At 72.2% G+C, this 56,403-nt stretch carries 50 protein-coding genes and 2 pseudogenes (2 of these 52 cut by a window edge); 24 read left to right on the top strand and 28 right to left on the bottom strand.

The features are described 5' to 3' along the window. Together ACGF5O_RS01445 and ACGF5O_RS01450 are read right to left on the bottom strand one after the other, a co-directional pair. Positions 1-186: the 5' portion of an SDR family oxidoreductase gene (locus tag ACGF5O_RS01445; protein WP_393807885.1), read on the bottom strand. 573 nt of this gene lie to the left of the window's left edge; only the first 186 of its 759 coding nucleotides appear in the window; the start codon lies at positions 184-186; its stop codon lies off the left edge, out of view. A 144-nt stretch (positions 187-330) separates the two neighbouring features. Next, a complete protein-coding gene (locus ACGF5O_RS01450) occupies positions 331-1,329 on the bottom strand; it encodes a Gfo/Idh/MocA family protein (RefSeq protein WP_393807886.1) in 999 nt (332 codons plus the stop codon). A 122-nt stretch (positions 1,330-1,451) separates the two neighbouring features. Here ACGF5O_RS01450 and ACGF5O_RS01455 point away from each other — a divergent pair, with 122 nt between their 5' ends. From ACGF5O_RS01455 to ACGF5O_RS01470, 4 genes are all read left to right on the top strand, one after another. Continuing rightward, positions 1,452-2,858 (top strand): multidrug effflux MFS transporter, encoded by a 1,407-nt coding sequence (locus ACGF5O_RS01455; RefSeq protein WP_393807887.1) that lies wholly within the window; start codon positions 1,452-1,454, stop codon positions 2,856-2,858. After that, positions 2,798-3,991 carry a serine hydrolase domain-containing protein gene (locus ACGF5O_RS01460; protein WP_393807888.1) on the top strand — a complete coding sequence of 398 codons (1,194 nt, stop codon included), beginning with the start codon at positions 2,798-2,800 and terminating at the stop codon, positions 3,989-3,991. The genes ACGF5O_RS01455 and ACGF5O_RS01460 overlap by 61 nt, the downstream gene beginning before the upstream one ends. Continuing rightward, positions 3,988-4,983 carry a small ribosomal subunit Rsm22 family protein gene (locus tag ACGF5O_RS01465; protein ID WP_393807889.1) on the top strand — a complete coding sequence of 332 codons (996 nt, stop codon included), beginning with the start codon at positions 3,988-3,990 and terminating at the stop codon, positions 4,981-4,983. Before ACGF5O_RS01460 ends, ACGF5O_RS01465 begins: the two co-directional genes overlap by 4 nt. 81 nt (positions 4,984-5,064) lie before the next feature. Beyond that, complete coding sequence (locus ACGF5O_RS01470) at positions 5,065-5,811, top strand: bifunctional DNA primase/polymerase (protein WP_393807890.1); 747 nt, start codon at positions 5,065-5,067, stop codon at positions 5,809-5,811. Between the two features lie 85 nt (positions 5,812-5,896). On the opposite strand, the gene ACGF5O_RS01475 is transcribed toward ACGF5O_RS01470, so the two are convergent. The 7 genes from ACGF5O_RS01475 to ACGF5O_RS01505 all read right to left on the bottom strand — a co-directional run bounded on the left by ACGF5O_RS01475 (position 5,897) and on the right by ACGF5O_RS01505 (position 13,558). Beyond that, on the bottom strand, positions 5,897-6,907 hold the full coding sequence (locus ACGF5O_RS01475; RefSeq protein WP_393807891.1) for a hypothetical protein: 1,011 nt from the start codon (positions 6,905-6,907) through the stop codon (positions 5,897-5,899). After that, on the bottom strand, positions 6,846-7,739 hold the full coding sequence (gene efeU / locus ACGF5O_RS01480) for an iron uptake transporter permease EfeU (RefSeq protein WP_393807892.1): 894 nt from the start codon (positions 7,737-7,739) through the stop codon (positions 6,846-6,848). Before efeU ends, ACGF5O_RS01475 begins: the two co-directional genes overlap by 62 nt. A gap of 3 nt (positions 7,740-7,742) precedes the next feature. After that, complete coding sequence (gene efeB / locus ACGF5O_RS01485; RefSeq protein ID WP_393807893.1) at positions 7,743-8,987, bottom strand: iron uptake transporter deferrochelatase/peroxidase subunit; 1,245 nt, start codon at positions 8,985-8,987, stop codon at positions 7,743-7,745. A gap of 9 nt (positions 8,988-8,996) precedes the next feature. Continuing rightward, the gene (gene efeO, locus ACGF5O_RS01490) at positions 8,997-10,133 is read right to left on the bottom strand and encodes an iron uptake system protein EfeO (protein ID WP_393807894.1); all 1,137 of its coding nucleotides are present in this window, start codon (positions 10,131-10,133) and stop codon (positions 8,997-8,999) included. A 167-nt stretch (positions 10,134-10,300) separates the two neighbouring features. Beyond that, the gene (locus ACGF5O_RS01495) at positions 10,301-11,122 is read right to left on the bottom strand and encodes a heme ABC transporter ATP-binding protein (RefSeq protein WP_393807895.1); all 822 of its coding nucleotides are present in this window, start codon (positions 11,120-11,122) and stop codon (positions 10,301-10,303) included. A 328-nt stretch (positions 11,123-11,450) separates the two neighbouring features. Next, positions 11,451-12,470, bottom strand: a complete 1,020-nt coding sequence (locus ACGF5O_RS01500; RefSeq protein ID WP_393808393.1) for a FecCD family ABC transporter permease — start codon at positions 12,468-12,470, stop codon at positions 11,451-11,453. Between the two features lie 71 nt (positions 12,471-12,541). Then, positions 12,542-13,558, bottom strand: coding sequence for a hemin ABC transporter substrate-binding protein (locus ACGF5O_RS01505; RefSeq protein WP_393807896.1), 1,017 nt, complete (start codon positions 13,556-13,558; stop codon positions 12,542-12,544). A 113-nt stretch (positions 13,559-13,671) separates the two neighbouring features. Here ACGF5O_RS01505 and ACGF5O_RS01510 point away from each other — a divergent pair, with 113 nt between their 5' ends. From ACGF5O_RS01510 to ACGF5O_RS01520, 3 genes are read left to right on the top strand one after another with little or no spacing between them, the layout of a single operon-like run. Continuing rightward, a complete protein-coding gene (locus tag ACGF5O_RS01510; protein ID WP_393807897.1) occupies positions 13,672-15,120 on the top strand; it encodes an HtaA domain-containing protein in 1,449 nt (482 codons plus the stop codon). Positions 15,121-15,166: 46 nt separating this feature from the next. Further along, complete coding sequence (locus ACGF5O_RS01515; RefSeq protein WP_393807898.1) at positions 15,167-16,639, top strand: HtaA domain-containing protein; 1,473 nt, start codon at positions 15,167-15,169, stop codon at positions 16,637-16,639. A gap of 24 nt (positions 16,640-16,663) precedes the next feature. Next, positions 16,664-17,374 (top strand): PhzF family phenazine biosynthesis protein, encoded by a 711-nt coding sequence (locus ACGF5O_RS01520; protein ID WP_393807899.1) that lies wholly within the window; start codon positions 16,664-16,666, stop codon positions 17,372-17,374. Positions 17,375-17,385: 11 nt separating this feature from the next. On the opposite strand, the gene ACGF5O_RS01525 is transcribed toward ACGF5O_RS01520, so the two are convergent. The 3 genes from ACGF5O_RS01525 to ACGF5O_RS01535 all read right to left on the bottom strand — a co-directional run bounded on the left by ACGF5O_RS01525 (position 17,386) and on the right by ACGF5O_RS01535 (position 19,472). Then, the gene (locus ACGF5O_RS01525) at positions 17,386-17,568 is read right to left on the bottom strand and encodes a hypothetical protein (RefSeq protein WP_393807900.1); all 183 of its coding nucleotides are present in this window, start codon (positions 17,566-17,568) and stop codon (positions 17,386-17,388) included. A gap of 61 nt (positions 17,569-17,629) precedes the next feature. Then, a complete protein-coding gene (gene npdG / locus ACGF5O_RS01530) occupies positions 17,630-18,355 on the bottom strand; it encodes an NADPH-dependent F420 reductase (RefSeq protein ID WP_393807901.1) in 726 nt (241 codons plus the stop codon). A 37-nt stretch (positions 18,356-18,392) separates the two neighbouring features. Continuing rightward, the gene (locus tag ACGF5O_RS01535; protein WP_393807902.1) at positions 18,393-19,472 is read right to left on the bottom strand and encodes an exo-alpha-sialidase; all 1,080 of its coding nucleotides are present in this window, start codon (positions 19,470-19,472) and stop codon (positions 18,393-18,395) included. A gap of 80 nt (positions 19,473-19,552) precedes the next feature. Here ACGF5O_RS01535 and ACGF5O_RS01540 point away from each other — a divergent pair, with 80 nt between their 5' ends. After that, positions 19,553-20,149 (top strand): hypothetical protein, encoded by a 597-nt coding sequence (locus tag ACGF5O_RS01540; protein ID WP_393807903.1) that lies wholly within the window; start codon positions 19,553-19,555, stop codon positions 20,147-20,149. A gap of 243 nt (positions 20,150-20,392) precedes the next feature. Next, positions 20,393-21,682, top strand: coding sequence for an MFS transporter (locus tag ACGF5O_RS01545; RefSeq protein ID WP_393807904.1), 1,290 nt, complete (start codon positions 20,393-20,395; stop codon positions 21,680-21,682). Here the strand turns inward: ACGF5O_RS01545 and ACGF5O_RS01550 are convergent, their stop codons facing one another. Next, positions 21,683-21,916 carry a hypothetical protein gene (locus ACGF5O_RS01550; protein ID WP_393807905.1) on the bottom strand — a complete coding sequence of 78 codons (234 nt, stop codon included), beginning with the start codon at positions 21,914-21,916 and terminating at the stop codon, positions 21,683-21,685. 300 nt (positions 21,917-22,216) lie between these two features. On the opposite strand from ACGF5O_RS01550, the pseudogene ACGF5O_RS01555 reads away from it, so the two are divergent. From ACGF5O_RS01555 to ACGF5O_RS01565, 3 genes and pseudogenes are all read left to right on the top strand, one after another. Further along, positions 22,217-22,294: pseudogene (locus ACGF5O_RS01555) on the top strand (helix-turn-helix domain-containing protein); the annotation flags it as partial. A 515-nt stretch (positions 22,295-22,809) separates the two neighbouring features. Beyond that, positions 22,810-23,667, top strand: a complete 858-nt coding sequence (gene map / locus ACGF5O_RS01560; protein ID WP_393807906.1) for a type I methionyl aminopeptidase — start codon at positions 22,810-22,812, stop codon at positions 23,665-23,667. Positions 23,668-23,836: 169 nt separating this feature from the next. Continuing rightward, positions 23,837-24,484 (top strand): heme oxygenase (biliverdin-producing), encoded by a 648-nt coding sequence (locus ACGF5O_RS01565; RefSeq protein WP_393807907.1) that lies wholly within the window; start codon positions 23,837-23,839, stop codon positions 24,482-24,484. Between the two features lie 3 nt (positions 24,485-24,487). On the opposite strand, the gene ACGF5O_RS01570 is transcribed toward ACGF5O_RS01565, so the two are convergent. Beyond that, positions 24,488-25,288, bottom strand: a complete 801-nt coding sequence (locus ACGF5O_RS01570; RefSeq protein WP_393807908.1) for a site-2 protease family protein — start codon at positions 25,286-25,288, stop codon at positions 24,488-24,490. A 166-nt stretch (positions 25,289-25,454) separates the two neighbouring features. Between ACGF5O_RS01570 and ACGF5O_RS01575 the strand changes: the two genes are divergently transcribed. Next, positions 25,455-25,613, top strand: a complete 159-nt coding sequence (locus ACGF5O_RS01575; RefSeq protein ID WP_393807909.1) for a hypothetical protein — start codon at positions 25,455-25,457, stop codon at positions 25,611-25,613. A gap of 84 nt (positions 25,614-25,697) precedes the next feature. Then, positions 25,698-28,973 (top strand): BTAD domain-containing putative transcriptional regulator, encoded by a 3,276-nt coding sequence (locus ACGF5O_RS01580; RefSeq protein ID WP_393807910.1) that lies wholly within the window; start codon positions 25,698-25,700, stop codon positions 28,971-28,973. A gap of 43 nt (positions 28,974-29,016) precedes the next feature. On the opposite strand, the gene ACGF5O_RS01585 is transcribed toward ACGF5O_RS01580, so the two are convergent. Next, a complete protein-coding gene (locus ACGF5O_RS01585; RefSeq protein ID WP_393807911.1) occupies positions 29,017-29,847 on the bottom strand; it encodes an ABC transporter permease in 831 nt (276 codons plus the stop codon). After that, positions 29,844-30,851, bottom strand: coding sequence for an ATP-binding cassette domain-containing protein (locus ACGF5O_RS01590; RefSeq protein ID WP_393807912.1), 1,008 nt, complete (start codon positions 30,849-30,851; stop codon positions 29,844-29,846). Before ACGF5O_RS01590 ends, ACGF5O_RS01585 begins: the two co-directional genes overlap by 4 nt. Positions 30,852-31,033: 182 nt before the next feature. On the opposite strand from ACGF5O_RS01590, the gene ACGF5O_RS01595 reads away from it, so the two are divergent. Beyond that, entirely contained in the window at positions 31,034-31,543 is a 510-nt protein-coding gene (locus ACGF5O_RS01595; RefSeq protein WP_393807913.1) for a GNAT family N-acetyltransferase, read from the top strand. A 266-nt stretch (positions 31,544-31,809) separates the two neighbouring features. Here ACGF5O_RS01595 and panB read toward each other — a convergent pair whose 3' ends face one another. Then, positions 31,810-32,685 carry a 3-methyl-2-oxobutanoate hydroxymethyltransferase gene (gene panB, locus ACGF5O_RS01600; protein WP_393807914.1) on the bottom strand — a complete coding sequence of 292 codons (876 nt, stop codon included), beginning with the start codon at positions 32,683-32,685 and terminating at the stop codon, positions 31,810-31,812. Positions 32,686-32,904: 219 nt separating this feature from the next. Between panB and ACGF5O_RS01605 the strand changes: the two genes are divergently transcribed. From ACGF5O_RS01605 to ACGF5O_RS01625, 5 genes are all read left to right on the top strand, one after another. Next, positions 32,905-34,503, top strand: a complete 1,599-nt coding sequence (locus ACGF5O_RS01605; RefSeq protein ID WP_393807915.1) for an MFS transporter — start codon at positions 32,905-32,907, stop codon at positions 34,501-34,503. A 215-nt stretch (positions 34,504-34,718) separates the two neighbouring features. Continuing rightward, a complete protein-coding gene (locus tag ACGF5O_RS01610; protein WP_393807916.1) occupies positions 34,719-35,342 on the top strand; it encodes a TetR/AcrR family transcriptional regulator in 624 nt (207 codons plus the stop codon). 180 nt (positions 35,343-35,522) lie between these two features. Next, a complete protein-coding gene (locus tag ACGF5O_RS01615) occupies positions 35,523-36,575 on the top strand; it encodes an endonuclease/exonuclease/phosphatase family protein (RefSeq protein WP_393807917.1) in 1,053 nt (350 codons plus the stop codon). A 148-nt stretch (positions 36,576-36,723) separates the two neighbouring features. Beyond that, positions 36,724-37,947: an MFS transporter gene (locus ACGF5O_RS01620; RefSeq protein WP_393807918.1), complete on the top strand. Its 1,224-nt coding sequence runs from the start codon at positions 36,724-36,726 to the stop codon at positions 37,945-37,947. 128 nt (positions 37,948-38,075) lie between these two features. Further along, positions 38,076-38,690, top strand: a complete 615-nt coding sequence (locus ACGF5O_RS01625; RefSeq protein WP_393807919.1) for a Uma2 family endonuclease — start codon at positions 38,076-38,078, stop codon at positions 38,688-38,690. 80 nt (positions 38,691-38,770) lie between these two features. Here the strand turns inward: ACGF5O_RS01625 and ACGF5O_RS01630 are convergent, their stop codons facing one another. The 3 genes from ACGF5O_RS01630 to ACGF5O_RS01640 all read right to left on the bottom strand — a co-directional run bounded on the left by ACGF5O_RS01630 (position 38,771) and on the right by ACGF5O_RS01640 (position 42,342). Then, the gene (locus ACGF5O_RS01630; protein WP_393808394.1) at positions 38,771-40,696 is read right to left on the bottom strand and encodes a protease pro-enzyme activation domain-containing protein; all 1,926 of its coding nucleotides are present in this window, start codon (positions 40,694-40,696) and stop codon (positions 38,771-38,773) included. Between the two features lie 334 nt (positions 40,697-41,030). Continuing rightward, the gene (locus tag ACGF5O_RS01635; RefSeq protein ID WP_393807920.1) at positions 41,031-41,666 is read right to left on the bottom strand and encodes a DUF305 domain-containing protein; all 636 of its coding nucleotides are present in this window, start codon (positions 41,664-41,666) and stop codon (positions 41,031-41,033) included. Between the two features lies 1 nt (position 41,667). After that, complete coding sequence (locus tag ACGF5O_RS01640; protein ID WP_393807921.1) at positions 41,668-42,342, bottom strand: DUF3105 domain-containing protein; 675 nt, start codon at positions 42,340-42,342, stop codon at positions 41,668-41,670. A 169-nt stretch (positions 42,343-42,511) separates the two neighbouring features. Between ACGF5O_RS01640 and ACGF5O_RS01645 the strand changes: the two genes are divergently transcribed. Together ACGF5O_RS01645 and ACGF5O_RS01650 are read left to right on the top strand one after the other, a co-directional pair. Then, positions 42,512-42,955 carry an Rrf2 family transcriptional regulator gene (locus tag ACGF5O_RS01645; protein ID WP_393807922.1) on the top strand — a complete coding sequence of 148 codons (444 nt, stop codon included), beginning with the start codon at positions 42,512-42,514 and terminating at the stop codon, positions 42,953-42,955. Positions 42,956-43,132: 177 nt separating this feature from the next. Further along, complete coding sequence (locus ACGF5O_RS01650) at positions 43,133-43,657, top strand: hypothetical protein (RefSeq protein WP_393807923.1); 525 nt, start codon at positions 43,133-43,135, stop codon at positions 43,655-43,657. Between the two features lie 74 nt (positions 43,658-43,731). Here ACGF5O_RS01650 and ACGF5O_RS01655 read toward each other — a convergent pair whose 3' ends face one another. Next, the gene (locus ACGF5O_RS01655; protein ID WP_393807924.1) at positions 43,732-44,931 is read right to left on the bottom strand and encodes a globin domain-containing protein; all 1,200 of its coding nucleotides are present in this window, start codon (positions 44,929-44,931) and stop codon (positions 43,732-43,734) included. Positions 44,932-45,272: 341 nt separating this feature from the next. On the opposite strand from ACGF5O_RS01655, the gene glnA reads away from it, so the two are divergent. After that, on the top strand, positions 45,273-46,634 hold the full coding sequence (glnA, locus tag ACGF5O_RS01660; RefSeq protein WP_393807925.1) for a type I glutamate--ammonia ligase: 1,362 nt from the start codon (positions 45,273-45,275) through the stop codon (positions 46,632-46,634). A gap of 48 nt (positions 46,635-46,682) precedes the next feature. Here glnA and ACGF5O_RS01665 read toward each other — a convergent pair whose 3' ends face one another. From ACGF5O_RS01665 to ACGF5O_RS01685, 5 genes and pseudogenes are all read right to left on the bottom strand, one after another. After that, on the bottom strand, positions 46,683-47,849 hold the full coding sequence (locus ACGF5O_RS01665; protein WP_393807926.1) for a PP2C family protein-serine/threonine phosphatase: 1,167 nt from the start codon (positions 47,847-47,849) through the stop codon (positions 46,683-46,685). 86 nt (positions 47,850-47,935) lie between these two features. Continuing rightward, the gene (locus ACGF5O_RS01670; RefSeq protein WP_393807927.1) at positions 47,936-48,955 is read right to left on the bottom strand and encodes a TolB family protein; all 1,020 of its coding nucleotides are present in this window, start codon (positions 48,953-48,955) and stop codon (positions 47,936-47,938) included. Further along, entirely contained in the window at positions 48,952-50,436 is a 1,485-nt protein-coding gene (locus tag ACGF5O_RS01675; protein ID WP_393807928.1) for an MFS transporter, read from the bottom strand. The genes ACGF5O_RS01670 and ACGF5O_RS01675 overlap by 4 nt, the downstream gene beginning before the upstream one ends. A gap of 1 nt (position 50,437) precedes the next feature. After that, the gene (locus tag ACGF5O_RS01680) at positions 50,438-51,310 is read right to left on the bottom strand and encodes an alkaline phosphatase family protein (RefSeq protein ID WP_393808395.1); all 873 of its coding nucleotides are present in this window, start codon (positions 51,308-51,310) and stop codon (positions 50,438-50,440) included. Between the two features lie 169 nt (positions 51,311-51,479). Continuing rightward, positions 51,480-51,692, bottom strand: a pseudogene (locus ACGF5O_RS01685) (pyridoxamine 5'-phosphate oxidase family protein); the annotation flags it as partial. Positions 51,693-51,802: 110 nt separating this feature from the next. On the opposite strand from ACGF5O_RS01685, the gene ACGF5O_RS01690 reads away from it, so the two are divergent. Further along, complete coding sequence (locus tag ACGF5O_RS01690; RefSeq protein WP_393807929.1) at positions 51,803-54,799, top strand: bifunctional [glutamine synthetase] adenylyltransferase/[glutamine synthetase]-adenylyl-L-tyrosine phosphorylase; 2,997 nt, start codon at positions 51,803-51,805, stop codon at positions 54,797-54,799. On the opposite strand, the gene ACGF5O_RS01695 is transcribed toward ACGF5O_RS01690, so the two are convergent. Continuing rightward, on the bottom strand, positions 54,787-55,932 hold the full coding sequence (locus tag ACGF5O_RS01695) for a sensor histidine kinase (RefSeq protein ID WP_393807930.1): 1,146 nt from the start codon (positions 55,930-55,932) through the stop codon (positions 54,787-54,789). The genes ACGF5O_RS01690 and ACGF5O_RS01695 overlap by 13 nt on opposite strands. Positions 55,933-56,062: 130 nt before the next feature. Next, on the bottom strand, positions 56,063-56,403 hold the 3' portion of the coding sequence (locus ACGF5O_RS01700; RefSeq protein WP_393807931.1) for a VanZ family protein. Its footprint extends 328 nt past the window's final position; the window shows 341 of its 669 coding nt (coding positions 329-669); its start codon lies off the right edge, out of view; it ends in the stop codon at positions 56,063-56,065.

The raw sequence follows: 56,403 nt of genomic DNA on the forward strand, positions 1-56,403 counted from the left end.
GACGTCGGTCCGTACGGCGACGGAGGCGCCCTCGGGCGCCAGTGCCGCCGTCTCCTCCAGCCGTCCGGCGCGCCGTCCGGCCAGCGCCACCGACCAGCCGGTGCGCAGCAGTTCCACGGCCACCGCCCGGCCGACGCCGGAGCCGGCTCCGGTGACCACCGCGATCTTCGATTGCCTGTCATCCATGGGGTCGCAGCGTAGGCGCTCCGCTGGGGTGCGGCCGTGTTGTGCGGGTCGTTGGTCGGGTGCGGCCGGGTGGGGCTGGTCGCGCAGTTCCCCGCGTCCCTTACGGGGCGCCTCAGTGCGGGGTGTGTTCAAAGTGGGGTGCTTTTATGCCTCGCCCGGGTAGCGGACGCCGATCTGGTCTCGGAGGGTGTCCAGGGTGCGCATGACGGCGAGGGTGCCGTCGAGGGGGACCAGGGGGCACTCCTTCTCGCCGGCGCGCAGGGCGCGCATGACCTCGCGGGCCTCGTGGCGGAGGGTGTTGCGGGGGCCGTCGGCCGGGTCCATGGCGAACTCCTCCGGGTCGCGGCCGTCGCGGTGCAGGACGAAGCGCTCGGGGTGGAAGAAGCCGTCCGGGATGTCGATCCGGCCCTGGGAGCCGGTGATCGAGGCGCTGGTGCCGGTGCCGCCGACGATGGAGCAGTGCACCATGGCGAGAGCGCCGCTCTCCCAGGAGAGCAGTGCCCCCGTCTGGAGATCGACGCCCTCGTCCGAGAGCACCGCTCGCGCCGACATCCCGTCCGGCTCGCCGAGCAGCAGGTGCGCGAACGACACCGGGTACACGCCCAGGTCAAGGAGCGCGCCCCCGCCCAGCGCCGGGTCCCGCAGCCGGTGCGCCGGGGGGAACGGGCCCTCCAGGCCGAAGTCCGCCTGCACGGTCCGCACCTCGCCGATCGCCCCGTCCGCGACCAGCGCCGTCAGCCGCCGCACCAGCGGGTTGCAGTACGTCCACATCGCCTCCATCAGGAAGCGGTCGTGCTCCTTCGCCAGCGCGACGAGTTCCGCGGCCTCACGCCCGTTGACCGTGAACGCCTTCTCGCACAGCACGTTCCGCCCCGCCTCCAGGCAGAGCCCGGCGGCGGCCCGGTGCGCCGAGTGCGGAGTGGCGACGTAGACGACATCGATGTCCTCGTCCCGGGCCAGCGACTCCCAGTCGCCGTACGCCCGGCCGATCCCGAACCGCTCGGCGAACGCCTCGGCCGACTCCGCCGACCGCGAGGCCACCGCCGCGATCTCGGCGTCCGGCAGATCCACCAGGTCCGCCGCGAACGCGGCCGCGATCCCGCCCGTCGCCAGGATCCCCCACCGCACGCTCTGCTCACCCATCCCGGCCGCCCACCCTCGCTCACGTGTTTCCCGGCAGTCTGTACGAGCTGAGAGCATATGCGGGGGCCGTCGGGATCCGGCAACAACCGACCGGACCGCGAGACCTACAAGACGGGGGACACATGCCCGAGCAGCCGGCGCCGCCGACACCGGACGCCCAGGACACCACGAACGCCCAGGACACCACGAACGCCCGGAACGCCCACAACGCCCGGGACACCGCCGTACCCGCACCGCGCGGCCCCGTCGGCCGGGCCGGCGGCCAGGGCCCCGGCCCCGGACCCGTCACCGCCGCCACCCGCCGCGCCGGCCTCCTCCTCGTGCTGCTCCTCGGTGGGCTCACCGCGACGCCCCCGCTGGCCATGGACATGTACCTCCCGTCGCTGCCGGAGGTCACCCGCTCCCTCGACGCCCCCGCCGCGACCGTCCAGCTCACCCTCACCGCCTGCCTCGCCGGGATGGCCCTCGGCCAGCTGGTCGTCGGCCCGATGAGCGACCGGTGGGGGCGCCGCCGCCCGCTGCTGGCGGGACTCGCCGTCTACGTCGTCGCCACCGCCCTGTGCGCCGTCGCGCCGGACGTGGAGACCCTGGTCGCCTTCCGCCTCGCCCAGGGCCTCGCGGGCGCGGCCGGCATCGTCATCGCGCGGGCCGTCGTACGCGACCTCTACGACGGGGTCGCCATGGCCCGCTTCTTCTCCACCCTGATGCTGGTCTCCGGGGTCGCCCCGGTCGTCGCCCCGCTGATCGGCGGGCAGATCCTGCGGGTGACGGACTGGCGGGGCGTCTTCGTCGTCCTCACGGTGGTCGGGGCGCTGCTCGCCGCGCTGGTGTGGGTGCGGCTCCCGGAGACCCTGCCGCCGGCCGACCGGCACGCCGGGGGAGCGGTCGCCGCCGTCCGCACCATGCGCGCCCTCCTCGCCGACCTGCCCTTCACCGGCTACATGCTCACGGGCGGCTTCGCCTTCGCGGCCCTGTTCGCCTACATCGCCGCGTCCCCGTTCGTCATCCAGGAGATCTACGGCGCCTCCCCGCAGACCTTCTCCCTCCTCTTCGGCCTCAACTCGGTCGGGCTGGTGATCGCCGGGCAGGTCAACGGGAAGGTGCTGGTCGGCCGGGTCAGCCTGGACAAGGTGCTGGGCGCCGGGCTGGTCGTCACCGTGCTCGCCGCGACCGCCCTGCTCCTGATGTCGACCGGGGCCCTCGGCCCGGTCGGCCTCGCCCCGGTCGCCGCCGCCCTCTTCGTCCTGATGTCCGCGATGGGCCTCACCCTCCCGAACGCCCAGTCCCTCGCCCTGCTGCGCACCCGGAACGCCGCCGGGTCCGCGTCGGCGCTGCTCGGGACCTCCTCGTTCCTGGTCGGAGCGGTCGCCTCGCCGCTGGTCGGGATCGCCGGCGAGAGAACCGCCGTGCCCATGGCGATCGTCCAACTGGCGGGGGCACTGGTGGCACTGGCCTGCTTCGTGGGAATGTGCCGTCCCTGGGCAGCACGTGGGAACACCCGTGCGAGGACGGAGGGAGCAGGGAGCTGAGCGTACCGAGACTGCGCGTCGAGACACCGGAACGGGCCGGGCTCGACCCCGCGGAACTCAGGCACCTCGTCCGCGAAGTGCACGACCTCACCACCGGCGCGCGGCCCTGGGCGGCAGGCGCCGTGGTGGTCGCCGGACGCGGCCCCGTGATCGCCGTACAGGAGGCGTCCGGCTGGGCCGTGCGCTGGTCCGCGTACGATCCCGAGACCGACGCCGGTGTCGACCTGCTGCGCGCCGCCCGGGTCCCGGCGACCGTCAACACCCCCTTCGACGTCGCCTCCCTCACCAAACTGTTCACCGCGGTCGCCGCCGTGCAGCAGCTGGAGCGCGGCACCCTCGGCATCGACGCCCGCGTCGGCGCCTACCTCCCCGACTTCCACGGGGCCGCCGCGCACGGCACCACCGTCCGCCAGCTCCTCACCCACACCTCGGGACTGCGCCCCGAACTCCCGCTCTACGACTGCCCCGACGACACGGCCCGCCTCGACCTGCTCCGCGCGGAGGCCCCGACCAGCGCCCCCGGCGCCTACCGCTACTCCGACCTCAACCTGCTCCTCCTCCAGCACATCCTGGAGCGGATCACCGGCCGCCCTCTCGACGTCCTGGTCCGCGACGGCATCACCCGGCCGCTCGGCATGACCGCCACCGACTTCGGACCCTGCCCCGGGGCGGCGGCCACCGAGGACCAGCGGCGGCCCTGGGCCAAGGCGGACCGGGGGATGCTGCGGGGCGTCGTGCACGACGAGAACGCCTGGGCGCTGGGCGGGGTGGCCGGGCACGCCGGCCTCTTCTCCACCGGCCGCGACCTGGCGATCTTCTGCCGGGCCCTGCTCGCGGGCGGCGCGTACGGCCCGGCGCGCATCCTCGGCCCCGACTTCGTGGACCTGCTGCTGGCCCCGCCGGGACTGGGCTTCCTGGTGGACCAGCCGTGGTTCATGGGCGAACTGGCGGGCCAGGGCGCGGCGGGCCACACCGGGTTCACCGGCACCAGCCTGGTCCTGGACCGGGCGACGGACACGTTCCTCGTCCTGCTGGCCAACACCGTGCACCCGCGCCGCCGCCCCGGCGACAGCGCACCCCGGGCCGCCGCGGCGACCCGCCTCGCCAGGGCTGTCCATACAATCGCCGGGTGAACCACCCCACCCACCCCGTCCCACCGGCCGACCGGCTCCGCGCCGCGCTTGCCGACCTGCTCGACGGCCTGCCCCCGAAGCAGGCCGCCTCGGCCGTCGAGCGGCTGATCGCCAACTACCGCGGGGCCACCCCGACCGACGCGCCGATCCTGCGGGACCGGGCGGACGTGGTGGCGTACGCGGCGTACCGGATGCCGGCGACCTTCGAGGCGGTACGGTCCGCGCTCGCGGCGTTCGCCGACGCGGTGCCGGAGGGGTGGGCGCCCGGCAGCCATGTGGACGTCGGCGGCGGGACGGGCGCCGCGACCTGGGCGGTGACCGACACCTGGGAGGGCACGCGGCCGGTGACGGTCCTCGACTGGGCCGAGCCGGCGCTTGCCCTCGGCCGGGAGATCGCCGCCGCGAACCCGGCACTGCGGGACGCCACGTGGCAGCGCTCCCGGATCGGAGCGGCGCTCACCATCGAGAGCACCGATCTCGTCACGGTGTCGTACGTCCTCAACGAACTCGACGAGGCCGGCCGCGCCGCCCTCGTCGACGCCGCAGCGACCGCCGCGCAGGCCGTCGTCATCGTCGAGGCCGGCACCCCCGCCGGCTATGCCCGGATCATCGAGGCCCGCGACCGCCTGACCGCCGCCGGCCTCCACGTCGCCGCCCCCTGTCCGCACAGCGCCGCCTGCCCGATCGTCCCCGGCACGGACTGGTGCCACTTCTCCGCCCGGGTCAGCCGCTCCTCCCTGCACCGCAAGGTCAAGGGCGGGTCGCTGCCCTACGAGGACGAGAAGTTCAGCTACGTGGCCGCCACCCGCTTCCCGCCCGCCCCGGCACCGGCCCGGGTGGTCCGCCGCCCCCAGATCCGCAAGGGCCAGGTCCTGCTCGACCTGTGCGAGACCGACGAGCAACTGCGCCGGACCGCGGTCACCAAGCGCCAGGGCGACCTGTACAAGGCGGCCCGGGACGCGGACTGGGGCGACCCGTGGCCGCCCGGGTGACACAGGTCTCGTAACCCCCGCTTCACGCCCAGACGGGACCATAAGGCATCCTGGCCGGACCACAGTGAGGCGAGGCGATAGATGAGCGCGACGTTCGGTGGCCCGAGCGGCCGGCAGGGCAGACTCTCCCAGTGGCTCCGCGGCCGCCGCCCGAAGCAGGCGGTCACCGCCGACGACCCGGGCCGCGCGGCCCTGCTGCTCGCCGCCGCCGAGGCGGGCCTCCCGCTGGCCCCCGCCGCGCACCCGGCCCCCGGCTACGGCTGCTCCTGCGACCGCGTCGGCTGTCCCACCCCGGCCCGGCACCCGGTGTCGTTCGCGTGGCAGACCCAGTCGACCACCGACCGCGCCCAGATCGAGCGCTGGGCCCGGCACCAGCCGCAGGCCAACTTCATCACCGCGACCGGCATGACCCACGACGTCCTGGACGTGCCCCTGGAGGCCGGGCAGGAGGCGCTGGAACGGCTGCTCGCGGGCGGCGTCGAGGTCGGCCCGGTCGCCGAGAGCGACGACGGCCGCCTGCTCTTCTTCACCCTCACCCGCGGCACCCCCGAGGACGAGGACGAGTGGTGGCCCTGCGAGCTGGACTGCCGCCCCGAGACCATGGACGAGCACCCGGGGCTGCGCTGGCACTGCCGGGGCTCCTACGTCCTCGTCCCGCCCGCGAGGCTGCCCGGCGGCGACGGCGACCGGCGGGTGCGGTGGGTACGCGGGCCCGAGCATGCGCTGCCCGATCCGCTGAGCCTGCTGGAGATCCTCACGGACGCGTGCGCGCGGTACGCGGGCGAGGAGGCCGACCAGGTGGGTGCGGGCTGGCCGCTCCGACACTGAGCGCTCGGCGGGTTGTGGGTCGGGTGCGGCGGAGTGGGGGCTGGTCGCGCAGTTCCCCGCGCCCCTTCGGGGCGCGGGCCTGGTGCTAGGAACCCTGTGCCGAGGTCAGGCCCTGGACGCGGCCGAGGATCGAGATCTTGCCGGGGCCCGGCGGGTCCAGGGCGATCTGGTTGGAGACGAACTGCATCGTCAGCGACTGCTTGATCTCGCCCTTGGTGAGGGCCTTGACGCTGAGGTTCGGGGTCGGCACGGAGGTGCCCGTGGCCGCCGTCTCCTTGGCGTAGTAGCGGGTGGTGAAGAACACCGCCGCCCCGCCATCGGTGGTGCGCAGCGCGAGCGGCGCGTAGTCGCCGTTGGTGAGCGGCTCGTCGATGTACTGGGTGGCCAGGCCCGGCTTGGTGGACTTCTTGCGGTCGGCGCGCCAGCCGCTGGTGTGCACGCCGTCCGCGAAGACGGTGCCGCCGCTCTTCAGGTACGTGGCGTAGTCCCGGCTCAGGTCGCCGGGGGAGACGGCGAGCCGGGCGCTGTTCGCCGGTACGTCCTCGGCCCAGCCGTCCTTGTCGGTGGTGAACTTCGGTACGTCGTCCGGCGCGACCAGCGTCAGGTAGGCCACCTGGAACGGCTGGGAGAGGCCGTTGCGGGTGAAGACCAGCAGCCAGCGTTCGTCGCCGCCCTTGTTGCCGTGCGCGTCGGCGACGAACCAGCGCGGCCAGCCGGCCTTCTTCGGGATGGTGTACGTGACGTCGTCGAACTCCAGCGCCGAGTGGGCGGAGTTGCCGGCCGGGCTGTTGACGTGCCCGGCCTTCAGGCGCGCGGAGTCGATGTCGGCGAGGGCGCCGGTCGTGTAGTCCGCGTCCAGGGAGCCGTCGTAGGCCTTGTCGGCCTCGTTGTAGGCGTCCGTGAACTGCCGGAGCGCCTTGGCGGCCTCGGCGCGGGTGGTGCTGGGGAGTACCTCGCGCTCCCCGTGCACCACCACGCAACCGCTCGCCGTCAGCGACATGGCGGCCAGCGAGACCGCTATGAGCGCGTTCCGATCACGCCTGCGGAGTCTGCGGAGCCGTAGAGGGCCGCGACCCCTGGTCGTCAGGTGCGTCATCAGGTGCCTTCACCTTCCCCTTCCCGGAGCCGAACCCTACCGGGGCGAAGAAGAACGCGAGTGTCGGGACCAGGTACAGCAGCCACACCGTGACCTGGAGCACGGTCGGGTCCGGCTGGAAGTTGAAGACGCCCTTGAGGAGGGTGCCGTACCAGCTGTCCGGCGGAATGGCGCCGCTGATGTCGAAGGCCTGGTCGGTCAACCCCGGGATCCAGTCGGCCTCCTGGAGGTCGTGGAAGCCGTACGCCAGTACGCCGGCCGCGACCACGACCAGCATGCCGCCGGTCCAGGTGAAGAACTTGGCGAGGTTGATCCGCAGCGCGCCCCGGTAGAACAGCCAGCCGAGGAGGACCGCGGTGGCCAGGCCCAGGGCCACGCCGACCAGCGGGCGCGGGGTGCCGTCGCTCGCCGCGTGCACGGAGGCCCACACGAACAGGGCGGTCTCAAGTCCCTCCCGGCCCACGGCGAGAAAGGCGGTGGCGACCAGCGCACCCGTGCCCATCGCGAGGGCCGCGTCCAGCTTGCCGTGCAGTTCCGACTTGAGGTGCCGGGCGGTGCGCCGCATCCAGAACACCATCCACGTCACCAGGCCGACCGCGACGACGGACAGGGACCCGCCGAGCGCCTCCTGCGCCTGGAACGTCAGCTCCTGGGAACCGAATTCGAGCGCGCACCCGAAGCCCATGGCGATCAGCACCGCCACCGCGATGCCGGTCCAGATCGGCCTCAGGGCGTCCGTGCGCCCGGTCTTGACCAGGTAGGCGATGAGGATGCAGACGACGAGCGAGGCTTCGAGGCCTTCCCGCAGCCCGATCAGGTAGTTGGAGAACACGGCTCACGCCCCCTTGGAAGACTCGGAGAACAGCGTCCGGCCCCACCAGTCGTCCTTGTCGCGGACGCCGGGCGGGACCGCGAAGACCGCCGAACCCACGTGCTGGATGTACTCGTTGAGCGCGTCGGACGCCGACAGCCGGCGCTGCAGCGGGATGAACCCCTTGCGCACGTCACGCTGGTAGGCCAGGAAGAACAGCCCGGCGTCGAGCCGTCCGAGCCCGTCCGTCCCGTCGGTGAAGGAGTAGCCCCGGCGCAGGATGGTGACCCCGCCGTTGGCGTCCGGGTGCGCGAGCCGCACATGGGCGTCGGGCTTCATGGCCTTCAGGAACGGCTCGTCGTGCTCCTTCGCCTTGCCGACCGGGGCGCCCTCGCCCTTGTCCCGTCCGAAGACGTCCTCCTGCTCCTGGAGCGAGGTCCGGTCCCAGGTCTCGATGTTCATGCGGATGCGCCGGGCGACGAGGTACGACCCTCCCGTCATCCACGCGGACCCCTCCCCGTCCCCGACCCACACGAACTTCTTCAGCCGGTCGGTCTCGGTCCCCGCGATGTTGCGGGTGCCGTCCTTGAACCCCATGAGGTTGCGGGGGGTCTGGGCGTCCGGGGTCGTGGACGAGGTCTTCCCGAAGCCGAGCTGGGACCAGCGGACGGCGACCTTGCCGAAGCCGATCCGGGCGAGGTTGCGGATGGCGTGCACGGCGACCTGCGGATCGTCGGCACAGGCCTGGACGCAGAGGTCGCCCCCGGTACGGGACGCGTCGAGGTTGTCCCCGGGGAACTTCGGCAGGTCGACGAGCGCGGCGGGCCGCTGGTGCGCCAGGCCGAACCGCTCGAAGAAGGACGGCCCGAAGCCGATCGTCAGCGTCAGCCGGGACGGCTCGAGCCCGAGGGCCTCGCCGGTGTCGTCCGGCGGCGCCTCGGCGAGCCCGCCGTACGCGCCCTCGCCGACGGCCCTGCCCGCGGTCATCCGCCGGGCCGCGGCCGTCCAGTCCTTCAGCAGCTGCACGAACTCGGCCCGGTCGTCGGTCTTCACGTCGAACGCGGCGAAGTGCAGCCGGTCCTGGACGGGGGTGGCGATACCGGCCTGCTGGGCGCCGTGGAACGGGACGGCCGTGGTGGTGGGTTCGACGTCGCCGCCGCCGGACTCGGCCGCGGCCACCGCGCCCCCGGCCACGGCGGCGCCGAGCGCGAGCCCGGCCCCGCCCCAGCCGATGACCGCCCGACGCGACGGATTCGCTGTGTCACTCATGTCCCGCACCTACTTGACCACGGCCGCGGCGAGCTTGGACAGCGGCTCCGCGAGGGCGTTGACCGCGTCGGACAGCTCCTTCTGCTGGGCCTTGGTGACCTTGTCGTACGACACGAAGCCGTCAGAGGTGGCGGTCGTGCGGTACTTGTCGAGCAGCGTGTCCAGGGCGGCGAACTGCTTGTCCAGTTCCGTGGTGAGCGCCGCGTCGTTCTTCTGCGCGACCGGCTTCAGCAGCTCGTACGCCTTCTGCGCGCCCTCGACGTTGGCCTTGAAGTCGCTGAGGTCGGTGTGCGAGTAGCGGTCCTCCTCGCCGGTGACCTTGCCGGTGGCGACCTCGTCGAGGAGTTCCTTGGCGCCGTTGGCCATGGAGGTCGGGGTGATCTCGGCCTTGCCGACCCGCTTCTGCCAGTCCTTCAGATCGGTGACCAGCTCGGTGGCCAGGGTCTTCTGCTCGGCGCCGATCTTCTTGTCCTGCCACAGCGCCTTCTCCAGCGCGTGCCAGCCGGTCCACTTCTGGCCCTCCTCCAGGCCGTCGGCACGGGTGTCGGTCTTCGGGTCGATGTCACCGAAGGACTCGGCGATCGGCTCGGTGCGCTCCCAGCCGACGCGGGAGGGCGCGTAGGCCTTCTTGGCGGCTTCCAGGTCGCCGGCCTGGATGGCGTCGGCGAACGTCTGCACCTTCGGGATCGTCGCGTCGGCCTGCTCCTGGGCGTACTCGCGGTAGTCGGCGACGGCCTTGTCGAGCGTCGGGTTGCGCTTGGCGACGGTGCCGGAGCCGGTGACGGTCAGCTTCTGCCGCACGCCGTGCCCCTTCATCCCCGGCCGGCAGGCTATTTCGTACGATCCCGCCTTCACCTCGGCGGTGAGCGTGTACTTCGTCCCCGGCCCGATGTTCTCCTTCTCGGAGACGATCCGGTCGTCCGGGAAGAGGATCTCGACCTCGGTGGCCTTGGACCCCGTGTTCTCGATGGCGAGCGTGACGTGTCCCGCCGGAACCGACTTGGTCGACGTCTCGCACTTGGCGTCGGCGGCGGTGACCTTGATCGCGTCGTCGCCCTTGGCGTCGCTCTTCGCCGTGCAGGCCGAGAGGGCGGTCAGGGCGGCCACGGTGGCGGCGGCGGTGACGGTGAGTCGGACGGCACGCATGCAGGCTCCAAGCGGGGACGGTGTGGTGTGGTGAGGCTGGCCTAACTTACCTGAGGCTTACCTCACTCATACCCAGGCGGGTGGCGATTGACCGAGCACAGAAAGATCACAGACACGGCTTGATATCGACGGCTCAAAACGAACGCCAAGGAATCGCAAAGGGACGGTCAAGGGGTGCGCTTCGGTGCGACGACGGCAACTCCCGTCCGCGGATGCGGAAACACTTCCACCGGCTGGTCGTAGACCTCCGACAGCAACCGCTCCTCGAAAACCTCCGCGGGCGGGCCGTCGGCGGCGACACGACCGGCGCACAGGATCGCGACGCGGTGCGCGTACGCGGCGGCGAGGGCGAGGTCGTGCAGCACCACGACCACCGCGTCACCGGCGTGCGCCCTGTCCCGGCAGAGCCGCAGCACCAACTCCTGGTGTTTGAGGTCGAGGGCGGCCGTCGGCTCGTCGAGCAGCAGCAGGGGTGCGCGCTGCGCCAGCACCCGGGCGAGCGCGACCCGCGCCCGCTCGCCGCCGCTGAGCGCGGAGAACGCCCGCCCGGCGAAGGGGGTCACCTCGGTGGCCGCCATCGCCTCGGCGACGACGCCCTCGTCCTCACCGGGATCGGCGCCCACGTGCGGCGCCCGCCCCATCCGCACGACGTCCTCGACCGAGAACGGAAACGACACCCCGGCCGCCTGCGGCAGAACGGCCCGCCGCAGCGCCAACTCCCCGGCCGACCACCCCGACACCTCCCGCCCGCAGACCCGCACAACCCCGGGCCCGACCGCAACATCCCCCGCGAGAGCGGCCAACAGGGTCGACTTCCCGGCCCCATTGGGCCCCACAAGCGCGAGCACCTCCCCGGCCCGAGCGACAACATCGACACCGACAAGAGCCTGCCGGGCCCCGAGCCGCACATGCACCCCCTCGGCCTCGGCAACGATTTCACCGACGCCCGGGGCAGGGGGAGGGGCGAGACGAGGGCGGAGGAGTCTCATGCGCGGGGTTCTCCCATCGATGGGGCTGGGGCCGATGCGGCACCGCCAATGTGTAGAAGGGGGTGGCGGCAGCGCCCCGTCAGGGGCGCGGGGAACTGCGCGGGCGGCCACGGCGGTGCCGCGCCCGGCGATGGACCGGCACCGGTAACGGCGGGATCCGCCCGGCCGGTTCGGCACCGCCGGATCACGCCGTCGTGGCGTGGCGCCGTCGCGGCGGGAAGGGAGTGGGCGGTGGCGTGAATGTGGCGAGGGGGCCGGTGGCAGCGTTCCGCCAAGGGGCTCGGGTTGTGTCGAAGCGGTTGGCGGCGGTGTGTCGTGTTCGGCATCGCTATGCCCACCCCCCTTGCCGGCGCCGGGTCCTCCGTAGGAGCCAGAAGAAGAACGGGCTGCCGAGCAGGGCCGTGAGGACGCCGAGGGGGAGTTCCGCCGGGGCGGCCAGCGTGCGGGCGGCGAGGTCGGCGGCAAGGAGCGTCACCGCTCCGAGCAGCGCGCTTCCCGGGATGAGGAACCGGTGCCCCGGCCCCGCCGCCATCCGCAGGACGTGCGGCACGACCAGGCCCACGAAGCCGATGATCCCCGACACGCTCACCGCCGCCGCCGTGAGCAGGGCGATGACCAGGACCAGCGTGAGCCGCAGGCGTTCGACGTCGACGCCCAGATGGCGGGCCTGGCGTTCGCCGAGGGAGAGGAGGTCGAGACGGCGGGCGTGGAACGGGGCCAGGGCGAGGCCCAGCGCGGCGCACGGCAGGACCGCCAGCACCTTCGGCCAGGTCGCCTGGGACAGGCTGCCCAGCTGCCAGAACGTGATCTGGTTGACGGCCGCCGTGTCCGCGAAGAAGAGGAACAGCCCGATCAGCGCCCCCGCGAACGCGTTCACCGCGATGCCGGTCAGGATCAGCGTCACCACCTCCGTACGACCGCCGGACCGCGACATCGCGTACACCAGCAGCGCCGTCACCAGCCCCGCCGCGAACGCGAAGACCGACACCGTCCAGGTGCCGAGGAAGTCGAGCCCGAGGGCGATCACGGCGACCGCCCCCACCGCCGCCCCGGAGGAGACGCCGATGACCCCCGGCTCGGCGAGCGGATTGCCGAACACGCCCTGCATCAACGCCCCCGCGCACCCCAGCGACGCACCGACGAGCAACGCCAGCACGATCCGCGGGAAGCGGACGTCCCAGAGGACGGACTCGGGCACCCGGCCGAGGGCCGTACCGCCGAGCCCCGCACGATGCAGGACCGAACCGAGCACGTCCCCGGTGGGAATGGGATACGCGCCGAGCCCCGCCGCCACCGGCACCAGCACGGCCGACACCGTCACCAGCCCCAGCGTGAGCAGCCACGCGATGCCCGGCTGCCGCCACCGCCACCGCCACCGCCACCGCCACCGCTCGCGCCCGTCCCCGCCCTCGCTCCCGCTCACTGCGCGTCAGCCCCGTACAGCTGCCCCACCACGGACTTCAGCACCTGGTCCGTCCGCGGCCCGTAGCCGAGCAGCACCCCGTCCTCCACCGACACCACCCGCCGGTCCATCCCGGCCGGCGTCTGCGCGACCCCCGGGATCTTCACGAGTCCGTCGATGCCGCCGACCGACTCGAGCCCCCCGGTCATGACGAGAATCGCGTCCGGCGCCGCCTTCACGAGCGCCTCGGCGGTGATGGCGGTGAAGTCCTTCGTCAGCCCGGACTCGACCCCGGCGTCCACGGCCCCCGCCGCCTCCAGCAGCGAGGTGGCCCCGGACCCCTTCCCGCCGATCAGGTACACGGAGGCCGCGCCGCGCAGGTAGAGGAAGGCGACCCGCGGCTTCGTCCCCTCGCGCGGAACTCCCTTGCGCACGGCGGCGATACGGCCCTCCGTCCGCCGCGTCAGCTCCTTCCCCGCCGCCGGGACGCCCAGCGCGCCGGCCACCGCGGCGATGCGCGGGCCGACGTCGTCGAGCCCCTGGGCAGGCCGGACCAGCAGCACCGGGACACCGGCCTCGCGGATCTGGTCGATCGCCTCCTCGGGTCCGGTGGTCGTCTCGGCGAGCACCAGGTCCGGTTCGAGGGAGAGCACGCCCTCCGCGGAGACGTCATGGTTGCGGGTGACCACCGGCAGCTTCGCCGCCTGCCGGAACGTCGCGGTGATGTCCCGGGCGACGACCCGGTCGCCGAGCCCGAGCGTGAACACGATCTCGCTGAGGCTGCCGGAGAGCGGCACGATCCGCCGGGCCTGGCGGACCGTCACCTTCCGGCCGTCGGCGGACGCGACGGTGACCGGAAGCTTCGGCGACGGCGTGCCGGAGAGCGGCTCGACCCGGTCGGCGGTGGTGGCCGCAGGCTTCGCCGCCGCGGCCCGCGGTGAACCCCCGCAGGCGGTCGCCGTGAGGGCGAGGGCAAGGGCGAGGGCGGGCAACGGGGCCAGTGCTCCCGCCAGTCGGGTGCGCAAGCGTCGCACGGTCGTCCGTCCGTTTCTCTCGGGTCGCCGGTGGCCGTGGTGACGGCCTGGCGCAAAGCTTAGGTTAGCCTTACCTTACTTTGCTACCGACCGTCGTCTCCGGAGGACCTCCCATGCCCGCACGCCCTCGTGCCCTGGTCACCGTCGTGTGCACGGTGGTTCTCGCGGTGCTTCTCGGGGCCCTGCTCCCGGCGGCCACCGCCCACGCCACGAGCCGTACCGTGCAGGGCGGCCGGCTCGACTGGGGCGTGAAGTCGTCCTTCCAGAGCTATGTCACCGGCCCGATCGCAAAGGGGAGTTACTCCCTGACGGGCGGTGCGGCGACCGTGGGCAGCAGCCGGTTCCGCTTCCCCTCGGCGACCGGCACCTACGACGGCGGCACCGGCGCGTTCACCGCGTCCTTCGCCGGCGGGGTGCACTTCGTCGGCCACCGGGAGACCGGCGGCGGCTACCAGCTGGACCTCACCCTCAGCCGCCCCACCGTCCGCATCTCCGGCTCGGCCGGCACGCTCTACCTGGACGTCACCGGCAAGGCGAAGGGCACCGGGACGGTCACGACGTCCACGCAGGTGCCCTTCGCCTCCCTCGCCCTCGGCGGCGTCGGCATGAAGGGCGCCGGCACCGCGGTCGTCCTGAACGACGTACCCGCCACCCTCACCGCCCAGGGCGCGAAGTCCTTCGCCGGCTACTACACGGCAGGCACCGCCCTGGACCCGGTGAGCCTGGCGGCGGACGTCAAGCCCGCGACGACCCCGACTCCGACCCCCGCCCCGAGCAAGTCGGCCTCCGGCAAGGCCACTTCGAAGGCCGTGCCGAAGACCGACGCCATCGCGGACGGCGCCGTCGACTGGGGTGTGCGCCGCACCTTCCGCGAGTACGTCACCGGTGACATCGCCCGCGGCAGGTGGACGCTGACCGGCGGAGCCGAGGACGGCGGCGCCCTCTTCCGCTTCCCGAAGGGCGAAGGGACCTACCGGAAGGGCGCGTTGACGGCGAGCTTCGCGGGCGCCGTCCGCTTCACCGGCGACCACGGACTCGACCTGAGGCTGAGCGCGGTCCGGGCCACCGTCGAGAACGGCACCGGCACCCTCTACGCCGACGTCGACGGCGACGCCTTCACCGGCGACAAGGTTCCCCTGGTCACCTTCGCCGCCAAGGACCTCACCGCGAAGAAGGGGCTCGTCGAGATCACCGAGGCCCCGGCGAAACTCACCGCCCGCGGCGCCGAGGCCTTCGCCGGGATGTACCGGGCCGGCACCGCCATGGACCCGGTCTCCCTCGCCGTCGCCACCACCGCCGACGCCACTCTGCCCGCCCTGCCCGACCTGGGCAGCGCGGCCGACGACCCGGAGGCGTCGTCACCGACCCCGACCCCGGACACCGCCTCGGCGCGGCCGGTGGCGAGCGACACCGCCGCCTCCGACGGCGACGGCACCCCCGTCCTGCCCCTCGCCCTCACCGCGGGTGCCCTGCTGACCGCCGCCGCACTCCTCGCGGCCGCCGTCCGCAGGCGCCGTACCCGCCCGGCGGCGGGCCCCACCGCCCCCGCCGACGAGGACTGACCGACCCCCCCCGCCGGAATCCACCGGCACACCCACAAGGAGCCCCATGCCCGCCAGCACGACCAGAAAGCTCGCCCTCGCCGCCGCCGTCGCGGTCACCCTGGGAGCCGGTGCGCTCACCGCCACCACCGCGTCGGCCGCCGAAGTCCCGCTCAGTGGCTACGAGTTGACCTGGGGCATCAAGCAGTCGTACCGCACCTACGTCACCACCTACGCGGCCGGCACCTTCACCCCGGCGGGCGGCGCGACCCAGGCCGCGGACAACGGCGCCTTCACCTTCACGCAGGGCACCGGCAGTTACGACTCCGACGCGCACACCGTGGACCTCGCCTTCCAGGGCAGCCTCCGTATCGTCTCCCAGGCGCACGGCTTCGATCTCACCCTGTCCGACGTGAAGTTCGACAGCGGAGCCGCCGAGATCACCGCGGACGTGACGAAGGACGGCACCACCACGGACGACGTCCCGCTCGCGACGGTCACCGTCACCCGCGAGATGACGGACATGACGACCAGCCTCACCCGGCAGGCGGCCGACGTCTTCGGCAGCGCGAGCTACGAGGGCGCGGCCGGCGACCCGCTCACGGTCGCCCAGAGGACGACGCAGTCCCCGTCGCCCTCCGGCTCGACGTCGCAGAGCGCGAGCCCGTCCGCGCCCCCGACCTCGTCGTCCGCCTCGCCCTCGACCACTACCTCCACCTCCACCTCCCCCTCTGCCTCCGCCTCCGTATCCCCTTCCGCCTCCGAGGAGACCCCGGCCGAGGGCGACATAGCCGACGGCACCCTCACCTGGGGCGTGAAGGAGTCCTTCCGCACCTACGTCGTCGGCAGCGTGGCGCAGGGCAGGATCACCGTCTCCGGCGGCGCGACCCAGGCCGCCGGCAACGGCGTGTTCACCTTCGGCGACGCCACCGGCGACTACGACACCGACGCCGGCACCCTCGCCGCCGCCTTCGACGGCGCCGTCACCTTCAAGGGCCACGAGAGCAACGGCACGTACGGCCTCGACCTCACCCTCGGCAACCTCCGCGCCACGCTCGACGGCGGCAAGGGCGAACTCACCGCCGACGTGACGAGTCTCGGCACCACCACCGAGGACGTCGAACTGGCCGACCTGAAGGCCGCGTCCGCCGACCTGACCCCCACGGGTGACGTCATCACCCTGGACGACGTCACCGCCACCCTCACCGAGGCCGGCGCGAAGGCGTTCAGCGGCTACTACCCGGCGGGCACCGCACTCGACCCGCTCGACCTCTCCGTCGCCCTCACCGACGACGCCCAACTCCCCTCCGGCGACGACGGATCGACCGGCACCCCGACCGCCACCGCCTCGGACACCGCCGGTGCGGCAAGTGGCGATACCGTCGCCTCCACGACAGGCGGCACGGGCGGCACGGACGGTGCCCTCGCCGCCACCGGCTCGGCCTTCCCGGCCGCCGCCGTCGGCACGGCCGCCGCCGTCACCGTGGTCGCGGGCGCGGGTGTCGTGTACGCGATGCGCAGGCGTCGTACCGAGGGGTGACGCGGCGGGTGCTTCAATGCCGCTGTGACTGACTACGACGTGCTGCGTGTCTTCTGCGCGGCGAACGGCGGATACGGCAACGAACTGGGGGTCGTCCGGGACGGCTCCCTGCTGCCCGACCGCGAGGACCGGCAGGCGCTGGCGGCCAAGCTCGGCTTCAGCGAGACCGTGTTCGTGGACGACCCCGAGCGCGGGGTCGTCGACATCTACACCCCCACCCTGCGCCTGCCGTTCGCCGGGCACCCCTGCGTCGGCACGGCCTGGCTGCTGGACGTGCCCGAACTGGTCACCCCGGCCGGCGTGGTCGGCGCCCGGCTGGACGGGGAGTTCAGCTGGATCGAGGCGCTCCCGGAGTGGGCCCCGCCGTGCACCCTGCACCGGTACGCCACCGCCGCCGAGGTCGACGCCCTGCCCGTGCCGCCGCCGGGCGAGCGAAGCGAGATGGGGGTCCCCCCGGGCGAAGCCCGGGGGAGGATCTACGCCTGGGCGTGGGAGGACGAGTCGGCCGGGCGGGTCCGCGCCCGCGCCTTCCCCGGCCGCGGCGACGGCATCGACGAGGACGAGGCGACCGGGGCGGCCGCCCTGCTGCTGACCGCGCAGCTGGGCCGGGCCCTGAACATCACCCAGGGCCGGGGTTCGCAGATCCTGACCGCACCGCAGCCGTACGGCTGGGTGGAGATCGGCGGGCGGGTCTTCCTGGAGGGCCCGGAGAAGCACCCGGGCACCGGCCGCTGATCAGTCGCCGATCAGCCGGTGACCGACTTGTCCGCGCGCCCGCGCCGCAGGTAGTACCAGGTCATGTTGGACGACAGACCCGTCAGCAGCACCCAGACCACGCCGATCAGCCAGCTGCCCTGGACGAAGGAGACGACGGCGGCGACGACCGCGAGGACGCAGACGGCCAGGGCGTACAGGGCGAGGCGGGGCATAGGGGCCGCTTTCTCATGACGAAGGGGACACTGGTGGCGTCCACCAGTGTCCCCCATCCGCTCAGACGTCCGTGACCCGGAGCCCGGCGTGTGCCTTGTAGCGGCGGTTGACCGAGATCAGGTTCGCGACCAGGGACTCCACCTGGTGGGCGTTGCGCAGCCGCCCCGCGAAGACGCCCCGCATCCCGGGGATCCGCCCGGCCAGCGCCTGCACGATCTCCACGTCGGCGCGCAGCTCGCCGAGCACCATCACGTCGGTGTCGATCTCCGCGATCTCCGGGTCCTGGAGCAGCACCGCGGAGAGGTGGTGGAAGGCGGCCGTGACCCGCGAGTCCGGCAGCAGCGCCGCGGCCTGCTCCGCCGCGCTGCCCTCCTCCGGCTTGAGCGCGTAGGCGCCCTTCTTGTCGAAGCCGAGCGGGTTGACGCAGTCCACGACGATCTTCCCGGCCAGCTCCTCGCGCAGCGACTCCAGCGTCTTGCCGTGCCCCTCCCACGGCACGGCGACGATCACGAGGTCGCTGCGGCGCGCGCACTCGGCGTTGTCGGCGCCCTCGACACCGTGCCCGAGCTCGTCGGCGGCGGCCTGCGCGCGCTCGGCGGCCCGCGAACCGATGATCACCTTCTGGCCGGCCCGGGCCAGCCGGTAGGCGAGGCCCTTGCCCTGCGGGCCGGTGCCGCCGAGCACACCCACGACCAGACCGGAGACGTCGGGCAGGTCCCAGGGATCCTTGGCGGGGGCGGGAGCCTTGTCGGCCGCCGGCTGCTGTGCACTGTCGGTAGAGGTCATGGGCCGACTCTACGTCCGGGCCGACGGCCGCACCCGGTCAGGTGAGACGGTTCACGGGCACCCGGCGGAACGTGATCGTCGTGTACGCGCTGAAGTCGCCCGTCTCGTACAGCAGCCCGACGGCGGCCGCGTCGATCCGGGCCAGGTCGGAGTAGGCCGCGGGCAGCCCGTCGACCGTGTACGCCGACCGCCAGGTGGTCCCGCCGTCGGCGGAGGCGCGGATCGTCAGCAGGGCACGGGCCGCGGGATCGCCCGGCCCGGAGTACAGCAGCACGTCGGGATCGCGGAGTTGGAGCACGCTCGCCTGGCAGACCGGGGCGGTGAGCCCGGCCTGCGGCCGGAAGGGCTTCACCAGGGTGCGCCCGCCGTCCTTCGAGTGGGCGTCGGCCCTGTTCCCGGGCGCCGGGGAATCGTTGCGCGTGTTGAAGTAGACCCGCCCGTCGGGCAGTTCGGCGGCGGTGGTCTCGTTGACGTTGATGTACCCGTCGGTGTTCTCGTCGACGTAGCCGAGGTACCAGGTCGCCCCGTGGTCGTCGCTGAGCAGGCAGTGCCCGCTGTTGTACTTGCCCTCGGTGCCGTTGTCCGTCCCGGCGGGCGGCAGGGTGTGGTTGGCGGCCACGACGACCCGTCCCGAACGCAACTGGATCGCGTGCCCGGGCGTGGTGGCGTACCACCGCCACCCGGCCTTCTTCACGGACTTGGTGATCTCGGCCGGGGCGGACCAGGTCACCCCGTCGTCGTCGCTGTGCTGCACCCACACCCGCCGCCCGTCGGCGTCGGACACCTGCCCGCGCAGGATGGCGTCCTCGGTGGCGGACGCGGCGCTGCGGACGTGCACGAGCAGGATCCGCCCGGTGTCGAGGACGACGGGCGCCGGGTTCCCGGCGAGATCGGTCCCGTTGCTCGCGGCGACCTGGAGCGCCCCCCAGGTACGCCCGCCGTCCCCGGACCTCTTCAGCACGACGTCGATGTGCCCGTAGTCGGCCGCGGAGTTGACTCTTCCTTCGCAGAAGGCGAGCACGGTGCCCGCCCGGGAGACCACCACCGCCGGGATCCGGAAACTGGCGTAGCCCTCTTTGCCCGCGCGAAAGGGAATGCTTGCTTCTACGTCACTCATGGGCCGCCTCCTCCCCGGGCCGGGCGAATTCGGGGTGAACTCCACGTCACGAGTGTCCGATTGCGGCAGTATGCGGAGGCATGGACGCCGTACGGGTCGCGTTGTTGCGTGAAGTGCTCGCCGGGACCGAGTGGTTGACCGCGACCCGCAGATTCGCGGGCGCGCTGCGGGGCTCGGTGGTGACCCACGGCGGCGGACTGCTCCTGCTCGGCACACCGGAGTACGAGCCGTGGCACCTCGCCGCGCACCTCGTCGACGAGGCGGCGTGGTCCGGTACGCCGGAACTGGCGCCGACCCTCGTACGGCACGACGCCCGCCCCACCGACCCGGCGCACCTCGCGGTCGGCCCCGGCCGCATCGAGACGGCCCGCCGGGGCGAGACGCTGCTCGTGGTGGCGCCGGGGGACGCCGCACCCCTCCTGGAGCGGGTCCACACGGCCCGCCGCGCCGGCGTGACGGTCCTGACCCTCGCCACCACCGACGACGCGCTCACCGCCATGGCCCACGAGACCCTCACCGTCCCCGACGCCGCGGAACTGGACCTGGACACGGTCCAGCACCTGGTCAGCGCGGCAGCCGGCGAGAACGGCCCGTCCCCGCGGGGGCGCCGCCGCTTCAGGGACCGTTTGACGAAGCTGGCGGAAACGGTGATGGCCCCGCCCCCAACCCCCTGGTGAGACCTCGGCCGCGGGCCCGCGGTGCTTGCTCGCGCAGTTCCCCGCGCCCCTGAAGGGGCGCCCCTGTGAGACCTCGGCTGCGGGCGCGTAGTGCTTGCTCGCGCGGTTCCCCGCGCCCCTGAAGGGGCGCTGCACCGACGCGCCCTGAAGGGGCGCGGGGAACTGCGCGACCAGCCCCGACCGGCCCGCACCCGGCGGAAAAGCGGTTGAGGCGAGGCGCTCGGCCGTTCAACATGTCCCACCGTGAGCCTCCTCCCCGACCTAGCCCCCTGGAAGGCCTCCGTCGACTTCCGGCGGCTGTGGGTCTCCGGTCTGATCAGCAACTTCGGGAGCTTCCTGACGTTCGTCGCACTCCCGGTGCAGATCAAGGACCTCACCGGTTCCGCCGCCGCCGTAGGAGCCGTCGGCGCCGTCGAACTGCTCCCGCTCATCGTGTTCGGCCTGTACGGCGGCGCCCTCGCCGACGCCCTCGACAAGCGCAAGCTGATCGTCCGGACCGAGGCCGCTCAGGGGCTGCTCAGCGCGGGCCTGCTGGTCAACGCCCTGCTGCCGCACCCGGCCGTATGGCCGCTGTACGCGGTCGCGGCCCTGTCCTCCGCCCTCGGCTCGGTCCAGCGTCCCGCCCTGGACTCCCTGCTGCCGAGGATCGTCGCCCACGACGACCTCCCGGCCGCGGCGGCCCTCAACTCCTTCCGCTGGACGGTCGGCGGCGTCGCGGGCCCCGCCGTCGCCGGCCTGGTCGTGGCGTACGCGGGCCTCGGCTGGGCGTACGGCGCCGACCTCGTCACGTTCCTCGTCTCGGTCGTACTCGTCCTCCCCATCGCCCCGTCGCCCGCCTCCCACGAGGCCGCCGCCCCCAGCCTCCGCTCCGTCGCCGAGGGCGCCCGCTACGCCTGGAGCCGCAAGGAACTCCTCGGCACCTACGCCGTCGACCTCGCGGCGATGTTCCTGGCGATGCCGCTCGCCGTGCTGCCGTTCCTCGCCGACGAGTTGGACGCCGACTGGTCACTGGGCCTGATGTACGCGAGCATCCCGGCCGGTTCGCTCCTGGTGAGCCTGGTCAGCGGCTGGACCTCGCGGGTGCGCAGGCACGGGCGGATGGTGGTGCTGTCGGCCGCGCTGTGGGGTCTCGCGATCGCCGCCGCCGGTGCCGTGGCGAACGTGTGGCTGGTCCTGCTCCTCCTCGCCGTCGCCGGCGGCTGCGACATGGTCAGCGGGATCTTCCGGGGCGCGATGTGGAACCAGACCATCCCCGACGAGCTGCGCGGCCGCCTCGCCGGGATCGAACTGCTGTCGTACTCCGTGGGCCCCACCCTCGGCCAGGTCCGCTCCGGCGGCATGGCCGGATGGCTCGGCGTACGGGCGTCCGTCGGCGCGGGCGGCCTGCTCTGCACCGGCGCGGTCGGCCTGCTGGCCCTGTGCCTGCCCGCCCTGATGTCGTACGACGCGCGGACGAACGAACACGCCGTACGACTCCGCGCCCGGCGCACCGCCGAAGCCGCAACCGGGGCCGCGCCCGCTCAGCCCTCCTGATCAGCCCTCTTCCGAGGAGTCCCCCGTCGGCGCGTCGTGCCACTTCGGGTCGTTCTCCCACTGGAGGTTGCGCTCCCGCGCGATCTCCATGGCGTGCTCGGCCTCCTCACGGGTGGCGTAGGGGCCGAACCGGTCCTTGGCGGGGCACTCGGGCCCCTCCTCGACCTTCTTGTGCTCCAGGCAGTAGTACCACTCGCCCGCCTTCGCGACGGTCCGCTTCTTGAACAGGGCCATGACCGGCTCCTTTCGCCTTCCACCCTGTCTTTCGCGCAGGGTGCCCGGTCCTTCAGGGCCGGGGTGAATACCCGCTCCCGCGGAGCGGGACAAGGATAAAGGAGTCGTCCCCAGGACGATTCCTCGTTTAAGCGCACGGGCCTGGGGGCGGTCTCGAATGGCCGGTGGCGGGACAGGGGCTCGGTGGTCGGGGAATTCCCTGGTGGCAGGGTGTGTGGGTCACTCTCGCGGGTGATGTTGGTCGATGGTGCGCGCGGTGCGGAACGGGGTGGCTGGTTTCGTGGCATGTCGCGTTTCCGGATGTATCCGACGCCTGCGCAGGCGGAGCAGATGCTCCTGCACTGCACGCACGCCCGGTACGTGTGGAATCTCGCGGTGGAGCAACATGCGCAATGGAAGCCGGGCCGTAGGTCCGCGCCCGGTTTTGCGGAGCAGTGCCGCCAGCTCACCGAGGCACGTGCTGAGAACGAGTGGCCGGCGGCCGGGAACGCGGACGTGCAGCAGCAGGCTCTCAAGGACTTCGCCAAGGCCAGGAACGCCCGCTTCACCTCAGGGTTCGGTGAGCCGACCTGGCGCAGGAAGCATGTGCACGGAGGCTTCCGGGGCATCGGTACCGATCGGGTCCCCGAAGTCGGTCCGGACGGCAGCCCGAAGCTGAACCCGAAGACCGGTAAGCAGGTCTTGGGCCGCTCCGTGGTCGTGCAGAGGCTGAACCGGCGGTGGGCACAGGTGGAGGTGCCCGGCTGTGGCTGGGTCCGTTTCCGTCTCAGTGTCACAGGCGTGGGTGCGCGGCCCCCTGCTGCGAAGACGTTCCGGGTCACTTACCCCTCTTCCGGGAGAAGAGGGGGAGGATGTCAAATGTTCCCGCATGCCCGCTGGATAGACTCGCTGGCATGTCTGGCCAGTCGCTGCTCGTACCAGGGGAGCTCTCTCCCACCCGTTCGGTACCCGGAAACATCCGCCGCCCCGAGTACGTCGGCAAACCCGCACCGACCCCGTACACCGGGCCCGAGGTGCAGACCCCGGAGACCATCGAGGCGATGCGGATCGCCGGCCGTATCGCCGCGCAGGCGATGGAGGAGGCCGCGAAGACCATCGCGCCGGGTGTCACGACGGACGAACTCGACAGGGTGGCGCACGCGTACATGTGCGACCACGGGGCCTACCCGTCCACGCTCGGCTACCGGGGCTTCCCCAAGTCCCTGTGCACCAGCGTCAACGAGGTCATCTGCCACGGCATCCCGGACTCGACGGTGCTCCAGGACGGTGACATCGTCAACCTGGACGTGACCGCGTACATCGGCGGGGTGCACGGCGACAACAACGCCACCTACCTGGTCGGGGACGTCGACGACGAGAGCCGGCTGCTTGTCGAGCGGACCCGGGAGTCCCTGGAGCGGGCGATCAAGGCGGTCAAGCCGGGCCGGCAGATCAACATCATCGGCCGGGTCATCGAGTCGTACGCCAAGCGCTTCGGCTACGGGGTCGTCCGTGACTTCACCGGTCACGGCATCAACTCGTCGTTCCACTCCGGGCTGATCATCCCGCACTACGACAGCCCGCAGGCGACGACCGTCATGCACCCCGGGATGACCTTCACGATCGAGCCGATGCTGACGCTCGGGACGCACGAGTACGACATGTGGGACGACGGCTGGACCGTCGTCACCAAGGACCGCAGGCGCACCGCGCAGTTCGAGCACACGCTGGTGGTCACGGACACCGGCGCGGAGATCCTGACCCTCCCGTGAACCCGTGAACCAGTAGCCCCCTGGTCCCCTCGGCCGTCCGGCCCGTCCTCCCCGCGGAGGGCGGGCCTTTTTCCGGTACGCTTTTACCGACACGGTGTCGGTAACTTTACCGACGAAGCGTCGGCAAGAGCATTGACTTAGGTAAGCCTTACCTTAGAGGATGTTGCCCATGGACTCCTTCTCGACACTCATCCGCACCGCGTCCCACGAGCAGCACGTGGAGGCGGAGACCTCGACGTTCATGAGTGCCCTGCTGGGCGGCCGGCTCGGTGTGGAGGCGTACGCCCGCTACACCGAGCAGCTGTGGTTCGTGTACGACGCATTGGAGGGTGCGGCCGGGCGGCTGGCCTCGGACCCGGTGGCCGGTCCGTTCGTGCGGCCCGAGCTGTTCCGGCTGGCCGCGCTGGAGCGGGACCTGGCACACCTGCACGGGGCCGGGTGGCGGACCGGGCGCACGGCGCTGCCGGCGACTCAGGAGTACGCGGCGCGGGTGCGGGAGTGCGCCGAGACCTGGCCCGCCGGGTACGTCGCGCACCACTACACCCGCTACCTCGGCGACCTCTCCGGCGGCCAGATCATCCGCGACAGGGCCGAGCGGACCTGGGGGTTCGAGCGCAGGGGCGACGGCGTCCGGTTCTACGTCTTCGAGGGCATCGCCAACCCGGCCGCCTTCAAGCGGGGTTACCGCGAACTGCTGGACGCGGTGGACGCGGACGACCTGGAGAGGCAGCGCGTCGTCGCCGAGTGCAAGCGGGCCTTCGCCCTCAACACGGCGGTGTTCCGGGAGCTGGGCGAGGAGTTCCCGCTGTCGGCGTGAGCGTCAGCCGGCGGCGGAGCAGAACTGGTCCGTCCCCTGCCAGAACCGGTAGAGCTGCTGGCCGCAGTACCGGTCCAGGTCTTCGACGCCCAGGTGGCGCAGCAGCGCGTCGATCACGTCGAAGAACGCGCTGTTGATCGACGGCACCCACAGCAGCGCGAACACGAAGAGCAGGCCGAACGGGGCGAACGGCTCCACCTGGCGCTTGATGCCGTACGACAGCCAGGGCTCGATCACGCCGTAGCCGTCCAGGCCCGGCACCGGCAGGAAGTTCAGGATCGCGGCGGTGACCTGGAGCAGGGCGAGGAAGGCAAGCGCGAAGCGGAAGTCGGCCGGAACGCCGTCCAGGGCGTCCAGCCAGAAGGGGGCGGTGCAGACGGCGGCGAACAGGACGTTCGTCAGCGGACCCGCGGCGGAGATGAGGCTGTGCCGCCAGCGGCCCCGGATCCGGCTGCGCTCGATGAAGACCGCGCCGCCCGGCAGGCCGATCCCGCCCATGATCACGAACAGCACCGGGAGCACGATGCTCAGCAGGGCGTGCGTGTACTTCAGGGGGTTCAGGGTCAGGTAGCCCTTCGCGCCCACGGTGATGTCCCCGCTGTGCAGGGCGGTGCGCGCGTGCGCGTACTCGTGCAGGCAGAGCGAGACGATCCAGGCCGCCGTCACGAACAGGAACACGGCGACCCCGGGCTGCTCGGCGAACCCGGACCAGGTGGCCCACCCGGTGACCGCGGTGACGGCGAGGATCCCGATGAACACGGGACTGATCCGCCGGTCACTGGGGCGGGCGGTGGTGGCGGTCATGGCGCGGGGCTCCTGGAGGACTGGGTGGTCGACGCGAGTCCGGTCGACCGTACCTGGCGCGGTGGAAAAACGCCTCGGGTGCTGGGGAAATACCTCTCGGCGCAAGTGAAAACGGTTCGCGACGGGCGTTCGGTTCCCGCAGGCCGGTGCCACGCCCCTGCCGAAGGTGTTCCACGAGGACCGGCAGACGGGGTGCCGCGGCACCCCGTTGTGGTTCGGTGAGACCGACCCCGGCGCCACGACCGGCCCACGCCGGGTCCGCCGCGCCTGCGGCGCCCTCGTCACCCTCGACAGCCCGGACGCCGGCCACGTACCGCGCCTCTGACGCCCGCACCCGCGACCCCCGTGCGCAGGCGGCGACACCCCCGTCGGCGAAACCCCGTGACCGCTTCCGACGTCCCCAGGGACAATGGACCCCGTGCGCTACGCGATCCTCGGCACCACCCAGGCCCTCCGCCCCGACGGCACGGCCGTCCCCGTGGGCGGGGCACGGCTGCGTGCCCTGCTGACCGTGCTGGCGCTGCGGCCCGGCCGTGCCGTGCCCGCCGGGCTGCTCGTCGACGAGGTGTGGGGCGACGAACCGCCCGCCGACGCCGGGGGCGCGCTCCAGGCGCTGGTCGGCCGGCTGCGCAGGGCGCTCGGCGCGGACGCGATCGGCTCCACCGACGGCGGCTACCGGCTCGCCGCCGCCCCCGACGACGTCGACCTGCACCGCTTCGAGCGGCTCACCGGCGAGGGGCTGCGCGCCCTCGCCGACGGCGACCCCGCCAAGGCGGCCACCGTCCTCGACGACGCCCTCGCCCTGTGGCACGGCCCGGCCCTCGCCGACCTGCCCGACCGCACCGCCGAGGCGGCCCGCGTCGACGTCCGCCGCCTGGACGCCCTGCGCGCCCGGCACACCGCCGCCCTCGCCCTCGGCCAGGCCGAGCAGTCGCTGCCCGAGCTGACCGCCCTGTGCGACGCGCACCCCCTCGACGAACCCCTCCAGGCCCTGCGCCTGCGCGCCCTGCACGGCACCGGCCGAACCGCCGAGGCGCTCGCCGCCTACGACGACGTACGCCGCCTCCTCGCCGACCGCCTCGGCTCCGACCCGGGACCCGAACTGCGCGCCCTGCACGGCGAGCTCCTCGACCCGGCGCCCGCGGCGGAGGCACCGGCCCGGCCCGGCAACCTGCGCGCCCGGCTCACCTCCTTCGTCGGGCGCGAGGGCGACATCGAGGCCATCCGGGGCGACCTCGCCGCCGCCCGGCTGGTCACCCTGCTCGGGCCCGGCGGGGCCGGCAAGACCCGGCTGTCGCAGGAGGCCGCCGAGACCGTCCGGTACGCCGCCCCGGACGGCGTCTGGCTGGCCGAGCTGGCCCCCGTCGACGACCCGGCGGACGTCCCCGAGGCCGTGCTCAGCGCGCTCGGCGCCCGCGAGGCCGTGCTGTACGGCGGCGGCGCCGAGACCATGCGGGCCGCGGCCGACCGGCACGACGACCCGGTCGAGCGGCTCGTCGACCACTGCGCCCGGCGCCGGATGGTGCTCGTCCTCGACAACTGCGAGCACGTCGTGGACGCGGCGGCCGACCTGGCGGCCCGGCTCCTGGAACGCTGCCCGGACCTGACGATCCTCGCCACCAGCCGCGAACCCCTCGGCGTACCGGGGGAGTTGCTGCGTCCGGTGGAGCCGCTGCCCGAGCCGGTGGCGCTGCGGCTGCTCGCCGAGCGGGGCGCCGCGGCCCGCCCCGGCTTCACGGTCGACGCCGACGGCGAGACCGCGGCGGCCTGCGCCGAGATCTGCCGCCGCCTGGACGGGCTGCCCCTCGCCATCGAACTGGCCGCCGCCCGGCTGCGGATGCTGACCCCGCGCCAGATAGCCGACCGGCTCGACGACCGTTTCCGGCTCCTCACCTCCGGCAGCCGCACCGTGCTGCCCCGCCAGCAGACCCTGCGCGCGGTCGTCGACTGGTCCTGGGACCTGCTCGACGCCGGCGAACGCGCCGTCCTCGGCCGCCTCTCGCTCTTCGCGGGCGGCTGCGACCTGGCCGCCGCCGAGGCCGTCTGCGGCCCCGCCGCCCTCGACGCGCTCGGCACCCTGGTCGACAAGTCCCTGGTCGTGGCCGCCCCTTCGGGCGAGGCCGCGGGCGGCGGGATGCGCTACCGGCTCCTGGAGACCGTCGCCGAGTACGCCGCCGAGCGCCTCGACGAGAGCGGCGAGCGCACCGCCGCCGAGCGCGCCCACCTGACGTACTACCGCGAACTCGCCCGTACCAACGAACCGTTGCTGCGCGGTCCCGGCCAGCGGGCCGCCATCGCCCGGCTCCAGTTGGAGTACGAGAACCTGCGCACCGCGCTGCGGCACGCCATCGCCGAACGGGACGAGGACGAGGCGCTCTGCCTGCTCCACTCGCTGTTCTGGTACTGGCAGATGCACGACCAGCGGATCGAGACCCGGACCTGGTGTGCCGACGTCATAGCCCTCGGCCCCGACCCGTTCGCCGCACCCCTGCGCCGGGCCGAACCGGTGTGGCAGCGCTGCACCGACACCCCGCCGCCGTACACCGGAGAGGTGCTCGCCGAGGCCCGGCGCGGCCTGCACCTGGCCCATCTGGCCTGCATGGACACCGAGTTGGACGTCTGGCAGACACCCGAGGCCCAGGCGAAGCTGCGTGCCGTCACCGAGGTCTACGAACCCGGCATGCCGCAGACCTGCCGGGCGCCGGGCATGTTCTGGTTCTTCGCCGTGATGCTGACCGGCGGCATGGACCGGCTGCGCGAGATCCTCGACGCCTCCGTCCGCACCTGCCGCGAGACGCCCGGCTACGAGTGGGAGCTGGCCGGAAGCCTCGCCATGCGCGCCAACCTGCTCGCCAACCGGGCCGCCTGGGCCGGCGACGCCACCCGGGACGCCGACGAGGCGCTGGGGTTCTTCCAGCGGCTCGGGGACGACTGGGGCACCGCCGAGGCGCTCTCCGGGCGCGCCGAGTCCCGGGAGCGCCGCGGCGACTACCGGGCGGCGGCCATCGACTACGAGGCCGCCATCGAGCGGGTCGGCCGGCTCGGCGCCCGCGCCCAGATCGCCGTACTGCGGGCCCGCCTCGGCAGCGTGCTGATCGAGTCGGGCGACACCGAGCGCGGGGAGGAACTGCTGCGCCAGGTCATCGCCGACAACGAGGGCCTGAACAACGAGTCGATGCCCGCCGCCCGGCTCTTCCTCACCACCTGGCTCCTGCTGAGCGGCCGTATCGCCGAGGCCCGCGAGCAACTCCGGCTGCTGCGCACCGAGTTCAAGATCTCCCACTTCGTCGTCTTCGACGCCCTGATCCTCACCCAGGAGGCCTGGGTGGACGCCCTCGACGACCTGTACGCGCAGGCCCTGGCCAAGGTGCGGGACGCGCTGCGGCTCGCCGCCGACCCGCTGAGCGAGGCGATCACCCCGCACCTGCCGTCCGTCTGCCTGACCGTCGCCGCGGTCGCCCTGGCCGGTGTCGACGGGGGCGGGCGCGCCGTGGACGCCGCCCGCTGCCTGGGCGCCGCCGACGCCCTGCTGCCGCCCGGCCACCTCCAGGTCGGCCTGGAGCGCACCGCGCGCGACCGCTCCGAGGCCCGCGTCCGGGCCGCCCTCGCCGACGACGCCGCCTACGAGTCCGCGTACGCCGAGGGCGGTGGCCTCTCCCGCGCGGAGGCCACCGCCCTGCTCTGACGTGCCGGTCCGACGTGTCCGGCCCGGCGTGTCCGGGTGAACGTCAGCTCTTCGTCCGGAACTTGTAGATCGCGTACGGTGCCGCGATCGCCGTGATCCCCACCGACCAGCCCAGCGTGATCCACAGGTCGTGGGCGACCGGGCCGCCGACCATCAGTCCGCGCGCCGCGTCGGCGAGCGTGGAGAGCGGATTGTAGTCGGTGAAGGCCTGCAGCCAGCCCGGCATCGACTTCGTCGGCGCGAAGATCGACGAGCCGAACTGCAGCGGGAACAGCACCAGGAACCCCATGGCCTGCACGGACTGGGCGTTCTTCAGGATCACGCCGAGGGTGAGGAACACCCACATGATCGAGGAGGCGAACACCGCGGACAGCCCCACGGCGGCGAACAGCCCGGCCCAGTGGTTGATGTGGAACCCGACCAGCACGGCGACGATCATCAGCACGGCGGTGGCGAACAGCATCCGCACCAGTTCCACCGAGATCTTCGCGAACAGCACCGAGCCGCGCCCGATCGGCAGCGACCGGAACCGGTCCATCACGCCGGAGTTGAAGTCCTGGCTGAACCCGGTGCCGACGCCCTGCGAGAGCGTCATGCTCATCATCGCGATCATGCCGGGGATGACGTACTGGACGTATCCGTCCTGACCGCCGCCGAGCGCCTGCCCGATCGAGCCGCCGAAGACGTACACGAACAGCAGCGTGAAGACGACCGGCATCAGCAGGGCGTCGAACATCGACTCCGGGTCCTGCCGGATCCACAGCAGGTTGCGGCGGATCAGGGCCCCGGTGTGCCGCAGGTGCCCGCGCAGCGGGATCCGGACATCGGAGGTGGAGGCGGTGGCGGTGGTGGCGGTTGCGGTCGTGGCGCTCATACGGCGACCTCCTGACGGTCGTCGGCGGGCTTGGCGTCCTGCGGGGCACTGGCACGGTGGCCGGTGAGGGACAAAAACACCTCGTCCAGGCTGGGCAGTTCGGTGACGATGGAGCTGATGGTGATACCGCGGGCGGTGACGGCGCCGACCACGGCGGTCAGCTGCTCGTCGCTGAGGATCGGCACCAGCAACGTGCCGTTCTCGGCGTCCACGGTGGTACCGGCGAGCCCGGTGATGCCCAGCTCGTCGATCATGGCGGCGAGCGGCCGGACCTGCAGCGGGTCCACGGGCCGCACCCGCAGCGTCCGCCCGCCGACCTTCGCCTTCAGCTCCTCCACCTTGCCGCCGGCGATGACCTTCCCGCGGTCCACGACGGTCAGCTCGGAGGCGAGGTACTCGGCCTCCTCCATGTACTGGGTGGTCAGCAGCACGGTCACCCCGTCGCCGACCATGGCCTTGACCTCCTGCCACACCTCGTTGCGGGTGCGCGGGTCGAGTCCGGTGGTCGGCTCGTCCAGGAACAGCACCTGGGGGTGCCCGATCATCGAGGCGGCGAGGTCGAGGCGGCGGCGCATGCCACCGGAGTAGGTGCTCGCCGGGCGCTTGGCGGCCTCGGTCAGCGAGAACCGCTCCAGCAGCTCGTCGGCCCGGCTCCGCGCGTCCTTCCTCGGCAGGTCGAGGAGCCGCCCGATCATGTACAGGTTCTCCCAGCCCGGCAGCTTCTCGTCCACGGAGGCGTACTGTCCGGTCAGCCCGATCACCCGGCGCAGCTGGCGGGGCTGGCGCAGCACGTCGTACCCGGCTACGGTCGCCTCTCCCGCGTCGGGCTGCAGCAGCGTGGACAGGATCCGCACCAGGGTGGTCTTGCCGGCCCCGTTCGGTCCGAGCACACCCATCACGGTGCCCTGGCGGACGTCCAGATCAACTCCGTCGAGTGCCTTGGTGTCGCCGTAGTGCTTCACCAGCCCCCGTACGGACACGGCGTTGTTGTCGATTCGCGTCATGGGAAGTACGGTGCCAGGCCCCACCGACAAACCACCGACAGACCGCCGACACCCGCCTACACGTCGCCGATAGCCCACCGATAGTCCACCGATAGTCAGCCGATAGCTCATCGACGGTTCGCTCGGTGGACGGCGGCGGCCCTGCGGCGGCTCTGCGGCGCGCGGGGCGTAGCGTGCGGCGCGTGACCCCACCCGCGGCCCAGGCCGCCATCAGGTCCGAGCGGCTCGACCTGCTCCCGCTCCGTGTCGAGCATGCCGAGGAGATGGCCGTGGTGCTGTCGGACCCGGCCCTGCACATCTTCACCGGCGGCACACCGGACACCGTCGAGGCCCTGCGCTCGCGCTACCGCCGCCTCACCGCCGGCTCGCCCGACCCGGCCGTCTGCTGGCTGAACCGGGTGATCCGGCTCCGTGCCGAGTCCTGCCTGACGGGTTACGTCCAGGCGACGGTCACCGGTGCCGTCGCGGAAGTCGCCTGGGTGGTGGGCGTGCCATGGCAGGGCAGGGGCATCGCGACGGAGGCGGCCCGCACCCTCGTCGACTGGCTGTGGGGGCAGTCGGTTCACACGGTCATCGCCCATGTCCACCCCGACCACCACGCGTCGGCCGCGGTCGCCACGGCCGTCGGCCTCCGCCCCACGGACCTCCGGCAGGACGACGAGATCCGCTGGAGCCGGCCCGCCCCGATCTGAGCGCGAACGGCAGCCGGCCCGCCGACGGGGGAAGATCGGCGGGCCGGCCTCGGTGTTTCCGCAGTGGCTCTTGACAGCACCCCGAAGGCCGCGCCCCGAAGGCCGCGCCCCGAAGGCCGCGCCCCGAAGGCCGCGCCCCGAAGGCCGCGCCCCGAAGGCCGCGCCCCGAAGGCCGCGCCCCGCAAGGGGCGCGGGGAACTGCGCGACCGGCCACGACGCACGCCGCAGACGAACGACGGCATATCTCGGCCGGCCCAGCGGAGCACTCAGTGCACGGAGTGCTCCTCCAGCGGGAAGTTCCCGCCGACGACGTCCTCGGCGTACGCCCTGGCCGCGTTGCCCATGACCTCGCGCAGGTCGGCGTACTTCTTCACGAACTTCGGCACCCGGCCCGAGGTCAGGCCCAGCATGTCCGTCCAGACCAGGACCTGCGCGTCGGTCTCGGCACCCGCGCCGATGCCGACGGTCGGGATGTGCAGCACCCGGGTCACCTCGGCCGCGAGCTCCGCCGGGACCAGCTCGAGTACGACCGCGAACGCGCCCGCGTCCTGGACCGACTTGGCGTCCCGCAGCAGCTGCTGGGCCGCCTCCTCGCCGCGGCCCTGCACGCGGTAGCCCATCGCGTTGACGGACTGCGGGGTCAGGCCGATGTGCGCCATCACCGGGATGCCGGACTCGACGAGCAGCCGGATCTGTTCGTACGACCGCTCGCCGCCCTCCAGCTTGACCGCGCCGACGCCCGCCTCCTTCACCAGCCGGGTCGCCGAGCGCAGCGCCTGCACCGGGCCTTCCTGATAGGAGCCGAAGGGGAGGTCGCCGACGATCAGGGCGCGCTGGGTGCCGCGGACCACGGCCGCCGACAGCATCGTCATCTCGTCCAGGGTCACCGGGACCGTCGACTCGTAGCCGAGGTGACAGTTGCCGGCCGAGTCGCCGACCAGCAGCACCGGGATGCCGGACTCGTCGAAGACGGAGGCGGTCATCGCGTCGTACGCGGTGAGCATGGGCCACTTCTCGCCGCGCTCCTTGGCGAGGGCGATGTCGCGAACCGTGATGCGGCGGGTGCCCTTCCCCCCGTACAGCGCCTTGCTGCCGTCGGAGGGGCTGTTCTGCACAGTCTGGGCAGCCGAAAGCTGCGTCATGACAACGGCTCCTTCAGTCATCTCGAGGCACCCTGACGGTGTCCCCGGATCCCTCTCATGGTGGCACTTCGTGCCTCCGTCGGCCAGAGGACCCCCGTGTGATCCATCGGTCACCGCGCGCTGCCCCGGGGAGCCCGCCCTGTCGCGTTGTGTAAGGCCTGGGTAAAGGAATTCAGATACGAGACGGTGCCGTATTGAAATGGTCATAGGCTCATCCGCATGACAACTCCTGCCGACCACGCTCCACCCGGCCCGCGCATACCCGAGGCGGTGCACCGGCGCCGCTGGGCGATCCTCGGCGTGCTCATGCTGAGCCTGCTGATCGTGGTGCTCGACAACTCGATCCTGAACGTCGCCGTCAAGACCATCTCCACCCCGGCCCCGGTGGGTCTCGGCGCCACCCAGAGCCAGCTGGAGTGGGCGATCAACGCCTACACCCTCGTCTTCGCCGGCCTGCTCTTCACCGCCGGGCTCGTCGGTGACCGCCTCGGCCGCAAGAAGGTGCTCATCGGCGGCCTCGTGATCTTCGGTGTCGGCTCGGCCCTGGCCGCCGAGTCCGGTTCCGCGGACCAGCTGATCGCCTTCCGTGCCCTGATGGCCCTCGGCGCCGCGTTCGTGATGCCCGCCACCCTCGCCGTCCTGATGAACGTCTTCGAGCGGCAGGAGCAGCCGAAGGCGATCGGTATCTGGGCCGGCGGCGTCGGTCTCGCTATCGCCATCGGCCCGATCACCGGCGGCGTGCTGCTCGACCACTTCTGGTGGGGCTCGGTCTTCCTGATCAACGTGCCGATCGTGATCATCGCGCTCGCCCTGATGTTCTGGCTGGTGCCCGACTCGCGCGACCCGCGCCCGGGCCGCCTCGACCCGGTCGGCGTGGTGCTCTCCGTCGTCGGCCTCGTCCTGCTGGTCTACGGCATCATCAAGGGCGGCGAACTCGCCGACTTCACCGACGCCAAGGTGCTCGCGACCACCTTCGCCGGCGTCGCGGTCCTCGCCGGCTTCGTGATCTACGAGAAGCGCAGCGACCACCCGTCGCTGGACGTCAGCTACTTCAAGAACAAGGTCTTCTCGGCCGCCATGGCCGCCATCGCGCTGGTCTTCTTCGCGCTGATGGGCGTGACCTTCTTCTCCGTCTTCTACACCCAGAGCGTGCGGGGCTACTCGCCGCTCCAGTCCGGTCTGCTGCTGCTCCCGCTGGCCGCCGCGCAGATGATCTTCGCGCCGCGGGCCCGGTTGGTGGTGGACCGGTTCGGCAACAAGGCCACCACCGCGGGCGGCCTGGTGCTGATCGCGGCCACCCTGGGCACCTTCGCCACCTTCGAGGCCGACACGCCGATCTGGATCCTGGAGGTCGTCTTCTTCCTGATGGGCACCGGCATGGCGCACATCATGACGCCGACCTCGGTCGTCATCATGCAGGCCCTGCCCCGCGAGAAGGCCGGTTCCGCCTCCGCGCTCAGCAACACCTTCCGCCAGGTCGGCGGCGCCCTCGGCATCGCCGTGCTCGGCTCGGTGCTGTCGACGTCGTACCGCAACGGCATCGAGGGCAAGCTCGGCGCGCTGCCGCCCGGCCTGCGCGAGACCGCGGGCGAGTCCATCGAGGCCACCCTCGGCGTCGCCTCGAAGCTCGGCGCGCAGGGCAGGGCCCTGGTCACCCCGGCCAACGACGCCTTCCTGCACGCCATGCACACCACCGCCCTGTGCGGTGCGGGCGTCGCGCTGATCGGTGCCGTGGTCGTGGCCCTGTTCCTGCCGGGCAAGCCGCCGGCCGGTCAGCAGGACGAACGGGAGCAGGAGTTGGTCGTGGCGGCGGAGTGAACAACCGGAACCGTTGAAACCATGGAAACAGCCAACCGGAACGACTGAAACAACCAGCTGAGACGACTGAACGGACCGGCCGGCACCGGCAGGAACCGCGGGGGAGACCGGGGGACGACCCCGGAGCCACGGGGAAGACCTCGTGGGCGACCACGGGGCGACGCTTCGGCTGCGGGAGAATTCCCGCAGCCAGTGCACTGAGAGGACGGTACGACGTGACGCTTGCCGACAGCGGATCGCGGTCCATCACCCCGGCCCGCGGCCGCCCCCGCAGCGAGGCGGTGGAGAACGCCATCCTGGAAGGCGTGATGAAGCTCCTGGAGGACGGCGTTCCGCTCGCCGAGCTCTCCATCGAGAGAATCGCCCGTACCGCCGGCGTCGGCAAGGCCACCATCTACCGCCGCTGGAACGGCAAGGAGGAGCTCTTCGTCGACGTCATGCGCGCCGCCGAGCCCCCGGACCCCGAACTTCCAGGCACCTCCATGCGCGACGACCTCGTCGTACTGCTGGAATCGCTGCGGCAGCGCGGCCTGATGAACCGTTCGTCGGCCATCCTGCACAACGTCCACGCCCAGATGAAGAGCAGCCCCCGCATCTGGAACGCCTACCACACCAACGTCGTCAACCCCCGGCGCGAACTCGGCAAGGAAGTGCTGCGCCGGGGCCAGCGCAACGGCGAACTCCGCGCCGACGTCGACATCGAGCTGGCCAACGACATGTTCACCGGACCGATGCTGCTCAGGGCCATACTGCGTCCGGACTCCGAACTCCCCGAGGGCCTCGCCGAACAACTCGTCGACGAGGTGCTGGCGGGGCTGGGCCCGGTCACCTCGCCGTAGCGAGTGTTCGCGTTTCGTCACAGACCACGCCGATCCGCCGGTAACCGGAACCCCTTCCCTCGCCCTGTTCGTCATCCTCTTCCGTACGGCCGTCATGTGACGGCGGGAGAGGAGCCGATCATCCCCTAGGGTCGTAACCGGGGGACGACGGTGTGCACGGCAGGTTGTGAGGCAGACGGTATGGCGCAGCAGGCGTACATGACGGAGACGGACAACGGCGGCTCGGGACCCGAGCGTCGGGGAGACCGGTTCCGACGCCTGGTGGAACGGCTGCTGAAGGGCTGGCGGAACGATCCGCGCATCTGGCGCCGGGGCATCGTCACCGCGGTGGTGGCGCTGCTCCTCGCCGGTGTGATGCTGCTGCACTCCCGCATCCCCAACGCCGTCGGCAACCTCGGCAGTCTCACCGAGACCTTCCTGCCGTGGCTGGGCCTGCTGATCCCGGTGCTGGTCCTGGTCGGCTTCCTGCGCAGGTCGGCGACCGCGCTGATCGCCGTCCTCCTCCCGGCGATCGTCTGGCTGAACCTGTTCGGCGGACTGCTCACCGACAAGCAGGGCACCGGCGGCGACTTCATGGTGGCCACGCACAACGTCAACGCCGACAATCCCGACCCGACGGGTACGGCCACCCGGCTCGCCTCCTCGGGCGCCGACGTGCTGGCCCTGGAGGAGCTGACGGCGACGGCCGTACCGACGTACGAGAAGGCGCTGGCGGCGACGTACAAGTACCACGCGGTCGAGGGCACCGTCGGGCTGTGGAGCAAGTACCGGCTCACCGGCGTGAAGGCCGTCGACATCAAGCTCGGCTGGACCCGCGCGATGCGTGCCACGGTCGCCACCCCGCACGGCCCCCTCGCCGTCTACGTCGCGCATCTCCCCTCCGTGCGGGTCAAGATGAACGCCGGCTTCACCGCCCGGCAGCGCGACACGAGCGCGGACGCGCTGGGCGAGGCCATCGCCGACGAGACCCTGCCCCGGGTGATCCTCCTCGGCGACCTCAACGGCACGATGAACGACCGCTCCCTCAACGGCGTCACCTCGCAGCTGCGCTCCACGCAGGGCGCGGCGGGCAGCGGCTTCGGGTTCAGCTGGCCGGCCGCGTTCCCGATGGCCCGCATCGACCAGATCATGGTCAAGGGCGTGGAGCCGGAGAGCTCCTGGACCCTCCCGAGGACCGGCAGCGACCACCTCCCGATCGCGGCGCGTGTGAACCTGACCACATCGGGTTCATAAAACCCCCTGGTCAGCACAGCCTCACCCGCTTTGTAAGGACAACTGGACACTGCGCCGTAACCTGTCGGAATACTGGAGCTGGGACACTTTGTTCCGTAGCTGAACTTAGAACGCACGGAACCCTGCTCCCCGAAAGGCAAAGCCCTTCATGCCCCTGGCCCTGCTCGCCCTGGCCGTCGGCGCTTTTGGTCTCGGCACCACCGAATTCGTCATGATGGGGCTGCTGCCCGACGTCGCCGACGACCTGCACATCTCGATCCCCACCGCCGGCCACCTGGTCTCGGCGTACGCCCTCGGCGTCGTCATCGGCGCCCCGCTGCTGGCCGCGCTCACCGCGCGCCTGCCCCGCCGCACGGTCCTCATCTCCCTGATGGCCCTCTTCGTCGCCGGCAACGCGCTCTCGGCCCTCGCCCCCGGCTACGACTCCCTGCTCGCCGCCCGCTTCCTCAGCGGCCTCCCGCACGGCGCCTTCTTCGGCGTCGGCGCGGTCGTCGCCACCGGCCTGGTGGCACCGGAGCGCAAGGCCCGCTCGGTCTCCCTGATGTTCATGGGCCTGACCGTCGCCAACATCGCGGGCGTCCCGGTCGCCACCCTCATGGGCCAGCACCTCGGCTGGCGGGCGACCTTCCTGGGCGTGAGCCTGATCGGCGTCGCCGCGATGGCCGCCGTGTTCTTCCTGATCCACCCCACGCACACCCCGGCCCCCACCACCGGCCTGCGCGGCGAACTCACCGCCCTGCGCTCCCTCCCGGTCTGGCTCGCCCTCGCCACCACGGTGGTCGGCTTCGGCGCCCTCTTCTCCGCCTACAGCTACATCACCCCGATGCTGACGCACTCCGCCGGCTACGCCGAGGGCAGCGTCACCCTGCTCCTCGCCCTCTTCGGCGTCGGCGCCACCATCGGCAACCTCGTCGGCGGCCGTCTCGCCGACCACGCGATGCGCGGCACGCTCTTCGGCGGCCTGGCGTCGATGGTCGCGGTACTGCTCCTCTTCCCGCTCCTGATGCGCACGGAGTGGAGCGCGGCCCTCGCCGTCGTCCTGCTGGGCATCGCGGCCTTCGTCACCGGCTCGCCGCTCCAGCTGATGGTCATGGAACGCGCCGCCGCGGGCCCCTCCCTCGCCTCCTCCGCCAACCAGGCGGCCTTCAACCTCGCCAACGCCGGCGGCGCCTGGATCGGCGGCGTCGCCCTCGCCGCGGGCTTCGGCGTCACCTCCCCGTCCCTGGCGGGCGCGGCCCTCGCCGTCCTCGGCCTGGGCGTCGCGAGCGTGGCGTACGCGGTGGACCGCCGCCGGGAGGTTCCGGCGACGGCTCACGTACGGGTGGTCGCCTCGCACGTCCCGGAGACTGCGGAACCGGCGCACTCCTCCTGACCGCCCGTGTACTGGGCGTCAAGGGGCGGGCGCGGTGTTCACCTTCGGGTGAAGCGCTTCGGACGGGGCGTCGGCGATCGGATCTGCCTACGATGATGCTCTCGACACCAGCCCCTGGGAGGCACGCGATGTCCGCCGCAGCCATCGAGCAGCCCTTCGACGACGAGCCGTTCTCGCTCACGGCCATCGCCGACGAGATCATGGAACGGCATCCGGGCTACCGAGTCGAGATCATCGGAGGCCACCTCCTCGTGACCCCGTCACCGGATGCCCCTCACGCCCGTGCCCTGACCAGCCTGATGATCCCCTTCATCGCCGCAGGTCTGCACGGGGAGGAAACCGAGGTCCTCCAGAACGTCGGCCTCTGGCTGCCCTCCGCAGCCGAGGACTACGTCATCCCCGATCTCGCGATCGTGGACGCCGACATCGACGACCACCTCGTCGAGAACAACGCCTACGACCCCGTCTGCTTCCGTCTCGTCCTGGAGGTCACCTCCAGCAACTGGAAGGACGACCTGAAGACCAAGGCCGTCGCGTACGCCCAGGCCAAGGTCCCGGTCTACGTCATCGTCGACCGCAAGCACCAGCGCCTCCACGTGCTCACCGATCCCAGCGGCGAACAGTACGAGCACCACCGCCCGTACTCGCCCGGCGAGACCGCCGTGCTGCCCGCGTCGATCGGCGCCGAGGTCACCCTCGACGTCGACCAGATCCTCAAGGCCGCACAGAAGAAGGCCGACTGACCGCCTCGTGGGGCTGACGCGAAGGGGCGTGAGGTCCGTTCGGACCTCACGCCCCTCTGTCGGCCTGGCCGCGCAGCGGGTCAGTGCTTGCGGTGGGCCTTCGTCGGCTTGTACGAGTCGACGTAGCCGTTGGCCGGGGTGCCGACGCCGGTGACGTCGTCGTAGCCCTTGACCGCGGACAGGGAGCTGTCCTTGCCGAGGCTGCGGACCGAGGTCAGCAGGCCGTCGGTGGCGTCGTAGCCGTTGGCGAAGTCGACGCGGGCGACGGCGAGGCCGGAGCCGGTCGGGTTGTCCGTGACGTCGTGGTAGGCCTTCGTGCCGTACTTGGAGTAGATCAGCGGGTTGGCGAAGCCGATCGCCTGGCCGCCGCGCGCCTCCTGGGCGAGGGCCTGGACCGCGGCGATGACCGGCGCGGCCAGCGACGTGCCGCCGATGCGGTACTCGCTGTACGCCTCGGTGCCGTCCGCCTGGGTCTGGGTCTGGCCGACCTTGAAGCCAGTGTTGGGGTCGGCGATCGCGGAGATGTCCGGGACCACGCGGTTGCCGCCGGCGCTGTTGGCCGTGGCCAGCACCTTCGGGACCACGTTCTTCTGGTAGTACGGCTCACCGACCGTCTTGCTGGTGCCGCCGCCCGCGCCCGAGGTGAACGCGCCGGGGAAGTTGGTCCAGCTCTTGCCGTCGGCCGACAGCGAGGCCTTCTCGGTGCCCCAGCCGGTCTCCCACAGGTACTTGTCGCCCTTGCCTACGGCGAGGGACGTACCGCCGACCGCCGTCACCCAGGCGGAGTTGGCCGGGGTGTCGACCTGCTTCGTACCGGTGTTGGCGACCTCGTCGCCGTTGTCGCCGGAGGAGAAGTAGAAGCCGATGCCCTGCACCGCGCCCAGCTGGAAGACCTGGTCGTAGGCGGCCGCGACGTCCGGGGTCTCGTTGGCCTCGATGTCGCCCCAGGAGTTGGAGACGATGTCGGCCAGGTGGTTGTCGACCACCTTGCTGAGGGCGTCGAGGAGGTCGTTGTCCATGCAGGACGCGGCGCCCACGTAGGTGACGTCGGCGTCCGGCGCGACCGCGTGCACGGCCTCGACGTCGAGGGTCTCCTCGCCGTACCAGCCGGAGGCGTCGCACTCGTCGGCGCCGGTGTTCGTGTAGTTCGCCGGCAGCACCTGGTGCAGCTGGCTCGTCTTCCACGCGGCGTCGCCGTGCGCCTTGGCGTAGGTGCCGGCGTCGAAGGCGATGGTCGGCGAGGCGAACGCGTCGGTGATCGCGACGCGCACGTGCTTGCCGGTGTACTTGCCGGCGCCGTAGGCGGCCCGCAGCTGCTTGCCGGTGTAGCCCTGGACGGCGTACGGGATCTTCGAGCCGTACGCGCTCGGCAGGGTGCTCGCGGTGTTCGAGCCGTAGTACGAGGAGAACGGCCCCGAGTTCTTGAACACACCGGCCGGGGGCGGCAGCGTGTCGTCGTGGGTGGCCTTGTGCGGCGCGTTGTCCAGGCCGGTGACGGTCAGGACGGCGTCGCTGACGGAGGCCGGCACGGTCGCCGTGGTCGCCGGGGCGCGGTAGGTCTTGGAGCCCTTGGCGAAGTTGTGCAGCTGGGTGCCGAACGCCTTCTCGGCGGCGGACACGTCGCCGGAGACGCCGATGTAGTGCTGGGTGACCTCGGTGACCTTCAGGCCGGCCGCGGTCAGCCAGGTCCTGACGGCCTTCACCTGGGCCTTGGTGGCGCCGTAGCGGGCCTGGACCTGCTTGGCGCTGAGGTACTTGCCGTAGAGCGGCGAGCTGGGGTCGGACACCGCCTTCGCGTAGGCCGCGAGGCCCTTGGCGTCCTGGCCGGCCAGGTAGACCCGGGCCTTGACCTGCGCGCTGTTCGAGGTGGCGCCCTTGTCCGCCTTGGCCGTGGCCCAGGTGGGCTTGGTGCCCTTCAGGCTGTCACGGGCCGGGCTGTCCGCGGCGTGCGCCGCGGGTATGCCGAGCGCGAGCGCGCCGGCGATCATCGGCAGTGTCGCTGCCATGCTCACGCTGGCCCGCACCTTGGCACGGTTGGATCTCATACTGCCCCCTGCTATGCGGTTCGACGCATGGAGTGGTCGGTCGTCCGTGATCACCAGGAGGCCTGCGGCGGAACGGCCCGTGAATGGATCACGTGGACGTCACTCTTTCGGTGAACTGTTCATGCCAGGGGAATGGGAAACCCAAGGAAGTCCCAAGTGGGCGTTGATTAGGGGCTTTTGGTCCACTTTCGGCAGCGCGCAGAACATTACAGATCGGTTGCGATTGTTGTTGAACGCTTGCGGTGCCGCTAAGTCGACAAGTCCCCCATCTTGTAAGGCGGTTATGGAGAGCCGTTCAGTCGCGCGGCTTCGCGCCCCGCTCCTTCAGCATCTGCTTCATCGTCGTCAGCTCCGACTGCTGCGCGTCCACCATGCCCTGGGCGAGGCTCTTCTCCACCGCGACGGTGCACTTGGCCACGCACCCCTCGGCCATGTGGATGCCGCCCTTGTGATGGTCCGTCATCAGCTGGAGGTAGAAGATCTCCGCCTGCCTGCCGTTCAGCGTCCCCAGCTTCTTCAGCTCGGTGTCGGTCGCCATGCCCGGCATCAGCGAACCGTCCCCGCGCTCGGGCATGTCGCCCATGCCCATCCAGGACATCGGCGGCTTCGCCGACACCTTCGGCAGGTCCCACAGGTCCAGCCAGCCCAGCAGCATGCCGCGCTGGTTGGCCTGCGTCTGCGCGATGTCGTAGGCGAGCCGCCGCACCTCGGTGTTCTTCGTGCGGTCGCGGACGATGTACGACATCTCCACGGCCTGCTGGTGGTGGACCGCCATGTCCCGGGCGAACCCGGCGTCCGCCCCGTCCGCGCTCGGGACCTTCAGACCGCTGCCACCGCCGTCGCCGTCCTCGGCGACCGCGTAGGTGATCGCGCCGGCCGCGACGAGCACCGCCGCCGCGGTACCGGCGACCCAGCCGATGTACTTCTTCACGTCACATCGTCCCGCCCGTGCAGGAGGCCCCCGGCTCCGGGGTCTGCTTGCCCTGCACATACGTCTCGAAGAACTTGCCGACCTTCGGGTCGTCCGCGCTCGTCACGCTCAGCTGGTGCCCCCAGGCCGACAGCTCGATCGGCGAGGTCTGGTCCGTGTACGGGCTCATCAGCGAGTACGGCGTCTGCTTCACCTTCGCCGCCAGCTTGTCCACGTCGGACTTGCTCGCCTTGTCGGTGTACGTCACCCAGACCGCGCCGTGCTCCAGGGCGTGCACGGCGTTCTCGTCCTGCACGGCCTTGGTGTAGACGTTGCCGTTGCAGTTGAGCCACACCGGGTTGTGGTTGCCGCCGACCGGCGGGTGCATCGGGTACTTCACGGTCCCCGTGACGTGGGTGCGGGACAGCTTGCCCGTCCAGGTCCGCACGCCGTCGCTGCCGGTGACGAAGTGCCCGGAGTCCCCGGACGAGCCGCCCTTCGCGTCGCTCGCGCTGTCGCTCTTGTCCGACTGCGAGTTGACGAGCACCACACCGCCGACCACGAGACCGGCCACGACCACCGTGCTCGCGGCGATGGTGAGGATCCGGTTACGGCGCTCACGGGCACGCTCCGCCCGCCGCATCTCCTCTATGCGCGCCTTGCGCTCGGCGTTGCTGCTCTTCTTCGCGGAACCCATGGGATGTGTCCTTCTGGGGGAAAGAGACGTGGACGGTGGGGCTCGCTGATCGTAATGGGGGAGATGGGGGCAGCCGTAGGCAGGGCACAGGAAAGTCCTGTAAAGACCCGGGATCCGACAGGAAACCGATAATTTGAATGACGGATGCGTATTACCTACCCTGACCGGTATGCGGCTGCTGCGCTCCACCGACCTGGCTCTACGCCTCCTGATGCGGCTCGCCGTCGCGGGCGACGCCAGCCCCACCACCCGCGAGGTCGCCGGTGACATGGACGTGCCGTACACGCACGCCGCGAAGGTGGTCGCCGAACTGCAGCACATGGGACTCGTCGACGCCCGGCGCGGCCGGGGCGGCGGGCTGACGCTGACCGGGAAGGGCCGTACCGCCTCGGTGGGGGCGCTGGTGCGGACCTTCGAGGGTGACGGGGATGTCGTGGACTGCGAGGGCGCCACCCCGTGCCCCCTCAACTCCGCCTGCCGCCTGCGGGGCGCCCTGCGCCGGGCCCAGGAGGCGTTCTTCGCGGCGCTCGACCCGGTGACGGTGGCGGACATGGTGGCGGAGCCGACGGGGGCGCTGCTGCTCGGCATCTCCAAGGGGCCTGGGGCGGTTTAGCGGTCCGCAACCAAGCGCGGGGCATGGCTTGCCCTCCGTAAGCCCCGCCGTGTTCAAACGTTCAACAAAGGGATCTCCGCAACCGACAAAGGGCTCTACCCGCATAGATGATCCCGGTGCTGTCATGCTCACGACCGCCCGGAATCCCTGCCGGGCAACGCTCCGGGAGATCCCCCCATGCCCCGAATATCCCGCTCCCTGGTCACCGCCCTCTCCTCCCTCGCCCTGGCCGCCGCCGGCCTCACGGTCGCCGCCGGCACCGCGCACGCACAGAGCTGCAGCCAGGCATACCTCCCGCTCCCCGACCCCAGCTGCCAGCCCGGCGACTTCAACCCGGACGTCACGCAGTCCACCATCGACTCCACCATCTGCGTCTCCGGGTGGACCGCGACCGTCCGGCCGTCCAGCTCGTACACCACCGCGCTGAAGAAGAAGCAGATCGTCGAGTACGGCTACACGGACACCAGCACCTCGGACTACGAGGAGGACCACTTCGTCCCCCTCGAACTCGGCGGTGCCCCCAAGAGCGAGCTCAACCTGTGGCCCGAGCCGGAGTACGGCACCAAGACCGCCGCCAACAAGGACACCGTCGAGAACAAGCTCAAGAAGGCCGTCTGCGCCGGCACCGTCACCCTCTCCGACGCCCAGGACGCGATCGTCACGGACTGGACGACCGCGCTGGCGAACCTCGGCCTGAGCTGATCCCGTCGCCCGCCGTGCGGGGGCCGGTCACCTCCTCCGGGGTGGCCGGCCCTTCCCGGCTCCCGCCGCGCGGATCAGGCCGCCGCCAGCCACAGGTCCGGCCCGAAGACCTCGTAGTGGACGTCGGCCGGGGCGACTCCTTTGGCGAGGAGCTGCGTGCGGACGGCGCGCATGAAGGGGAGCGGGCCGCACAGGTACGCGCGCGTGCCGGGCGCGACGTCGACGCCGGCGAGGTCGACCAGGCCGGTCCGGGTGCCCGGCTCGGCGTCCCGCTCGTAGAAGAAGTGGACGGCGGCGTCCGGGAGCTTGGCCGCGTAGGCCGTGTGGTCGGCGCGCAGGGCGTGGCCGGCGGGGGAGCGGTCGCCGTGCACGACGGTCACCGGGGCGCGGTGGCCGTCGGCCGCGAGCGCGGCGAGCATCGCCACCATCGGGGTGACGCCGATCCCGGCGGAGGCGAGGAGGAGCGGCCGGCCGGCGGCGTCGCCCAGGACGAGGTCGCCGTACGGCTCCGACAGCTCCAGGACGTCCCCCTCGCGCACGCGCGCGTGCAGGTGGTGCGAGACCTCGCCGTCGGGCGTCGTGCCGTCCGGATCGCCGTGCACACGCTTGACGCTGAACTGGCGTACCGACTCGTCCGGCGCGCCGGACAGGCTGTACTGGCGTATCTGGCGGGCGCCGTCGGGGAGGGTGACGCCCACGGAGACGTACTGCCCGGCCCGGAAGCCGCGCACCGCCGCGCCGCCGTCCACCGGCCGCACCCGGAACGTCACGACGTCGGCGGTCTCCGTCACCCGCTCGACGACCTCCCAGAGCCGCAGTCCCCGGTGGCCGCCGCTCTCCTCGTACAGCCGCTTCTCGATCGCGACGAGTGCGTTCGCCATCAGCCAGTAGACCTCGTCCCAGGCGGCCGCGACCTCCGGGGTGACGGCCTCGCCGAGCACCTCGGCGATGGCGGCGAAGAGGTGCTCGTGGACGACGGCGTACTGCTCGGGCGTGACGCCCAGCGAGGCGTGCTTGTGGGCGATGCGGCTCAGCAGGGCGTCGGGTCGCCGGTCCGGGTGGTCCAGCAGGTGCGTGGCGAACGCGGCTATGGAGCCGGCGAGGGCCTGCCGCTGGGTGCCGGCGGCCTGGTTGCCGCGGTTGAAGAGGTTCCTCAGCAGAGCGGGGTGGGCGGCGAAGAGGCGGGCGTAGAACCGCTCGGTGATCTCGCCGATGGCGGCGCCGACGGCGGGGAGGGTGGCGCGGACGGTGGCGGCGGAGGGCTCGGACAACATCGGGGGCTCCTTGTGGCTCGGCGTGGCTCGGCCGAACGGCTCGTTGTCCCGCACGCTATTGAAACTTGCATCTGAGATTCAAATTTTAGGACCGTGGTGTCGGTCACCCGCCCGACGCCCGGGAAACCGAATCGGCCATTACGGATGTCGGTGCGAGCAGGCAAGATGGGCGGCAGGGCAGGACATCTGCCGTACGGGAGCCGTTCAGGCCGGGGTCGCTCGGGCGATCAAGGTGCGCAACGCGCGTGAAATGCTGTTGTGGTGTGATGCTCGGGTGCCCGACCGCCTCCTGCGGGACAGGAAGACAGGCGGCCTGACCAGCAAGGATGGGGAAGCGGAAGATGGACAAGCAGCAGGAGTTCGTGCTCCGGACCTTGGAGGAGCGCGACATCCGGTTCGTACGCCTGTGGTTCACGGACGTGCTGGGCTTCCTCAAGTCCGTCGCCGTGGCCCCGGCCGAGCTTGAACAGGCCTTCGACGAGGGCATCGGCTTCGACGGCTCCGCCATCGAGGGCTTCGCCCGCGTCTACGAGTCCGACATGATCGCCAAGCCGGACCCGTCCACCTTCCAGGTCCTCCCGTGGCGCGCCGAGACCCCCGGCACGGCCCGCATGTTCTGCGACATCCTCATGCCGGACGGCTCCCCGTCCTTCGCGGACCCCCGGTACGTCCTGAAGCGCGCCCTCGCCCGCACCTCCGACCTCGGCTTCACCTTCTACACCCACCCCGAGATCGAGTTCTTCCTGCTGAAGGACCGCCCGCTGGACGGTTCCCGCCCCACCCCGGCCGACAACTCGGGCTACTTCGACCACACCCCCACCAACGTCGGCATGGACTTCCGCCGCCAGGCGATCACCATGCTGGAGTCGATGGGCATCTCGGTCGAGTTCTCCCACCACGAGGGCGCCCCCGGCCAGCAGGAGATCGACCTGCGCTACGCCGACGCGCTCTCCACGGCCGACAACATCATGACGTTCCGCCTGGTCATGAAGCAGGTGGCGCTGGAGCAGGGCGTCCAGGCGACCTTCATGCCCAAGCCGTTCTCCGAGCACCCCGGCTCCGGCATGCACACCCACCTCTCCCTCTTCGAGGGCGACCGCAACGCGTTCTACGAGTCGGGCGCGGAGTTCCAGCTCTCCAAGGTCGGCCGCTCCTTCATCGCGGGCCTGCTGAAGCACGCCGCCGAGATCTCCGCGGTCACCAACCAGTGGGTGAACTCCTACAAGCGCATCTGGGGCGGCTCCGAGCGCACCGCCGGCGCCGGCGGCGAGGCCCCGTCCTACATCTGCTGGGGCCACAACAACCGCAGCGCCCTCGTCCGCGTCCCGATGTACAAGCCCGGCAAGACCGGCTCCGCGCGCGTCGAGGTCCGCTCCATCGACTCCGGCGCCAACCCGTACCTGGCCTACGCCGTCCTCCTCGCCGCCGGCCTCAAGGGCATCGAGGAGGGCTACGAGCTCCCGCCGGGCGCCGAGGACGACGTCTGGGCCCTCTCCAACTCCGAGCGCCGCGCCATGGGCATCGAACCCCTCCCGCAGAACCTCGGCGAGGCCCTCACCCTCATGGAGAACAGCGACCTGGTCGCCGACACCCTCGGCGAACACGTCTTCGACTTCTTCCTCCGCAACAAGCGCCAGGAGTGGGAGGAGTACCGCAGCGAGGTGACCGCCTTCGAGCTGCGGAAGAACCTGCCGGTGCTGTAGTCGCCGGCCGGGGCGTTCCCGGTCGGCAGGTTGCCGTCGGGCTGGCTGTCAGGCCGTCGTCCGGTCGCGTTGGAGGACGATCATGGCCATGTCGTCGGTCAGGCGGCCGCCGGTGTAGGCGCGGACGTCGGCGGCGAGTTGTTCGACGAGGGGGCCGGGGGGCTGGTCCGCCCAGGCCGTGGCGCGTTCGGCGAGTGGGTAGAAGTCGCCGTCCGCGTTGCGGGCCTCGCTGACGCCGTCCGTGTACAGGACCAGCCGGTGGCCGTGGTCGAACGGGAAGGTCGCCCGTACGTAGCAGCTGCCGGCGCTCTCCGCGCAGTCCACGTCGGCGGGCCAGACGCCGAGGCCCAGCGGGGGCGACGGTTCGGGGACCGTCAGCGCGAGTGCCGACCGGGTGCGGCCGCGCAGCAGGAGGGGCGGCGGGTGCCCGCAGCTGATCAGGTGCACCACGGGCTCGTCGTCCGGGATGTCCATCACGGCGGCGGTCACGAAGCGCTCGGCGGGGTCCTCGTCCGGCTCCGAGAACTCCGCGAGTCCCCACCGGACGGCGTCCTCGATGTAGGCGACCAGCTCCGGCAGCGGGATCCGGCGGTGTGCGGCGGCGCGGAAGGCGCCCAGCACGATCGCGGTGTCGCTGATCGAGGGGAGCCCCTTGCCCCGCACGTCCCCGATGAGCAGCCGCGTGCAGCCGGGGACCCGGGCGGCGGCGTACAGGTCGCCGCCGATGGCCGTGTCCGCCTCGGCGCTGCGGTAGTGCGAGGCGAGCGTGACGGGCCCCGCCTGCTTCGGCAGGGGCCGCAGTACGACCCGCTGCGCCGCGTCGGACACCGAGCGCACCCGGACCAGTTCCCGCTCCCCGCGGTCCCGCAGCCGGGTGAAGAGGACGAGGAAGACGCAGACGGCGACGAGGGCGGCGAGTTCGACGAGGACGCTCTCGGTGGTCAGGGTCCGCCGTTCCAGGCCGGAGCAGACCAGGGCGAGGACCGCCAGCGTCCCGATCAGCGCGGTGGCGCGCGAGCCGTTTCCGACGGCGGTGACCGCCACGGCGACGACGAGTAGGTGGGCGAGGTGGATGTCCGGCGGCAGGAACCAGTCGGCCACCGGGATCGCGATGATCAGCAGGAGAGGCCCGGCCAGCCGCAGCGGCCCCGGCGCGTAACGGCGCCATGCTCGCAGGGTGCCGACCACGGATGTCGTCATCGTGGCAGCGCTCACGTCGTGCTCCGGTGCTCGTGTGCTGGTCTTCCTGAAACCACAACCCATGGTGACATGTCGCCCATTCCCGTGATTTCGGAATGAGGTCAGCCCACGTACGCCGGTGACACCGCAGAGACGCTGATCCGCCGCGGCTTCCCCGTGCCGTCCGCCGGGATCTGGTAGAGGTCCGCCCCGTAGTCGCCCGGCAGGGCGTAGACGAGGGTGTGCGCGTCCTTCCACACCGCCTGGTCGTCGACGCTGCGGGTCTCGGCGAGCGGGGTTTCGCGCATCGTGCGGAGGTCGAGGACGTAGAGGCGCCAGGGCGCGTCCTTCGGGAGGCCCGGCACGCGCTTCTTGTACGCGATGCGGGTGCCGTCGGGGGAGAGGGACGGGCACTCCACGTTCGGGTGGAGGGTGGTGACCGTGCGGGTGCGCAGGTCGCCCCGGACCAGGTAGGTGGAGTCCTTCGTCGCGAGGGTCGCGTAGAAGGTGTGGTCGTCGGACGCGAACGTCACGCCCCAGAAGTTGACGTCCGCGGACCGGTAGGGGCGGCCGTCCCTGACGATGCGGAACGCCTCCAGGGTGGGGATCAGGGCGCCGGTGCGGGTGTCGACGATCGCCGTGCGGGTCGAGAAGTTCGTGCCCGCGTACGAGTCGCCGCCCACGAACGCCGTCCAGGCCGCGTAGTGCCCGGTGGGGGAGACGCGGGCGCGGGACGGGATGCCCGGGACGTCGTAGCGGGCCCGCTCCTTCAGGTGCGCGTCCAGGATCAGGGCCCGGTAGGTGTCAGAGACCGCGCCGTGCACCGCCTGGAGGCAGACGCCGGTGCCCGCGGCGGCGTAGAAGCGGAGGCATTTCACGCCGGAGGCGGTGCGCGGGCCGGCCGGGGCGGCGGCGGGGACCGTGCTCAGCTCGTCGCGGTGCGGGCCCCAGGCCATGTTGCGGAAGACCATGCGGCCGGGGGTCGTGAGGGTCACCGTCCCTGGGGTGACCTGCGGGCCGCCCGCCTGGGTGTGGTCGCGGCGCTCCGCCCGGGCGGAGGCGTGCAGGACGGAGGCCAGGGCCACGGCCGCCAGGACCGCGAGCGCCGAGAGGAGGATCAGGAGCCGGGAGCGCAGGGTCATGCGGCGGCCTTCCGGAGGGGGCGGAGGGTGAGGGCGTACGCCGCGCACACCGCCAGGGCCACCGCCGACACGCTCAGCGCCGTACGGTCGCCCCACAGCGTCCACGCCGCCCCGAACCCCAGTGAGCAGGCGAAACGCGCCCCCGCCTGGCCCGTCTGGACCAGCGCGAGACCCGACGAGCGCAGCGTCTCGGGGACGCTGTCGGACGCCGCCGCCATCAGGACGCCGTCGGTCGCCGCGTAGAACGTGCCGTGCAGGGCGAGGACCGCGTAGGGGAGCGCCGTGCCGTGCCAGGACGTGAGCAGCAGGACGTAGGCCAGGAGCAGGGCGCCGTGGCCGGCCAGGAAGACGCGCCAGCGGCCCCGGCGGTCGGCCAGGCGGCCCAGCGGGACGGCGAGCAGGAGGAAGGCGGCGGCGGTGCCGAGGGGGAGCAGGGCGAACCAGCGGTCCGGGACGCCGAGCCGGCGCTGCAGCAGCAGGTAGACGAAGGAGTCGCTCACCGTCGCCAGGCCGAGGAGCAGGGCGCAGACGGTGATGCGGCGCAGGTCGCGATGGGCCAGGAGACCGAGTGCCGCGCGCAGCGTGGGGCGCGCGGCGGACGCGGCCGCCCCGGTACGGCCGTCGGTGGGGCCGGTCGTGACGGTGCGGGCGCTGGTGGGGCCGGTGGTGACGGTGCGGTCGTTGGTGGGGCCGGTGGTGACGGTGCGGTCGTTGGTGGGGCCGGTCGTGACGGTGCGGTCGCTGGTGGGGCCGGTTGCCTCGGTACGGCCGTCGGTGGGGCCGGTCGTGACGGTGCGGGCGCCGGTGGGACCCGCCGCCCCGGTACGGGCGCCGTCCGGTACGAACAGGACCAGGACCAGCACGCCCAGGACCGCCACGCAGAAGCTGACCGTGAAGACCGCGTCGTAGCCGTCCACGGTCGCCCGGAGGATGAGGAACGCGGCCAGCGGGCCGAGCAGCGCGCCCGCCGTGTCCATGGCGCGGTGCACGCCGAAGGCGCGGCCCCGGGTCTCCGGGGTGCTGGAGAGCGAGATCAGGGCGTCCCGGGGAGCCGTGCGCAGGCCCTTGCCGGTGCGATCGGCCGCCAGGATCAGGCCGATGGGCGTCAGCGAATGCGCCACCAGCAGCAGGGGCTTGCAGAGCGCCGACAGGGCGTAGCCCGCGCCCGCCACCCACTTGTGGCGGCCCCCGCCGCGGTCGGCCAGGTGGCCGCCGACCAGGCGTACGACCGCCGAGAAGCCGTTGTAGACGCCGTCGAGGAGGCCGAAGCCCAGCGGGGACAGGCCGAGGCCCGCCACCAGGTACAGCGGGAGGACCGCCGTGACCATCTCGGAGGACACGTCGGTGACCAGGCTGACCGTGCCGAGGGCGAGGACGGTGGGCGCGATCGTGGAGCGGTACCGCCCGGCCTTCGCGGGCCGGGCGGTACCTTCCACGGACGCCGGCGCCGGAGCGCTCGCGCGGCTGTCCGCTACGTACACGTCAGGACGCCCAGATCCCGGTGATGTCGGACGAGGACGCCGCGTTGCCCGCGTGCGCGCTCAGGCCCTGGCTGTCCTCCAGGGTGCGCAGCAGGTCGTAGTGGTCGTACGTGGTGGACGAGGTCGAGCCCGCGGTGACCGGCTGGCCGTACAGGACGGTCGGGATGCGGTTGCCGGCCAGGCGGTTGTCCTCGTCCATGGTGACGACGAGGAGGCTGTTGTGGGTCTTCGCCCAGGTGGCGTACGCGCCCAGGTTGTTCTTCAGCCAGGTGTCACCGGTGGACACCGAGCAGTCGTGCATGTCGCTGCACAGGTTGGGGATCACGTACGACAGCTGGGGGAGCGTGGTGTAGTCGGTCGGGAACTGGGCGAACGTCTTCGCGGTCGACGTCGGTACGTTGCTGAAGCCGAACCACGGGTTGTGCTTCTGCGCGTACTTGCCGCTGCTGCACGTGGTCGAGCCCGCGCTGGGCAGGGTCTCGTTGTAGCTGGCCCAGGTGCGGCCGGCGGCGAGCTGCTCGGAGGCCAGGTTGGCGGCGGATGAGAAGCCGGGTGTGACGCAGCTGTCGTCGGTGATGCCCTGGGTGGAGCCCGAGAACATCGCGTAGTAGTTGGGCTGGCTGGGGTGGGTCTCGGCGTACATCTGGGTCAGGTTGGCGCCGCCGGAGACCAGCGAGTTGATGTAGGGGGCGCTGGAGGAGCCGATGACCTGGCTGTAGGCGTGGTTCTCGAAGACCACGACGATCACGTGGTCGGGGGTCGGCACGGCGCTCGCGGCGTGCGCGGAGCCGCCGCCGAGCCCGGTCCACAGGCCGACCGCGGCCGCGGTGAAGGCGGTGGCGGACGCCACCGCCGTACGGGCGCGGCGCAGCATCCCGGGACGTGCGGAACTGCCGGACACATCAACCTCCGGTACTGGGGGAAGGGAGGGGGTCGGGTGGCGGTGCGGACTGAGCATGCACACGCCAATAATCCCCGCTCCCACCGCGTCCGGCCAGAGAGGTGAAGACCGGATGAACTGCTGGGCCCGGTGACCCGGTGAACTACTCCCACTTCGTCTGGCTGAACGGCTCGCCCTTGCCGAAGCCGAGGACCCTGCGGGGCCGCACCGCGAAGACCAGGGCCCGTCCCGGCCCGTGGTGGAAGCAGCCGTCCGCCACCTCGTAGTGCCAGAACGGCCCGTACTTCGCCTCCCAGGCCGCCGCCAGCTCGCGCAGCAGGCCGTCGTCGGTCACGCGTACCGCCTCGCCCTCGACCGTTCGTTGCCGGTACAGACCACGATCCCGCCCGGAACTCATCGGCGCTCGTGCCGTGGTCTGCGGTTAGGCTCGGGCGGAGACGACCTTGATCCGGAAGGAGTCCGCGGATGGCGCCGGGGCGCAGGAGCAGTACCTTCACGCGACTGCTGCGGCACGGCTTCACCGATGCCTCGGCCGCCGAGCGGCTGCTGGACGGCCCCGAACTGGCCGCCGTACGCGACGACCCGGTGCTCCTCGAAGCCCTCGGCGCCACCGCCGACCCCGACCTCGCCCTGCACGGCCTGGTACGGCTCCTGGAGGCCCAGCCGAGCCCCACCGCCCGCCGGGAGCTGCTCGACACCCTGATAGCGGCCAAGCCGCTGCGGGACCGCCTGCTGGGCGTCCTCGGCGCCTCCGCCGCCCTCGCCGACCACCTCGCCCGGCACCCGCGGGACTGGGACGAACTGGTCACCTACGAGCCCCGGGACCTGCACCCGGGCGTCGCGGAGTTCGAACGCGGGCTCGCCGGGGCCGCCGACCCGGTCGCCCTGCGCGTCGCCTACCGGCGCTGCCTGCTGTCCATCGCCGCCCGGGACGTGTGCGGCACGACGGACGTCGCCCAGACCGCCGCCGAACTCGCCGACCTGGCCACCGCCACCCTGCGCGCCGCCCTCGCCCTCGCCGAGGCCGCCGCGCCCGAGGACGCCGCCGCCTGCCGGCTCGCGGTGATCGCCATGGGCAAGTGCGGCGGCCACGAGCTGAACTACGTCTCCGACGTCGACGTCATCTTCGTCGGCGAGGCGGCCGACGACGCCGACGAGAGCAAGGCGCTGCGGTCCGCCACCAAGCTCGCCTCGCACATGATGCGGATCTGCTCCGAGACCACCGTGGAGGGCTCGATCTGGCCGGTCGACGCCAACCTCCGCCCCGAGGGCCGCAACGGCCCCCTCGTGCGCACCCTCAGCAGCCACGTCGCCTACTACCAGCGCTGGGCCAAGACCTGGGAGTTCCAGGCCCTGCTCAAGGCCCGCCCGGTCGCCGGCGACCCCGACCTCGGGCAGGAGTACGTCGCCGCGCTCGAACCCATGGTCTGGAAGGCCGCCGAGCGCGACAACTTCGTCGCCGACGTGCAGAAGATGCGCCGGCGCGTGGTGGAGAACATCCCGGCCGCCGAGATCGACCGCGAGCTGAAGCTCGGCCCCGGCGGCCTCAGGGACGTCGAGTTCGCCGTCCAGCTCCTCCAGCTGGTGCACGGCCGCACCGACGCCACGCTGCGCTCCGGCACCACCCTCGACGCCCTCCAGGCCCTCGCCGACGGCGGCTACGTGGGCCGCGCCGACGCCGTCCAGCTCGACGACGCCTACCGCTTCCTGCGCTCCATGGAGCACCGCATCCAGCTCTACCGGCTGCGCCGCACCCACCTGGTCCCCGAGGACGAGGCCGACCTGCGCCGCCTCGGCCGCTCGCTCGGCCTGCGCACCGACCCGGTGACCGAGCTGATCCGCGAGTGGAAGCAGCACACCGGCGTCGTACGGCGCCTGCACGAGAAGCTCTTCTACCGCCCGCTGCTCGACGCCGTCGCCCAACTCGCCTCCGGCGAAACCAGGTTGAGCGCCGAGGCGGCCCGGGAACGGCTGGAGGCCCTCGGCTACGCCGACCCCGCCGCCGCCCTGCGCCACCTGGAGGCCCTCGCCTCCGGCGTCACCCGCAAGGCCGCCATCCAGCGCACCCTGCTGCCCGTCCTGCTGGGCTGGTTCGCCGACTCCGCCGACCCGGACGCGGGCCTGCTGAACTTCCGCAAGGTCTCCGACGCCCTCGGCAAGACCCCCTGGTACCTGCGGCTGCTCAGGGACGAGGGCGCCGCCGCCGAGAACCTCGCCCGGGTGCTGTCCGCCGGCCGCCTCGCCCCCGACCTGCTGATGCGCGCCCCGGAGGCGGTGGCCCTGCTGGGCGACGGCGACGGGGGCGGCGGCCTCGAACCGCGCGGCCGGGCCCAGCTGGAGCAGGAGATCCTCGCCGCCGTCGGCCGCGCCGACAACGCCGAGGACGGGGTACGGGCCGCCCGCGGGGTGCGCCGCCGCGAGCTGTTCCGGACGGCCGCCGCCGACATCGTGGACTCCTACGGCACCGACACCAAGCCCGTCGAGCCGGACCAGGGCGCCCTGGTCGACCGGGTCGGCGGCGCGGTCTCCGACCTGACGGCGGCGACCCTGGCCGGGACCCTGCGCGCGGTGGTCCGGGACGGCTGGGGGGACACCCTGCCGACCCGGTTCGTCATGATCGGCATGGGCCGGTTCGGCGGCCACGAGCTGGGCTACGGCTCCGACGCCGACGTCCTGTTCGTGCACGAGCCGCAGGAGGGCGTGGCCGAACGCGAGGCGGCCGACGCGGCCAACAAGGTCGTCGCCGAGATGCGCCGGCTGCTCCAGATCCCCAGCGCCGACCCGCCGTTGCTCATCGACGCGGACCTGCGCCCGGAGGGCAAGTCCGGGCCGCTGGTGCGCACCCTGAAGTCCTACGAGGCGTACTACCGCCGCTGGTCCCTGGTCTGGGAGTCGCAGGCCCTGCTGCGCGCCGAACCGGTCGCGGGCGACGAGGAGTTGGGCCGCCGGTTCATCGAGCTGGTCGACCCGCTGCGGTACCCGGCGGAGGGGCTCGGCGAGGACGCGGTGCGCGAGATCCGGCGGCTGAAGGCCCGCATGGAGTCCGAGCGGCTGCCGCGCGGCGCCGACCCCAAGCTGCACACCAAGCTCGGTCCCGGCGGGCTCTCCGACGTGGAGTGGACCGTGCAGCTGCTGCAACTGCGGCACGGCTGGGCCGAGCCGGGACTGCGCACCACCCGGACCCGGCAGGCGCTGGCCGCGGCGACGGCGGCGGGACTGCTGGGAGCCGAGGAGGCCGCGACCCTGGACGAGGCCTGGGTGCTGGCGACCCGGGTGCGCAACGCCGTGATGCTGGTGCGCGGCCGGGCCGGCGACACCTTCCCCACCGAGAGCCGGGAGCTGGCCGCCGTGGGGCGGTACCTGGGGTACGGGGACGGGCACGCCGGGGACATGCTCGACGCGTACCGGCGTACCACGCGCAGGGCCCGGGCCGTCGTGGAGGAGCTCTTCTACGGGGCCTGACGGGGCTTGCCGGGCGGCTTGGCCGGCGTTCCGTCCGGGGCCGGCAGCCGGACGGTGACGAGGAGGCCGCCGCCGGGGCGGGGCGCGAGGCCGAGGGTGCCGTCGTGCGCCCGGACGACGCTGTGCACGATGGCCAGCCCGAGGCCGACCCCGGCGTGCTCGTCGGTGCGGACCCGCTCCGTGCCGCGCTGGAAGGGTTCGGTGAGGGTCGGCACCAGCTCCGGCGGCAGCGGACGGCCCGTGTTCTCGACCCGCAGCACGCTCGCGTCGCGCCGCCGTTCCGTGTGGACCGTCACGGTGCCCCCGGCCGGGAGGTTGTGGACGACGGCGTTCTGGACGAGGTTCGTCACCATCCGCAGGAGCAGCGCCGCGGAGCCGACGGCATGCGCTGTCCCGCCGGTGACGTCGAGCGTGATCCCGCGCTTCTCGGCGAGGGGAAGGAGCGTCTCGGCGGCTTCCTCGGCCACGAGCGAGAGGTCGACGGACTCGCGGGCGAAGCTCCTGCCGTCGGCGCGGCTGAGCAGCAGAAGGGCCTCGGTGAGGTCGATCGCCCGCGTGTTGACGGTGCGCAGGCGTTCGATGAGTTCGCCCCGGTCCCGCGTGGGGTCGTTGCGGGCGGCGTCGAGGAGCGTCCGGGAGACGGCGAGCGGGGTGCGCAGCTCGTGCGAGGCGTTCGCGGCGAACCGCTGCTGCTCGGCGACGTGGGATTCGAGTCGTTCCAGCATGGTGTCGAAGGCGTCGGCGAGTTCGCGGAACTCGTCCCTGGGGCCCGTCGAGCGGATCCGGTGGGAGAGCGAGCCGTTCGAGGCCATCCGGGCCGCGGACGCGATCCGGGTGAGCGGGGCGAGCATCCGGCCGGCGAGGATCCAGCCGCCCAGCAGGCCGAAGACGAGGAGGAAGGCCAGTGCCGTGGCCGCGGCGGGGGCGAAGCCGTTCAGGAGGTCGGAGCGCTTGGGGCCGAGGATGATCACGGCGCCGAACCTCCTCTGGATGGACCTGGCGTCGTCGTTCGGCAGCCAGCGCAGCACGAACACCCACATCACGGCCAGCATGAGAACGCCGGCGACGACGAGGAATCCGGCGTAGCTGAGGGTGAGCTTCAGCCGGGCGCTGAGGTTCGGGCGTCTGGTCACGGTGTCCCCAGCGTAGGCAGTACCGGATGCCGTCGGCGTATCCGAAGGCGGGTGCGAAGGCGGGTGCGTAGACGGGTGCGTAGACGGGGCCGGGGTCGGGATCCGGGAGGTGTGCGCACCGGCACGTGACTCAGCCCGTCGGCGTCAGCGCGTGGTGCGGCCGGTCCGACGGCGCCTGTGCCGTCGTACGCCACCAGGGGCGCGACGCCAGCCCGGCCAGCAGGGCGCCGACGGCGTTGACCAGGACGTCGTCCACGGAGGAGACCCGGTCCAGGCGCAGGACGTACTGCGCGGTCTCCACCAGGACCGAGCAGCCCGCCCCGAGCGCCAGGATCCGCGGCGCGGACGCCAGCGCCGCGAACCGCATCGGGGCGAAGAACCCCAGCGACGCGAAGACCAGCAGGTTGCCGACGATCCCGAGCGTCCCCATGGTGACCAGGTCCCGCAGCGGCACGAGGCTCACCCGGGCCG

The sequence above is a fragment of the Streptomyces sp. NPDC048291 genome, assembly GCF_043201715.1.
GTDB lineage: Bacteria > Actinomycetota > Actinomycetes > Streptomycetales > Streptomycetaceae > Streptomyces.

Bases quoted from the DNA above. Each gene is read 5' to 3' on its own strand.
- ACGF5O_RS01455 (WP_393807887.1), top strand. From the start codon at position 1,452: ATGCCCGAGCAGCCGGCGCCGCCGACACCGGACGCCCAGGACACCACG.
- ACGF5O_RS01630 (WP_393808394.1), bottom strand. From the start codon at position 40,696: ATGGCAGCGACACTGCCGATGATCGCCGGCGCGCTCGCGCTCGGCATA.
- ACGF5O_RS01565 (WP_393807907.1), top strand. From the start codon at position 23,837: ATGGACTCCTTCTCGACACTCATCCGCACCGCGTCCCACGAGCAGCAC.
- ACGF5O_RS01650 (WP_393807923.1), top strand. From the start codon at position 43,133: ATGCCCCGAATATCCCGCTCCCTGGTCACCGCCCTCTCCTCCCTCGCC.
- ACGF5O_RS01690 (WP_393807929.1), top strand. From the start codon at position 51,803: ATGGCGCCGGGGCGCAGGAGCAGTACCTTCACGCGACTGCTGCGGCAC.
- ACGF5O_RS01550 (WP_393807905.1), bottom strand. From the start codon at position 21,916: ATGGCCCTGTTCAAGAAGCGGACCGTCGCGAAGGCGGGCGAGTGGTAC.
- glnA (WP_393807925.1), top strand. From the start codon at position 45,273: ATGGACAAGCAGCAGGAGTTCGTGCTCCGGACCTTGGAGGAGCGCGAC.
- ACGF5O_RS01655 (WP_393807924.1), bottom strand. From the start codon at position 44,931: ATGTTGTCCGAGCCCTCCGCCGCCACCGTCCGCGCCACCCTCCCCGCC.
- ACGF5O_RS01510 (WP_393807897.1), top strand. From the start codon at position 13,672: ATGCCCGCACGCCCTCGTGCCCTGGTCACCGTCGTGTGCACGGTGGTT.
- ACGF5O_RS01535 (WP_393807902.1), bottom strand. From the start codon at position 19,472: ATGAGTGACGTAGAAGCAAGCATTCCCTTTCGCGCGGGCAAAGAGGGC.
- ACGF5O_RS01540 (WP_393807903.1), top strand. From the start codon at position 19,553: ATGGACGCCGTACGGGTCGCGTTGTTGCGTGAAGTGCTCGCCGGGACC.
- ACGF5O_RS01645 (WP_393807922.1), top strand. From the start codon at position 42,512: ATGCGGCTGCTGCGCTCCACCGACCTGGCTCTACGCCTCCTGATGCGG.
- ACGF5O_RS01615 (WP_393807917.1), top strand. From the start codon at position 35,523: ATGGCGCAGCAGGCGTACATGACGGAGACGGACAACGGCGGCTCGGGA.
- ACGF5O_RS01525 (WP_393807900.1), bottom strand. From the start codon at position 17,568: ATGCCCCGCCTCGCCCTGTACGCCCTGGCCGTCTGCGTCCTCGCGGTC.
- ACGF5O_RS01670 (WP_393807927.1), bottom strand. From the start codon at position 48,955: ATGACCCTGCGCTCCCGGCTCCTGATCCTCCTCTCGGCGCTCGCGGTC.
- ACGF5O_RS01515 (WP_393807898.1), top strand. From the start codon at position 15,167: ATGCCCGCCAGCACGACCAGAAAGCTCGCCCTCGCCGCCGCCGTCGCG.
- ACGF5O_RS01585 (WP_393807911.1), bottom strand. From the start codon at position 29,847: ATGAGCGCCACGACCGCAACCGCCACCACCGCCACCGCCTCCACCTCC.
- ACGF5O_RS01475 (WP_393807891.1), bottom strand. From the start codon at position 6,907: ATGACGCACCTGACGACCAGGGGTCGCGGCCCTCTACGGCTCCGCAGA.
- ACGF5O_RS01590 (WP_393807912.1), bottom strand. From the start codon at position 30,851: ATGACGCGAATCGACAACAACGCCGTGTCCGTACGGGGGCTGGTGAAG.
- map (WP_393807906.1), top strand. From the start codon at position 22,810: ATGTCTGGCCAGTCGCTGCTCGTACCAGGGGAGCTCTCTCCCACCCGT.
- ACGF5O_RS01470 (WP_393807890.1), top strand. From the start codon at position 5,065: ATGAGCGCGACGTTCGGTGGCCCGAGCGGCCGGCAGGGCAGACTCTCC.
- ACGF5O_RS01570 (WP_393807908.1), bottom strand. From the start codon at position 25,288: ATGACCGCCACCACCGCCCGCCCCAGTGACCGGCGGATCAGTCCCGTG.
- ACGF5O_RS01625 (WP_393807919.1), top strand. From the start codon at position 38,076: ATGTCCGCCGCAGCCATCGAGCAGCCCTTCGACGACGAGCCGTTCTCG.
- efeO (WP_393807894.1), bottom strand. From the start codon at position 10,133: ATGCGTGCCGTCCGACTCACCGTCACCGCCGCCGCCACCGTGGCCGCC.
- efeB (WP_393807893.1), bottom strand. From the start codon at position 8,987: ATGAGTGACACAGCGAATCCGTCGCGTCGGGCGGTCATCGGCTGGGGC.
- ACGF5O_RS01605 (WP_393807915.1), top strand. From the start codon at position 32,905: ATGACAACTCCTGCCGACCACGCTCCACCCGGCCCGCGCATACCCGAG.
- panB (WP_393807914.1), bottom strand. From the start codon at position 32,685: ATGACGCAGCTTTCGGCTGCCCAGACTGTGCAGAACAGCCCCTCCGAC.
- npdG (WP_393807901.1), bottom strand. From the start codon at position 18,355: ATGACCTCTACCGACAGTGCACAGCAGCCGGCGGCCGACAAGGCTCCC.
- ACGF5O_RS01580 (WP_393807910.1), top strand. From the start codon at position 25,698: ATGGACCCCGTGCGCTACGCGATCCTCGGCACCACCCAGGCCCTCCGC.
- ACGF5O_RS01450 (WP_393807886.1), bottom strand. From the start codon at position 1,329: ATGGGTGAGCAGAGCGTGCGGTGGGGGATCCTGGCGACGGGCGGGATC.
- ACGF5O_RS01495 (WP_393807895.1), bottom strand. From the start codon at position 11,122: ATGAGACTCCTCCGCCCTCGTCTCGCCCCTCCCCCTGCCCCGGGCGTC.
- ACGF5O_RS01620 (WP_393807918.1), top strand. From the start codon at position 36,724: ATGCCCCTGGCCCTGCTCGCCCTGGCCGTCGGCGCTTTTGGTCTCGGC.
- ACGF5O_RS01640 (WP_393807921.1), bottom strand. From the start codon at position 42,342: ATGGGTTCCGCGAAGAAGAGCAGCAACGCCGAGCGCAAGGCGCGCATA.
- ACGF5O_RS01680 (WP_393808395.1), bottom strand. From the start codon at position 51,310: ATGCTGCGCCGCGCCCGTACGGCGGTGGCGTCCGCCACCGCCTTCACC.